Annotated in this window: 43 protein-coding genes (1 of these 43 only partly in view); 38 read left to right on the top strand and 5 right to left on the bottom strand. The window is 38.4% G+C overall.

The genetic code is table 11. From position 1 onward, the window contains the following. The first annotated feature begins 100 nt into the window (after positions 1–100). From AAHB15_RS12470 to AAHB15_RS12430, 9 genes are all read left to right on the top strand, one after another. Positions 101–1,243, top strand: coding sequence for a glycerate kinase family protein (locus AAHB15_RS12470; protein ID WP_342042481.1), 1,143 nt, complete (start codon positions 101–103; stop codon positions 1,241–1,243). 100 nt (positions 1,244–1,343) lie between these two features. Further along, positions 1,344–2,378, top strand: a complete 1,035-nt coding sequence (locus AAHB15_RS12465; RefSeq protein ID WP_335573260.1) for a CdaR family transcriptional regulator — start codon at positions 1,344–1,346, stop codon at positions 2,376–2,378. Positions 2,379–2,587: 209 nt separating this feature from the next. Continuing rightward, the gene (locus AAHB15_RS12460) at positions 2,588–3,970 is read left to right on the top strand and encodes an MFS transporter (RefSeq protein WP_335573259.1); all 1,383 of its coding nucleotides are present in this window, start codon (positions 2,588–2,590) and stop codon (positions 3,968–3,970) included. A gap of 64 nt (positions 3,971–4,034) precedes the next feature. Continuing rightward, complete coding sequence (locus AAHB15_RS12455; RefSeq protein ID WP_342042480.1) at positions 4,035–5,516, top strand: glycoside hydrolase family 5 protein; 1,482 nt, start codon at positions 4,035–4,037, stop codon at positions 5,514–5,516. A gap of 529 nt (positions 5,517–6,045) precedes the next feature. Next, entirely contained in the window at positions 6,046–6,678 is a 633-nt protein-coding gene (locus AAHB15_RS12450; RefSeq protein ID WP_335573258.1) for a YesL family protein, read from the top strand. A gap of 365 nt (positions 6,679–7,043) precedes the next feature. Beyond that, complete coding sequence (locus AAHB15_RS12445) at positions 7,044–8,345, top strand: ABC transporter substrate-binding protein (protein ID WP_342042479.1); 1,302 nt, start codon at positions 7,044–7,046, stop codon at positions 8,343–8,345. An 80-nt stretch (positions 8,346–8,425) separates the two neighbouring features. After that, entirely contained in the window at positions 8,426–9,322 is an 897-nt protein-coding gene (locus AAHB15_RS12440; protein ID WP_342042478.1) for a carbohydrate ABC transporter permease, read from the top strand. A gap of 17 nt (positions 9,323–9,339) precedes the next feature. Next, positions 9,340–10,227 (top strand): carbohydrate ABC transporter permease, encoded by an 888-nt coding sequence (locus AAHB15_RS12435; protein WP_205176864.1) that lies wholly within the window; start codon positions 9,340–9,342, stop codon positions 10,225–10,227. Between the two features lie 37 nt (positions 10,228–10,264). Then, positions 10,265–11,779 (top strand): glycoside hydrolase family 43 protein, encoded by a 1,515-nt coding sequence (locus AAHB15_RS12430; RefSeq protein WP_335572493.1) that lies wholly within the window; start codon positions 10,265–10,267, stop codon positions 11,777–11,779. Between the two features lie 58 nt (positions 11,780–11,837). Here the strand turns inward: AAHB15_RS12430 and AAHB15_RS12425 are convergent, their stop codons facing one another. Continuing rightward, positions 11,838–12,632 (bottom strand): AraC family transcriptional regulator, encoded by a 795-nt coding sequence (locus tag AAHB15_RS12425; RefSeq protein ID WP_335572494.1) that lies wholly within the window; start codon positions 12,630–12,632, stop codon positions 11,838–11,840. A gap of 201 nt (positions 12,633–12,833) precedes the next feature. On the opposite strand from AAHB15_RS12425, the gene arfA (AAHB15_RS12420) reads away from it, so the two are divergent. The 9 genes from arfA (AAHB15_RS12420) (at position 12,834) to AAHB15_RS12380 (ending at position 26,710) form a co-directional block, all read left to right on the top strand. Continuing rightward, positions 12,834–14,342 (top strand): arabinosylfuranosidase ArfA, encoded by a 1,509-nt coding sequence (gene arfA / locus AAHB15_RS12420; protein WP_335572495.1) that lies wholly within the window; start codon positions 12,834–12,836, stop codon positions 14,340–14,342. A 530-nt stretch (positions 14,343–14,872) separates the two neighbouring features. Next, a complete protein-coding gene (locus tag AAHB15_RS12415; protein ID WP_335572497.1) occupies positions 14,873–16,291 on the top strand; it encodes a family 43 glycosylhydrolase in 1,419 nt (472 codons plus the stop codon). A gap of 278 nt (positions 16,292–16,569) precedes the next feature. After that, positions 16,570–18,081, top strand: coding sequence for a glycoside hydrolase family 43 protein (locus AAHB15_RS12410; protein WP_335572498.1), 1,512 nt, complete (start codon positions 16,570–16,572; stop codon positions 18,079–18,081). Positions 18,082–18,513: 432 nt separating this feature from the next. Next, positions 18,514–19,269: an IclR family transcriptional regulator gene (locus tag AAHB15_RS12405; RefSeq protein ID WP_335572499.1), complete on the top strand. Its 756-nt coding sequence runs from the start codon at positions 18,514–18,516 to the stop codon at positions 19,267–19,269. Between the two features lie 87 nt (positions 19,270–19,356). Beyond that, positions 19,357–20,259, top strand: coding sequence for a fumarylacetoacetate hydrolase family protein (locus tag AAHB15_RS12400; RefSeq protein ID WP_335572500.1), 903 nt, complete (start codon positions 19,357–19,359; stop codon positions 20,257–20,259). A gap of 34 nt (positions 20,260–20,293) precedes the next feature. Then, the gene (gene gucD / locus AAHB15_RS12395) at positions 20,294–21,760 is read left to right on the top strand and encodes an alpha-ketoglutaric semialdehyde dehydrogenase GucD (protein WP_335572501.1); all 1,467 of its coding nucleotides are present in this window, start codon (positions 20,294–20,296) and stop codon (positions 21,758–21,760) included. 141 nt (positions 21,761–21,901) lie between these two features. Next, a complete protein-coding gene (locus AAHB15_RS12390; protein ID WP_335572502.1) occupies positions 21,902–24,100 on the top strand; it encodes a dihydroxy-acid dehydratase domain-containing protein in 2,199 nt (732 codons plus the stop codon). A 332-nt stretch (positions 24,101–24,432) separates the two neighbouring features. Then, on the top strand, positions 24,433–25,311 hold the full coding sequence (locus AAHB15_RS12385) for an AraC family transcriptional regulator (RefSeq protein ID WP_342042477.1): 879 nt from the start codon (positions 24,433–24,435) through the stop codon (positions 25,309–25,311). A gap of 118 nt (positions 25,312–25,429) precedes the next feature. Next, on the top strand, positions 25,430–26,710 hold the full coding sequence (locus AAHB15_RS12380; protein WP_342042476.1) for a glycoside hydrolase family 27 protein: 1,281 nt from the start codon (positions 25,430–25,432) through the stop codon (positions 26,708–26,710). A 174-nt stretch (positions 26,711–26,884) separates the two neighbouring features. Here AAHB15_RS12380 and AAHB15_RS30190 read toward each other — a convergent pair whose 3' ends face one another. Together AAHB15_RS30190 and AAHB15_RS12375 are read right to left on the bottom strand one after the other, a co-directional pair. Then, positions 26,885–27,484: a YesL family protein gene (locus tag AAHB15_RS30190; protein ID WP_446715863.1), complete on the bottom strand. Its 600-nt coding sequence runs from the start codon at positions 27,482–27,484 to the stop codon at positions 26,885–26,887. 110 nt (positions 27,485–27,594) lie between these two features. Next, the gene (locus tag AAHB15_RS12375; protein ID WP_335572505.1) at positions 27,595–28,728 is read right to left on the bottom strand and encodes a GntR family transcriptional regulator; all 1,134 of its coding nucleotides are present in this window, start codon (positions 28,726–28,728) and stop codon (positions 27,595–27,597) included. Between the two features lie 638 nt (positions 28,729–29,366). On the opposite strand from AAHB15_RS12375, the gene AAHB15_RS12370 reads away from it, so the two are divergent. From AAHB15_RS12370 to AAHB15_RS12285, 18 genes are all read left to right on the top strand, one after another. Further along, positions 29,367–30,725, top strand: a complete 1,359-nt coding sequence (locus AAHB15_RS12370; RefSeq protein WP_335572506.1) for an ABC transporter substrate-binding protein — start codon at positions 29,367–29,369, stop codon at positions 30,723–30,725. 143 nt (positions 30,726–30,868) lie between these two features. Beyond that, positions 30,869–31,759: a carbohydrate ABC transporter permease gene (locus tag AAHB15_RS12365; RefSeq protein WP_335572507.1), complete on the top strand. Its 891-nt coding sequence runs from the start codon at positions 30,869–30,871 to the stop codon at positions 31,757–31,759. Between the two features lie 81 nt (positions 31,760–31,840). Next, entirely contained in the window at positions 31,841–32,683 is an 843-nt protein-coding gene (locus AAHB15_RS12360; RefSeq protein ID WP_335572522.1) for a carbohydrate ABC transporter permease, read from the top strand. A gap of 149 nt (positions 32,684–32,832) precedes the next feature. Then, positions 32,833–34,299: an arabinan endo-1,5-alpha-L-arabinosidase gene (locus AAHB15_RS12355; RefSeq protein WP_342042475.1), complete on the top strand. Its 1,467-nt coding sequence runs from the start codon at positions 32,833–32,835 to the stop codon at positions 34,297–34,299. A gap of 211 nt (positions 34,300–34,510) precedes the next feature. Next, positions 34,511–36,109 carry a xylulokinase gene (locus AAHB15_RS12350; RefSeq protein ID WP_342042474.1) on the top strand — a complete coding sequence of 533 codons (1,599 nt, stop codon included), beginning with the start codon at positions 34,511–34,513 and terminating at the stop codon, positions 36,107–36,109. Between the two features lie 272 nt (positions 36,110–36,381). Next, entirely contained in the window at positions 36,382–37,077 is a 696-nt protein-coding gene (gene araD, locus AAHB15_RS12345; protein WP_342042473.1) for an L-ribulose-5-phosphate 4-epimerase, read from the top strand. 111 nt (positions 37,078–37,188) lie between these two features. After that, a complete protein-coding gene (gene araA / locus AAHB15_RS12340; protein WP_342042472.1) occupies positions 37,189–38,670 on the top strand; it encodes an L-arabinose isomerase in 1,482 nt (493 codons plus the stop codon). Between the two features lie 235 nt (positions 38,671–38,905). Beyond that, entirely contained in the window at positions 38,906–40,408 is a 1,503-nt protein-coding gene (locus AAHB15_RS12335) for an alpha-N-arabinofuranosidase (protein ID WP_446715862.1), read from the top strand. An 85-nt stretch (positions 40,409–40,493) separates the two neighbouring features. Continuing rightward, a complete protein-coding gene (locus AAHB15_RS12330) occupies positions 40,494–40,772 on the top strand; it encodes a DUF6171 family protein (protein ID WP_335572513.1) in 279 nt (92 codons plus the stop codon). A 64-nt stretch (positions 40,773–40,836) separates the two neighbouring features. Further along, on the top strand, positions 40,837–42,348 hold the full coding sequence (arfA, locus tag AAHB15_RS12325; protein ID WP_342042470.1) for an arabinosylfuranosidase ArfA: 1,512 nt from the start codon (positions 40,837–40,839) through the stop codon (positions 42,346–42,348). Between the two features lie 113 nt (positions 42,349–42,461). Next, on the top strand, positions 42,462–43,514 hold the full coding sequence (locus AAHB15_RS12320; protein WP_335572515.1) for an aldose epimerase family protein: 1,053 nt from the start codon (positions 42,462–42,464) through the stop codon (positions 43,512–43,514). 37 nt (positions 43,515–43,551) lie between these two features. Next, positions 43,552–44,793, top strand: a complete 1,242-nt coding sequence (locus AAHB15_RS12315) for a sn-glycerol-1-phosphate dehydrogenase (protein WP_342042469.1) — start codon at positions 43,552–43,554, stop codon at positions 44,791–44,793. Positions 44,794–44,816: 23 nt separating this feature from the next. After that, positions 44,817–45,767 carry a glycoside hydrolase family 43 protein gene (locus tag AAHB15_RS12310; RefSeq protein ID WP_335572517.1) on the top strand — a complete coding sequence of 317 codons (951 nt, stop codon included), beginning with the start codon at positions 44,817–44,819 and terminating at the stop codon, positions 45,765–45,767. Positions 45,768–45,803: 36 nt separating this feature from the next. Then, positions 45,804–46,772: a glycoside hydrolase family 43 protein gene (locus AAHB15_RS12305; RefSeq protein ID WP_342042468.1), complete on the top strand. Its 969-nt coding sequence runs from the start codon at positions 45,804–45,806 to the stop codon at positions 46,770–46,772. A gap of 139 nt (positions 46,773–46,911) precedes the next feature. After that, on the top strand, positions 46,912–48,279 hold the full coding sequence (locus AAHB15_RS12300) for an MATE family efflux transporter (protein WP_335572519.1): 1,368 nt from the start codon (positions 46,912–46,914) through the stop codon (positions 48,277–48,279). A gap of 29 nt (positions 48,280–48,308) precedes the next feature. Next, entirely contained in the window at positions 48,309–49,283 is a 975-nt protein-coding gene (locus AAHB15_RS12295) for an aldo/keto reductase family protein (protein WP_342042467.1), read from the top strand. Between the two features lie 44 nt (positions 49,284–49,327). After that, positions 49,328–50,176, top strand: coding sequence for an MBL fold metallo-hydrolase (locus AAHB15_RS12290; protein ID WP_342042466.1), 849 nt, complete (start codon positions 49,328–49,330; stop codon positions 50,174–50,176). Positions 50,177–50,508: 332 nt separating this feature from the next. Further along, positions 50,509–51,450: an ArsR/SmtB family transcription factor gene (locus AAHB15_RS12285; protein ID WP_342042465.1), complete on the top strand. Its 942-nt coding sequence runs from the start codon at positions 50,509–50,511 to the stop codon at positions 51,448–51,450. 46 nt (positions 51,451–51,496) lie between these two features. Here the strand turns inward: AAHB15_RS12285 and AAHB15_RS12280 are convergent, their stop codons facing one another. Continuing rightward, positions 51,497–54,052 carry a LamG-like jellyroll fold domain-containing protein gene (locus tag AAHB15_RS12280; RefSeq protein ID WP_342042464.1) on the bottom strand — a complete coding sequence of 852 codons (2,556 nt, stop codon included), beginning with the start codon at positions 54,050–54,052 and terminating at the stop codon, positions 51,497–51,499. Positions 54,053–54,416: 364 nt separating this feature from the next. Here AAHB15_RS12280 and AAHB15_RS12275 point away from each other — a divergent pair, with 364 nt between their 5' ends. After that, on the top strand, positions 54,417–55,358 hold the full coding sequence (locus tag AAHB15_RS12275; protein WP_335572266.1) for a family 43 glycosylhydrolase: 942 nt from the start codon (positions 54,417–54,419) through the stop codon (positions 55,356–55,358). 229 nt (positions 55,359–55,587) lie between these two features. Here AAHB15_RS12275 and AAHB15_RS12270 read toward each other — a convergent pair whose 3' ends face one another. Next, entirely contained in the window at positions 55,588–56,724 is a 1,137-nt protein-coding gene (locus AAHB15_RS12270; protein ID WP_335572267.1) for a GntR family transcriptional regulator, read from the bottom strand. Positions 56,725–57,078: 354 nt separating this feature from the next. On the opposite strand from AAHB15_RS12270, the gene AAHB15_RS12265 reads away from it, so the two are divergent. Next, on the top strand, positions 57,079–57,671 hold the 5' end (the start) of the coding sequence (locus AAHB15_RS12265) for an ABC transporter substrate-binding protein (protein ID WP_342042463.1). It continues 751 nt past the right edge of the window; only the first 593 of its 1,344 coding nucleotides appear in the window; its start codon is at positions 57,079–57,081; the stop codon falls past the right edge of the window.

Below are 57,671 nucleotides of genomic sequence, written 5' to 3'. Positions count from 1 at the left end.
CGACTATACCAAAATAACAGTCAATAGATTAATATGATTTTAGAAAGCGCTTTACTGATTTTGTTAAACGTCTATTATAAAAAGGAAAGGGGGCGGAATCATGGACAAAGATTTTGTCATCGTATTAGCACCAGATTCATTTAAAGAAAGTATGACAGCAAAAGAAGCATGTGAAGCAATGGAAAGAGGAATCAAGAAAGTAAATCATCAGATTACGTGCATTCAAGTTCCAATGGCGGATGGCGGAGAAGGCACGATGCAATCGCTGGTTGATGCTACTGGTGGTGAAATACATACGGAAAAAGTTATAGGTCCTATAGGAAATGAAGTGGAAGCCCCCTATGGGATTTTAGGAGATGGTAAAACTGCAATCATTGAAATGGCCAGTGCAAGTGGACTTCATTTAGTACGAAAAGAAGAAAGGAATCCGCTTGTTACCACCACCTACGGTACAGGTCAATTAATAAAAGCCTGTTTAGATAAGGGGATAAATAAACTATTAATTGGTATCGGCGGAAGTGCTACAAATGATGGCGGAGCTGGGGTAGTACAAGCTTTAGGCGGTAAACTGCTCGATGCAAATGGCGAAGAGCTGGGTTTTGGCGGGGGGGAGTTAGGCCGCTTGGCAAGAATCGATCTGACACATTTTGATCCGCAGATAAAGGATATTAGCCTTGAAGTAGCCTGTGATGTTAATAACCCGCTTTGTGGAGAACAAGGAGCATCCGTTGTGTTTGGACCACAAAAAGGTGCGACACCCGAAGTGGTGGAACTATTAGACAAAAATTTAATGAATTACGCAAATATTATTAAAGCACAATTTAATATAAACCTCCTCGATGTACCTGGAGCTGGCGCAGCAGGCGGCTTGGGTGCTGGACTCATGGTGTTCTTAAATGGAACTTTAAAAAAAGGCATTGATATGGTTATCGAATATGCGTCGCTGGAAGAGAAAGTTAAGGATGCAGATATGGTCTGGACTGGTAAAGGCAGTATAGACTTCCAAACTAAATTTGGAAAAACCCCTTTTGGGGTGGCTTCACTTGCTAAGAAATATCATAAGCCAGTGGTGGCATTCGCTGGAAAAGTCGGTGAAAATATCGATTCCTTGTACGAGAAGATTGATTCTATTTTAAGCATTATGCAAGGAGTGAGTTCACTGGAGGAAGCATTAGCAAATGGTCAGCAAAACTTGAAAAGAACCTCTGAAAATGCGATCAGGTTAATGAATTTGGTGAGGTAAATGTGATTGAACTAGGTCATAAAATGAGTTCTGCCCTATTTATTAAATAGTTTAGCAGGTTTAAACTAATAGTGAATAGCTGGTAAGAAAAGGTGATGTCATGAAACTATCAAAACCAATAGCTGAAAAGGTCACAAAGGAAATGATGAAGATCATACCCTACAATATTAATCTAATGGATGAAAAGGGGGTGATTATTGGGAGTGGAGATAAACAACGGATAGGATCATTGCATAAGGGGGCATCAAAGGTCATTGCCCAAAAGAGCATCAATGAGATTTATACCGAAGGCGACGGGATGAAGCCTGGCGTCAATGAGCCTATTGTTATTAACGGTGAGATTATTGGGGTAATTGGGATTACAGGGCATCCTGATGAAGTGAGGCCCTTTAGTAAGCTTGTTGGGGCAACCGCAAAACTTCTAATCGAACAGGAAACCATAAATAAGAAAGCACAGAATGACAGAATCAAGCGCGAGACATTTTATCATGAATTATCCTATCGAAAAACAAGCTATGATGACGAATTTTTACAACAAGGAAAAATGTATGGTATTGACCTAACAAGAAAATGTCAAGCCATATTAATTAAAGGGAATTTACATTCAAAAGACATGAAGGCGTTTTTTGATGGGTTTAGGCATTTTTTCACCATCGACAATAGCAAGAGGGTCCTGTTTATCACAGAACCTAGCAGCTTTAAGGAAGTAGTAACCGATTTATTAGTAAATAAGGAAATAGAAAAAGTAGCGATCGGTGAAAAGGAGGAATTTGCCGCCATTTCACTGGAACAGGCTGCCAAAGCATTGTCAGTTGGCGTGAAAATAAAACCCTCAGAAAAGGTCTATTTTTATAATGATTTAAAGTTATTTATACATCTGGCTTCCGATCACAGAGATCATCATAGTTCCAGCATATCGGTCTTAGATAGTTTAGGAAACGATCAGGAGCTGTTCCATACATTGCAAGTATACTTGGAGGAAAATGGTGATATTAACAATACAGCTAATAAACTAAAAATTCACAGAAATACATTGAATTATAGGTTGGAAAAAATAGGGGATTCAACAAAGAAGAATCCCAAAGTCATTCTAGAATTATTTGAATTAATATGTTCAATTATTTGGTATAAGTGAATACGTGAAGGATTGGGTAACTCTAGCCATCCTAATGTTAAACTGCCGATAAGATTTTTATCTTAAAGAGGAGAGAAAAGGGAGGAGAAGGATTCTTTAATGTCACTTTGTTTGTACGTAAGACAAACAAAGATGTCTAACTTTGGAGAAGACCGGGGTTCCCGCTTCATTATATATATATATGATTGATTACAAAAAGGAGGATTAGAATGAATACAAGTCTTGCTAAAAAAATAACAGTAATACCAACAGGAAAAATTAACATGAAGGAAAAAATCGGATATGCCACTGGGGATTTAGCTTGTAACTTCATTTATCAAACAGTAAGTAGTTATCTATTATTCTTCTATACGGATGTATTTGGAATTTCGGCCGCAGCTGCAGGGTTTATGTTTCTGATTGTTCGTATGATTGATGCAGTAGCTGATCCACTTATTGGAACATTTGTTGATAAAACAAATACTAAATACGGAAGATTTCGTCCATACCTTTTATATGGTGCCTTTCCATTTGCAGGCGTAGCGATTCTTTGTTTTACCACTCCTGCGTTTTCTGATCCTATGAAACTAGTGTATGCCTATATTACTTATATTCTGCTATCGATCACATATTCAGTAGTTAACATTCCTTATGCCGCGCTTACTTCAGCCATTACTCAAGATAACAAAGAGGTTGTCAGTTTAACCTCCGTCAGAATGTTATTCTCCAATACTGGTGGCTTAATTGTTTCTTTTGGAGTACCGCTTTTAGCCGGACTTTTTACAAATGCAACTGGAAAAACAAGTACTGGATGGCAAATTACCATGTCAATCATGGGAGTTTTAGGCGCCCTTCTATTAATTTACAGCTTCATGAATACAAAAGAACGAGTACAAATTAATCACTCCAAAGAAGCAAAAGTTAATTTTAAAGATATCTTTCTTCAATTAAAGGCCAATCGTCCGCTAGTCATCGTATGCTTTTTCTTTATTCTTAATTTCGGTGTTAACTCCATCGTCAACTCTGTTGGAATTTATTATGTCACTTATAACGTTGCAAGACCTGATTTAGTCAAGTGGTATGGTTTAATGGGAACGCTTCCTGCACTCATCCTTATGCCATTAATGCCAATGATGTATAAATGGATGGGGAAGAAAAAGTTACTATTTACAGCTTTAATTTTGAAGGCAATTGGCTTAATCGCTTTATTTGTTATTCCTGCATCCATGGTTCCGCTTGTATTCGCAGGGCGTTTAGTTGCTGCATTAGGTACCATCACGGCAGGTGCCTTTACTTGGGCATTAATTCCCGAAACAATTGATTATGGTGAATATAAGACTGGCAAACGTGCAAGCGGTGTCATTTATGCATTAGTCGGATTCTTCTTTAAGTTTGGTATGGCCATCGGAGGTATTATTCCAGGTTTGATCTTGGCCAACTTCGGTTATGTTGCCAATCAAGCCCAAACACCAACCGCATTAAATGGTATTTTGGTTACAATGACCGCCATTCCGGCAGTATTTGTTATTATCGAGCTTGTGGCCATATACTTCTACAACTTGGATGAAAAAGAACATAAAAGAGTATTGGCTGAATTAAAGGCGAGAGGATAAATAGGTTGTTTTTACAATACAAAGAATTGGACACTTGTTCAACATTGAAAGGAAGGAAATACAGATGGAATTGCTTCAGGTAAGAAATAATAAAATTACGGATTCAACTGGAAATCCAATTCAACTTCGAGGAACTTGTATTGGCGGCTGGATGAATATGGAGGACTTTATTAATGGCTATACAGGAACGGAACATGCCCTCCGTCACACTGTTTCCGAAGTCATTGGAAAGGAAAAGGCAGAATATTTATTCGACCGGCTGCTGCACTATTTCTTTGGTGAAGACGATATTGAGTTTATTAAGAGCTGGGGAGCAACCACCATTCGCATTCCTTTAAATTATCGTCATTTTGAGGATGATGAAGCACCTTTTACTTACAAGGAATCGGGATTTACTCGCCTGGATAAAATCATTGATCTTTGTGAAAAGCATGGACTTTACGTGATTCTTGATCTTCACGCCGTGCAGGGGTTCCAAAATACCCACTGGCATTCAGATAATGATGTGCGTCATAGCCTTTTCTGGCATGACAAAACGTATCAAGACAGATTTATTGCTCTGTGGGAAGAGTTTGCTCGCCGTTACAATGGAAGAGCTGTAATTGCAGGGTATAACGTCATGAATGAACCTTGTGTGAATACTCCGCACGGCGATTTTCCACATACATTCTTTGGGAATTATAAACCGGATTGGGAAAGGATGAATCGGGTCTACAGACGGGTAGTGGAAGCGATTCGGAAAATCGATCCTGACCACATCATTTTCCTTGAAGGGGATAACTATTCCAAACTGTTTGATGGTTTAGAAGCTCCGTTTACTAAAAATTTGGTCTACAGCAGTCATAATTATACGGCAGCTGGATTTGGACCAGGGCAGTACCCAGGAGTGGCCGATGCAAAAACGGCTCGCGTAGAGAGTGGCAAGTATTGGGATAAATCTGTCCAAGAGGAAGTATTTTATAACCATGGAGGTACTAAGTTTGCAGAGAAATATGATGTTCCTCTTTGGGTGGGTGAGTTTGGCTCCGTATATAATGGACCAGAACAGGAGATTCCAGATCGTTTAAGTGCCATGGATGATCAGATTTGTATCTTTGAAGAATTTGGCGCACATTGGACGACTTGGACGTATAAAGATGTTGGGGTTATGGGTTTAGTGACGCTTGACCCGAATTCAGAGTATATGCAGAAGGTTGCTTCAATTTTAAAAATGAAACTTGCATTAAATACGGATGATTGGATGATTTGGCTTCCGGGGTTTAAGGCAAGAGAATCAGTTGAGGAGTTAGCCAGCCATTTGGAAGAGGTTGTCAACCCGGAAATGTCTAATAGCTTTAATCTTTCCAGCCTATCACAAGCCGTTTTTACCATTTATGCCGGTGCTCTGATCCAGCCAGAGTATGCGAAAATTTTTAAAGATTTATCGGAAGAAGAAATTGACCTTGTTATGCAGTCATTTGCCTTTAAAAACTGTAAGATTAACGAAGGCTTGCTTACTATATTGAAAAAACATACAAACGAAAAAATTCAATTGGGAAATGGTTGATTTTTGAAAAAACTTAAGAGAAGGCTGATTTTAAAAGGGTGATCGTAAAGACCCTTTGAAATCAGCTTTCTCTTTATGCCTATTTTCATAACTAGCGGAATAGGTAAAAACTGACTGGCTTATTTCCTGTGCGTAAGGTGTCTTTACAGAATAGAAATATAGAATTAAGTGGATATAAGATATGATAGAATCTTAGGGAGGTTAGTTTATTGGATATACAAACTTTAAATTAGATGATATAATATTCTGAAAGTTGTAGGCTCCATCATTTCCCTGCGAGGGGGGATGGGTAAAAAGATTAGCCCGAGAATATTGAGTACGGCAGGATCTCTCAGGATCAGATAATCTCTGCAATTTTTTGTTTAGAAAATGTGAATTAATAGGAAATGTAAGTGAAACGTGGTAGAGAGAAGGACGTTTTTTATAAGTTTCAAAATCTTGGTATTATGATAGATCGAAGAACTTCTTAAAGACAGGAAATTGATATCTATTACATTCTTGTTTAAATAAATGAAAGAGGTGATATCCTATGCAAATGGGCAGAGTGATGGGAGGACTCTTCACTGTAAGTGATTGGATTTGGAAGCTGGCTTTGGTAAATATCTTATGGATTTTTTTTACATTAACCGGATTTATAGTTCTTGGGATCATCCCCGCAACTGTGGCATTATTCACAGTGGTAAGGAAGTGGCACATGAAAGAAACGGATATCCCTATTTCTCGAATCTTTTTTAATACCTATAAAAAGGAGTTCCTACGTGCAAATTTAGTGGGACTACTAATAGGGGCAATCGGCTTTTTCCTATTTATTGATTATAGACTTGTTATGGCAATAGGGGGAACCGTTCAAAGCATTCTGTCCATTCTTTTATTAATCCTTATTGGATTGTTTTTGATCACCCTGCTATATCTTTTTCCTGTCTACGTCCATTTTGAATTAAAGTTTTTTCAATACTTTAAATACGCGTTTTATATCGGGACTCTTAATATACACATTACCATTTTGATGGTAGCAGTCCTTCTATTATTAAGTTTTCCGTTATCCTTTTTCCCAGGATTTATTCCATTTTTTTCGGTTAGTCTAATGTCCATTGTGATGATGTTTGGTGCGACAATGGCTTTTAAGCGTATTGAAAAAAAACAAAAGAAATTTAGTGCTTGAAAATTAAAAATATAGTTAGAAACTGACCCAAAGATTAGTTCTTAGGGTTATTTTTTTAGAACAATATTATTTTTATCCTAATAAAATTTGGAGGTTTCAACGCATCGTCAATTTATGAAAGATTTGAAGAAGTAATTTCCTTTTTAATCTTTAACGCCAGAACCTTAGAATATATCAATGATATATTTGAAAACGTCAATGCATAGAAGGAATAATTATTTTATTATTCTATTAAATAGGTTGAAAACGCTTTAGTTGCAGAAAAAGCTAGGAAAAGTCGAAAACGTATTAATAGGAAAGGGAGTGTTAAGAGAATTGTAAGTCTTAGATTTTTTGAGAAAAAAATAAAAAGGAGAGAAAAATTTATGAAAAAACTCTTAACATCAGTGTTAGCTGGGGCATTAGCACTGTCTCTAACTGCTTGTGGAAGCAATAGTAGTCAGACTAGCAGCAAAAGCGATGGGAAAACGATTTCTGGCGAACTCATTATTATGGGCTGGGGTGGCGGAGAAGAACTCCAGGCCAGAAAACAAGCTACAAAAGTATTTGAAAAATTGTATCCTGATGTGAAAGTTAAAGAAATATGGCTTCCAGCAGATAGTGTTGATCAGAAGCTTGATGCTGCACTTGCAGCAGGGAATGCTGCTGATGTTATTATGATGTCTCCTGACTGGAAAGGTCTTCGTTCAAAATGGTTAGAAGATTTGAATCCTTACTTGAAAAAGGACAATATCAATGTTGCAGATTTTACACCAGGGGCAGATGATGGGTATGTAGATCCGGATGGAAAACGGGAAGGAATGCCAACCACAGAATCAGATTTCATGTTTGCTTACAATAAAGAAATTTTCGATAAAGCCGGAGTTCCATATCCTACGAAAGATTGGACATGGGATGATTTTAAGAATGTTTCAGAGAAAGTTTCTTCAGGTTCAGGAGCTAAAAGGACCTATGCTATTGTATCACATTGGATTAATCATAGTTTTGCATCTTACCCGTATGGCGGCAGTCCATATAACAGTGATTGGACCAAACAGACTGTAGATGATCCAAAAACAATAAAAGGGTTGCAGTTGTTTAGTGACCTCATAAAATCAAAAGCGTTACCTGATGATTCTGCATCTAAAAGTATACCTATGGACCAGATGTTTGTATCAGGAAAAGCGGCCATGTACCCATTAGGATTGTTTGAGGCTAAAGACATAGCCCAAAAAATAGGGAATAGCTTTAAATGGGGTATTGTTTTGCCTCCTAAAGATCCGAATGGAAAAAATACGAATATTAAATTTCAAACAGGCTTTGGTATGAATAAGGCATCAAAGAACAAGAAGGCTGCATGGGCGTACATAAAGACCATTTCTATGAATAAAGAAGTAAATGATATCTACGCCAAAGTAGGAATTCCAGCATTGAAGGAATCAGCTGACACCACTTTCAGTAAACTGACTATTCCAAACACGGATTTAAAACAGACTGACTATCTTACTGGATTGGCGGATGCAACTACGAATCCTTGGGGTGGATCCCTTAATAAAGCTGCAGACTTATTCGAACAAATATATCAACAAATTACAACTCAGCAAAGTTCGGCTAAAGACGCTGTGAAAAAATATGCTCCACAAATACAAGCTGCACTTGACGAAGTTCATCAAAAACAAAGTAAATAGTGTAGGTAAGTAAAACCAATGGGAGGAAGACATAAAAGCAACTTCCTCCCTTATAAATTCGTCTCTTGAGGGGTGAAAAAATGAAAAAGAAGAATACTAGTAGTGAAAAAAGGGAAGCTAGGCTATTTTACTTATATACATCACCATTTATTTTGGGTTTTTTAATTTTTACATTATATCCAGCAGTTTATTCCATTATATTGATTTTTACAAATGCAGATATGACTGGTACGGGTGAATTTGTAGGCTTGTCCAATATAAAAAAGGCTTTTACTCAAGATCCTCTATTCTATAAATCTCTATTGAATACTTTATATTATGTAATCGTTTCTGTCCCATTAAGTTTAATACTTTCCTTTTTGGTTGCACTCTTACTAAATCACAAAAAAATAAAGGGAATGGGAATATTCAGAACCACTTTTTATATACCGTATATAACTGCAGGTGTTGCTGTTACATTATTGTGGGGATGGATTTTTAACGCACAATTCGGTCTTATAAACTATGTTCTTTCATTTTTTGGGATAACCGGTCCGAACTGGCTTAGTGATGGTAAATGGGCGATGCCTGCGATTATCATTATGGGGTTATGGACGATTGGCAACTCTATTATCATAACACTTGCTGGGTTACAGGATATACCGGAACAATTATATGAAAGTGCTTCAATAGATGGTGCGAATCGCCTTATAATGATTACGCATATTACCCTTCCTCTGTCAACACCAACATTATTTTTTAATCTAGTAATGGGAATAATAGGTGGATTTCAAGTGTTTATGCAGCCTTTTGTTTTAACAGAAGGAGGCCCTAACTATGCTACCTATACCTATATGATGCATATATATAACAGTGCATTCAAATATGGTGAGATGGGGTATGCTTCAACATTAGCGTGGATCTTATTTATTGTAATCCTGATTATAACTTTAATTGTAAACCGTACTTCTAAATACTGGGTATATTACGAGAATTAATTTTTGGAGGCGGAAAAATGCAGGCAAATGTGGCGATAAAAGAAACGACATTGAATCATTATAAGAATAAAAGAAAAGTTGAAACGATTAATCTTATTATAAGTTATATTATATTGAGCTTATTGGCATTAGTGTTTATATTCCCATTTTTATGGATGATTTCTACTGCTTTTAAAGTACCTTCTGAGGCGTACACAATACCTCCGAAATTAATACCAAAAACATTTACATTGGATAATTTTATTCAGGGATGGCAGTATGCCGATTTTACAAGGTACACATGGAATACCATTATAGTAACTGTTTTAGCAACTTTAGGTGCAGTATTCTCAGCATCTTTAGTTGCATATGGCTTTGCAAGGTTTAAATCACGCTACAGTAACATCCTTTTTACTATTGTGCTTGGAACAATGATGCTGCCTAACCAGGTTCTTTTAATTCCAACCTATATCTTATTTTCGAAACTAGGTTGGCTGGATACATTAAAGCCTCTCATAGTACCCTCATTTTTTGGCGGTGGGGCGTTTAATATTTTTCTTCTGAGACAATTTTTTAAGACCATACCAGCAGAGCTAGATCAAGCTGCTAAAATCGATGGTGCAAATACATTTCAAATTTACTATAAGATTCTATTACCTATAATAAAACCAGCTATGATGTCAGTTGCAGTTATGTCAGTTGCTTTTCATTGGAATGACTTCATGACACCTTTGATTTATTTAAATAGTGACGAACATTTTACGCTTGCTCTAGGTTTGCAGTTTTTTCAGAATTCCTATGGTTCCTCTCAAGTTCAGATGCTTATGGCCGTGTCCTTAATCACGGTAATTCCCTTACTCATCCTTTTCTTCATAGGACAAAGATACTTTGTTCAAGGGATTACGATGTCAGGACTTAAGGGATAATCATTCATATTTGGTTACAAGGAAAAGGTGATTCCAGATGATGTACAAAAACCCGATCATACCGGGATTTAACCCGGATCCGAGCATATGCAGGGTGGGCAATGATTTTTATATTGTTAATTCAAGTTTTGAATTTTATCCAGGTGTTCCAATCTATCATAGCAGGAATTTAGTTAACTGGAATCTTATTGGGTATTGCCTGACGAGAAGATCACAGAATGAACTATTAAACGCACGGGCATCGGGAGGAATTTATGCACCTACCATCCGATACCATAATGACATGTATTACATGACAACAACGAATGTATCTCATGGCGGTAATTTTATTGTACACGCAAAGGATCCAAGTGGGCCCTGGTCGGAACCTGTATGGGTAGACCAGGGAGGAATCGACCCATCCTTATTTTTTGATGATGATGGAACGGTATATTACTGTTCCAATGCAACAGTAGAAGGGAAAATGGGAATCGCACTTTCAATTATTGATCCAATGACTGGAGAAAGATTGTCTCCAATTCAACATATTTGTTCAGGCAGCGGTGGACGTTATCCGGAGGGACCACATTTATATAAAATCAATGATTGGTATTATTTGATGATTACAGAGGGTGGGACTGAATATGGACACATGGAGACCATATTCAGGAGCAGTTCTCCGTGGGGACCTTATGAAGGCTGCCCACACAATCCCATTCTTTCACACAGAGACCGTACATACAGTCCGATACAGTGTACAGGTCATGCTGATATGGTAGAAGATCAAAATGGGAATTGGTGGCTCGTGTGTCTAGGGGTCAGACCATTAAAAGGTATGCTACATAATCTTGGCCGTGAAACCTTTCTTGCTCCGGTCACTTGGAATAGCGATGGATGGCCAGTTATTGGAAATGGTGGTTATATTGAAATGGAAATGAATGGGCCTCTTCCTGAAGAGATTTTCCCACCAAGTGATACTTGGCATGACCATTTTGAGAGCAATAGGTTGGATTTAAATTGGAATTTTATCCGTAATCCAAAAATGGAAAACTATGATTTATCTTCAAGAACGGGCTCAATCAAAATTATCGGAGAAAGTAAAACACTTTCAGAGGATAAAGATTCTCCTTCATTTATTGGAAAGAGACAGCAGCATTTTAACTGTACCGCCGAAGTCATCATGTCTTTTAAAGCCGATGAACAAAACTCTGAAGCCGGCATAACCGCTTACTACAATGATAGTTATCATTATGAAGAATTTTTAACAAAAATAGATGGAGAATATTACGTTTGCCTGAGAAAAAAAGTACATGATATTGACGTTATAACAGATAGGAAAAAGGTTAACTTCAAAGAGGAGATTATTTTCAGAATCAGAAGCGATAGAGATTACTATTATTTTGATTATAAATTTCCTGAGGGAGATTGGGAACACCTGGGCAAGGGAATGACTGCTGGCCTTTGCACTGAGGGAACGCATACCATGACTTTTACAGGTACTTACCTTGGTGTGTATTGTGTAAATGGAAAAGCCTTTTTTGACTGGTTTAAATATACCGGAAAGAATGATTAGTATAGAACTGATTGATCCAAGTATACCTTGGATCAATCAAATGGTTCTTCCTGCTATATCAAAGAATTGACTCTTTTTCACTGTATGAATTGGCAGCATGGTTTCGAAATCTGCCTGGAGTATATCCTGTCTTTTGTTTGAATTGTCGGCAAAAGTGCTCTACATTGTTATAACCACAGCGAAATGCGATTTCAGCAATTGTATAGGAACCATGCGTCAAATATTCTTTGGCTAGCCGGATTCGGCTGATAATGACGTCATCCATGCAGGAGATACCAAAGGTATTTTTATAGAGTGCCTGCAAATAGCCAGGACTAAGGTGCAAATGTTCCGACATTTTAGAAACCGTCCAATTATTACCGGGGTTATGGTAAATTTCTGTCCGAAGATTGATAAGGTTGTAATATTGTGGGGTAATCTCAGTCTGAAAGTAAGATTCCAAAAGCTTATTAAACAGAATTCTTAACAAATAGTCTGTTGATGATTCTCTAAAATCTTTATTAAAAGAGTGTTCTGTAACAAGTAATTGAAATAACTTGTGGCAATATTCCGGATCGGCTATTGAAAAAGGTAAACCACGTGGAAGCACTGTTTCGGTAACAAAAGGTTCATTTGTATCAAAACGTATCCAGTCATTTACATATTTTTCAGCACAAGCTCTATAGTAAATTTTCTGATGTGGTTGATATAATATGGCACTATGCTTAGGATATTCCTTTAATTTGCCATTAACCCAGAAAAGAGCGGGAGTGTGAGTTACGACAAGAAGCCAGCAGTCATGACCTTTAGGAATATCAAAAACAAAACTATTTGTGTGTGTAGCCTCAGTTTCTACATAGTAAATATTTGTCATAGTACCCTCCTAATCTTCATGTTGTCATAAAACGCATTAGCTCCTAAGAGTTCCCATATAGAATCATAGAATATAACAATTATATTATGTATCATTTTTCTGAAAAATCCAAGAAATTAATTTACTAAAAGAAGTGATGAATGTATTTCACTACTATTAATAAAAATCAGTAGAAAAACAATCATTGAGAGGATGAAGAATATGAGCCAGAAGGCAAAAATGGTACTTGAAAAAGACTTTAAAATTTCTGAGATTGATAACCGTATATACGGTTCTTTTATTGAACATCTGGGGAGAGCCGTTTACGGCGGGATCTACGACCCAGGTCATCCCCAAGCAGATGAAAATGGTTTCCGCCAAGATGTGTTGGAAATGGTAAAAGAGCTCCAAGTCCCTATCGTTCGTTATCCGGGTGGAAACTTTGTTTCCGGTTACAACTGGGAGGATGGCGTAGGACCGGTTGAAAAGCGCCCGCGCAGGCTTGATTTAGCTTGGCGCACTACAGAAACCAATGAATTTGGTACAAATGAATTCATGAAATGGGCAAAATCGGTGAATGCTGAAGTAAACATGGCAGTTAACTTGGGAACACGCGGGATTGATGCTGCAAGAAACCTTGTAGAATATTGCAACCATCAGGGCGGTTCTTATTATAGTGACTTACGGGTTTCTCACGGGTTTAAAGAGCCGCATAAAATAAAAACATGGTGTTTGGGAAATGAAATGGATGGTCCTTGGCAAATCGGCCATAAAACGGCAGAAGAATATGGGAGAATTGCTTTGGAAGCAGCCAAGGTCATGAAGTGGGTTGACCCAACCATTGAACTTGTTGCCTGCGGGAGCTCCGGCAGAGGCATGCCAACGTTTGCAGATTGGGAAGCAACTGTTTTGGATCATACCTATGATCATGTTGAATTTATTTCGCTGCATCAATATTACGGCAATCGTGATAATGACATCTCCAACTATTTGGCAATGACCCTCGAAATGGATGACTTTATCCGTTCAGTCATATCCATAGCTGACTACATTAAAGCGAAAAAACGAGGAAAGAAGAATATCAATCTTTCTTTTGATGAATGGAATGTTTGGTACCACAGTAATGATGCGGATAAGAAAATTGAACCTTGGAGCATTGCACCTCCGCAATTGGAAGATCATTATAATTTTGAGGATGCCCTATTGGTTGGATGTATGCTGATCACGTTATTAAAGCATGCTGACCGCATAAAAATTGCTTGTCTTGCTCAATTGATAAATGTGATTGCACCTATTATGACGGAGGAAAATGGTCCAGCTTGGAAGCAGACAATTTTCTATCCATATATGCACGCATCGGTATTTGGACGAGGCGTTTCCCTGAATCCGATTATTTCAAGTCCAAAATACGATAGCAAGGATTTTACCGATGTACCTTATTTAGAATCAGCAGCTGTATATAATGAAGAAAATGAACAGTTAACGATTTTTGCGGTCAACCGCCATTTAACGGAAGGTTTGGAACTAGAGTGCGATATTCGTAATTTTGAGGGATATGAGGTTGTGGAGCATATCGTGCTTGAAAACGATGAATTAAAACAGACCAATTCAGCTAAAGGCACTCCGGTATCACCACATTCTAATGGTAATGCTGCGATTGAAAATGGTTTGGTCTCAGCTTTATTGCCCAAATTATCCTGGAATGTAATCCGGTTAGCAAAACGTAGATAAATTTGAACCGATTTCTAGTAAGAGGAAGACTTTAAATCTGAATTTAATGGGGAAAAGCAATCTTTCTTTATTCTCTCCATAAAAAGGTGATCATTCTGAAGTCATTATGGTTTTATGATGAATTGAAAAAACGTAAACAAGATGGTGAAGTATTCAATTTCCGTAAGATTTCCCAAAAGCAGCTCATGGAACTGTTCTGGATTCAGGGGTGGTCGGATCGAATGATTGCCGAAATTTACGATTGTTCTGTTTCTGAGGTGGTTCACAAGAGAAATCGTTTAAATATTACCTCTAAAAATATACCTGTACAGTTATCGGACAGACCGAGAATTTCGCATCAAGTTGAAAGAGTGCGCCAACTTTTCCACCAAAAGGAACCAATGCATCAGGAGAATTAGATGGTAACGATAAGAAAGAAAAAGCAAAAACAAAATCCTGATTTCTTTCAAAATCTTATGTTTTGGGGCAGACCTACAAGTAAAAAACTTTCGCTGTTAAAGTAACCTTTTTTTTAAGATAGAAGGAGTTGAATGAAGATGAAGCAAGGATTGAATCCGTATCTTCCATCATGGGAATATATTCCTGATGGAGAACCATATGTTTTTAATGATCGAGTGTATGTGTATGGCTCTCATGATCGTTTTAACGGGCATGTCTTTTGCATAAACGATTATGTGTGCTGGTCGGCCCCTGTGGATAATTTAGGGGATTGGCGGTATGAAGGCGTTATTTACAAAAAAACAGATGATCCACTCAATCCCGATGGCAGAATGTGTCTTTATGCACCGGACGTCACAGTAGGTACGGATGGTCGGTATTATCTCTATTATGTGCTTGACAAAGTCCCTGTTGTGTCGGTAGCCGTCTGTGATTCGCCGGCAGGCCAATACGAATTTTACGGATATGTGCATTTTTCAGATGGAACACGTTTGGGGGAAAGAGAGGGCGGCCAGCCTCAATTCGACCCAGGGGTCCTGACCGAAGGAAACAAAACCTATTTGTACACTGGCTTTTGTGCAGCAGGTGACAAATCAAGAAAAGGTGCCATGGCGACGGTAATTGGTCCGGATATGCTTACAATTATGGAAGAACCAGTTTTTATTGCACCAAGTGAACCCTACAGCAAAGGCAGTGGGTACGAAGGACATGAGTTTTTTGAAGCACCGTCCATAAGGAAAAAAGGAGATACTTATTATTTTATTTACTCCTCTATAGTCATGCATGAGCTTTGCTATGCCACTAGCAAGCATCCGACAGAAGGCTTTGTCTACCAGGGAGTCATCATAAGTAATGCCGACCTTCATATCGATACTTACAAACCAGCAGACAAGCCTATGTATTATGGTCACAATAACCACGGCAGCATTGTTGAAATTAATGGGAAATGGTACATCTTTTACCACAGGCATACCAACGGAACAGTTTACAGCCGACAAGGCTGTGTTGAACCGATTGATTTTAGGGAGGATGGCACAATACCCCAAGTAGAGATTACATCGTGCGGGCCCAATGGAGGACCACTAGTGGGACGCGGAGAATATCCAGCTTATGTGGCTTGCAATCTATTCCATAAGGATGAGGAATTGTATTCGGGTTCTCTCGGGGCATGGATGGATGGACGATTTCCGAAAATTACACAGGATGGAAAAGATGGTGATGAAGAAATCGGATACATTGCTAATATGAGGGATTCTGCTACAGCCGGTTTTAAATATTTCCAATGCGACGGAATTCGAAAAGTCAAAATCAAGGTGCGAGGGTATGCCAAAGGGTCTTTTGAAGTCAAAACATCATGGAACGGTCCGGCCCTCGGAAAAATACCGGTTGTGTTTACAAACATATGGACAGATTATTCTGCGGATATCAACATTCCGGACGGCATACAGGCATTGTATTTTACTTATACGGGGATTGGTAACGCAAGTCTCGCTTCTTTTACTTTGGAATAAAAATTACTTACATTACCTTTTGGTCATTCTGTAGGTTATTTAACGAGCTGCTTAAATTTATGAGCGGCTTCTTTTTGTAAGTTTAGTATAACATGTTTGTATGTTTCCATTGTAATTCCGTATACAGACTGAAATGTTTCATTGCAAGAAAAATGATATCATCTTTTTTTGAAGGTCAATTTGCATTAAAAACCATTATTGTAATTGAGAATGATGATAATAACAAAAATACCAAGGCCGTTAGAAGTAGATATACAATGGAAGGATTATAGAAGTATATGAGTAAAACTAATTTAACTAATCCCATTATATGGGCAGATGTCCCGGATCCTGATGTGATAAGAGTCGGGACAGTTTATTATATGATAAGTACGAGCATGCATACTATGCCAGGATGCCCAATTATGAAGTCGATGAATTTAGTAGATTGGGAGATTATCGGATATGTATTTGATATTTTGGAAGACAATGGCCCCCATAATTTGAAGGATGGAAAAGGAATTTACGGGAAAGGTTCGTGGGCTGCAAGTTTGCGTTATCATAATGAAACTCTCTATGTTTCTTTTTCAAGTAACGATATGAACAGGTTTTATATCTATCAAACAAAGGAAATAGAAAATGGACAATGGGCACGTTCAACTTTTGAAGGAGTATATCACGATCCGGCATTGCTTTTTGATGAAAAAAGGGTATTTGTGATTTATGGCAATGGTGACATTCACATAACAGAATTGACAGAAGATGCAACAGCAATAAAACCGGGAGGCATCCATCAATTATTGCTGGTAACCGATAAAGAAGATATTGGTTTGCGATGTGAAGGATGCCACGCGTATAAGATAGACGGGCAATATTATTTATTATTTATCGAATGGCCAAAAGTGGGAAACAAGCGCAGAAGGCAAATATGTTACCGCGCAAGCCAGCTTTTGGGTAAGTATGAGCGTAAAGTGATTTTTGATGATGACATAGATTACCATAATCATGGAATTGCACAAGGAGCGATTTTTGATACGCCGGAACATGAGTGGTATGCCATGTTGTTTCAAGATCATGATGCCGTTGGCAGAATTCCCTATATACTGCCTGTCACTTGGAAGGACGGATGGCCCATGGTGGGAATTGACGGTAAGGCGCCAAAAGAATTGGAATTAAACTTGCCTGTTTCTTCTAAGAAGCCGTTGGTGATCAGTGATGAGTTTGACTATACAGAAAATAAATTGGCATTGAATTGGCAGTGGAATCATAATCCGGATAATGAGCTATGGTCATTCACGAAACGGCCAGGCTATCTGCGTTTGGAAACCGGCTATTTAACTAACAGCATTTTGTATGCACGTAATACATTGACACAAAGAACGGAAGGACCCGACTGTGCAGGAATAACAATGATGGATATTTCAAACATGAAGCCTGGTGACTATGCAGGATTGGTCGCTCTCCAGAATAACTTTGGGACTGTTGGGATTAAGGCAGAAGTAAACGGAGACAAATACGTCTCAATGTGTGTAAATCGTGGTGATGGCAGTGAAGAAGTAGTTGAAAAAACTCCATTTTCTAGCAATCAGATTTATTTGAAAATTGAGTTTAATTTTGAGGATAGTGTGGATCTAGCGGAATTTTTCTATTCTGAAGACGGGGATAACTGGAGTAAAATTGGCCGCCCATTAAACATGAAGTATACATTAGATCATTTCATGGGTTACCGGATTGGCTTATTTAATTATGCTGCTGTGCAAATTGGCGGATATGTAGATATTGCTTATTTCCATTATCAAAGAGGCCGTTGAACTACTCGTTGGGATCTAGCGTAGAAAAATAGTGATTAATTGCGTTATGAAACCTATTTAACTTCATTTAATGAAGACAAATGTTTTACCATTTTGGGATTCGGATATACCTTATAATTTTTTATGTCCTACATGGTGATTGTGATTATGATTACTCATTGAATCCAATTACACTCTTGTCATACTGTTAATGTGACACTTGGGGATATCATAAATACAATCTCGATAATTCAGAATATTTATAAAAAAATATGTTGACTCATTTTTATGATTAGAGTAATATTTTAACTAGATTTAAATCATATTATAAAACACAGTTTTATAATGTAAAATAAATGGTCTTTTTTATCAATAAGATATTATTAAAGAGATTCAAAGCTTGAAATGTGGTAATCTACGTCTAGAAACCCAACAAAAAAGGATTGATTTTAAATGCCAATAATTCAAGCAGTTGAAAGAGCACTGACGATTTTAGACTTATTTGATGAACATTCGACAGAATTAAAAATAACCGAAATTAGTGAGCGTATGCACCTAAATAAAAGTACTGTTCATTCATTATTGAAAACGCTTAAAAAGAATGGTTATATTGATCAGGATGGAGAGAGTGGAAAATACAAGCTTGGCATGAAGTTACTTGAAAGAGGTAATTTTGTCATAACCAACTTAGATGTTCGGAACATCGCAAAAAAATACTTACTTGATTTATCGAAAAAAACAGGTCACACCCTTCACCTCGTCATTTTAGAGGGAAAAGAAGGTCTATATATAGATAAAGTAGAGGGAACTTCAGCAAATGTTTTATATTCTCGGATTGGAAGGAGGGTGCCGATACATACCAGTGCAGTAGGGAAGCTTCTTGTCGCTTTAAGTTCCCAAGAAGAGATTGATAAAATGATGGATGGCTATGTATTTGATCAAAGGACACCTAGAACAATTACAAATAAAACTAATTTTTTAAATGAATTGGCTGAAATAAAAATAAATGGATTTGCTATGGATCGAGAAGAGAATGAGCCTGGTATTTGCTGTCTCGCATTTCCGATTCGTAATCATACAGGCAATGCTATAGCTGCTTTTAGTGTTTCGATGCCTACTCCTCGGTTAAATGATGAGGAAATGGAACGAATTATACCATTGATGATCCAAACTGGCGAAGAAATATCCCAAAAAATGGGTTATGTTTAAAAACTCCTTATTTTAAATAATGGAGTTTTTATATGAATACATTATAAAACTGAGTTTTATAATGTAAAACTAATTAGAGGTGATTGGATGCGTATTATACGATTCTTGGAAGAAAACGGTTTATCGAGATTAGCTGCTATTACGGATGAGAATTTACTTTACGAATTGCCATTTGAAAACATCCTTGAACTAAGGCAGGAAGCACAACAAAGAAAAGTATCGATGGTTGAAATCATTCAGCAAGCTATCCAAGATACTTTGCCTAAGAAGGAAGAGTTAGAACAGCTTAAATTACTCGTACCAATTGAAGCACAAGAGGTTTGGGCTGCTGGGGTCACTTATCTAAGAAGCAGGGAAGAAAGGAACTATGAAGCTACCGGTGGGAAACATATCGAGCCAACCATCTATGATAAAGTTTATGAGGCAAAAAGGCCAGAGATTTTCTTTAAATCTACTAAAGATAGAACAAGAGGAACGGGCGATTCCCTCTGTTTAAGAACTGATTCAAACTGGCAGGTTCCCGAACCTGAATTAGCCCTTGTCCTAGATGAGAATGGGCAGATTTTTGGGTTCACAATTGGAAATGATTTGAGCTGCCGGGATATTGAGGGAGAAAATCCACTCTACTTACCTCAAGCTAAAATATGGAAAAATTCATGTTCGATTGGTCCTGCTATTCGTTTGGCAGAAACAGTTGAAGATTATTATAGCTTCCAGATTACCTGTCGTATCTATCGGAATCAGGAAAAAGTATTTGAAGAAACGGCCAATACCCGTGACTTGCGAAGAACATATGAAGAACTATGCTCCTATCTAGTAAAAGATAATATTGTGTTTAATGGGACTGTACTTTTAACAGGAACAAGCATTGTTCCCCCAGAAAATTATACTTTACAAGACGGTGATCTTATTGAAATAGAAATTCCGGGTATAGGTACATTGGTTAATCCGGTAAAAAAACAAGCAGTAAAACTAGTTGAAACAATTTAGTTGAAAAGATATGAAAAGAAGGGAAAGGGTAGCTATGACAGTTCAAACTGAAGTAAAAACGTATGGGAATTTTATAGGCGGAGAATGGGTGCCAGCATCTACCAATTTGGTTGAAAAGAGTTATAGTCCGGCACACCGCAATGAAATAATTGGGTACTATCAAAGTTCATCTGCAAGTGATGTAGATAAAGCTGTTGCTGCTGCTCAAAATGCAACTGCAACATGGCGGAATCTATCTGGTACACAAAGAGGAGACTTACTTTTTAAAATTGCTGATATCATGGAAAAGCGCCTGGATGAAATTGCTGAAACACTTACAAGAGAAATGGGAAAAACCTTTCCAGAAGCAAAGGGGGAAACTTTACGTGGTATAGCTATTCTAAGGTATTATGCTGGGGAAGGGTTACGGAAAACCGGTGATGTCATTCCAGCATCTGATAGCAAGGCGTTAATGTATACAACTCGTGTTCCCTTAGGTGTTGTGGGAATTATTACACCATGGAATTTTCCAGTTGCGATTCCCTTGTGGAAAATGGCACCGGCTTTAATTTATGGAAATACAGTTGTGATTAAGCCTGCACAGGAGGCTTCCGTCACTTGTGCTAAAGTAATCGAATGTATGGAGCAAGCCGGCTTGCCTGCAGGGGTAGTCAATATGGTGACGGGGAAAGGTTCAGTAGTTGGACAGCGCATCATTGATCATCCTCAAATAAACGGAATCTCCTTTACAGGTTCCAATTCTACCGGTAAAAGAGTGGCATTTGGGGCAATTGAACGGGGCGCAAAATATCAATTGGAAATGGGCGGGAAAAATCCAATTATCATTGCAGATGATGCCGACCTTGAGGAGGCAGTGGAAGCGACTATAAGCGGGGGACTAAGATCCACGGGTCAAAAATGTACCGCAACTAGCCGAGTCATTGTACAAGAAGGAATATATGAAGAATTCAAAAAAAGATTAGTTGATAGAACAAGAGAATTAAAGGTTGGCGATGGCCTTGAGGAAGGGACCTGGATGGGACCATGTGTGAATGAATCACAGTTAAACACTGTACTTTCCTATATTGAAAAAGGAAAAGAAGAAGGCGCAACCGTTCTAGTTGGGGGTAACAGGCCTTCAGAAATTGAATTGCAGGATGGGTATTTTGTAGAGCCGACCATTTTTGATGATGTTAAATCAGACATGACCATTGGTCAAGAAGAAATTTTTGGTCCGGTGTTAGCCTTAATAAAAGTTAAAACCATTGAGGAAGCAATCGAATTGGCAAATGACATTCCATATGGCTTAAGTGCATCAATATTCACGAAAAACATTGGGAATGCATTTCAATTTATCGAGGCAAGTGAGGCAGGGCTTGTCCGAGTAAATTATGAAACAGCAGGAGTTGAATTACAAGCACCATTTGGCGGTATGAAAGCATCCAGTTCCGGCGCACGAGAACAAGGAACTGCTGCAATTGAGTTTTACACCTCCATTAAAACGGTATTTGTTAAGCCTTAATAGCAAACGGATTATGAAAGGGGACTGTATGTAGATGGAGAGTATCCACATCGTATGGTTTCCTTTTATAAATTTATAGTTAGTTAGATAAAGGGTTCTAGTGTATTAAAAAAAATTGTTACGGAGCAGGAGGCATTATATATGTCCAGAGATGTAGATGATAAAAAGCCAAGAATAAACAATCCAATTAACCCTTATAGGGAAAATGTTCAAGGAAAGGCAAATGAACCGATTACAGTAGCAGGACTATTGGATAGGGCCAAAAAGGTTTTAGGAGACTCTTATCAAGGCCCAAACTCGGATTGGACATTAGGGGAAATATATAACCGTTTAGAAGAGAATGCACCTCGTATCGCGATCATTGGTGGTTCCGCCGACCATCCTGCCCATATACTAGATTTAGAAACAGTATCCCGGGCAGCATTAAAAATATGGGAAGAAGGCGGTATTCCATTTTATTTTAGTACACCTGTAATGTGTGACGGTACAGCCCAAAGTAATATGGGGATGTCCTATTCACTGCAAAGCCGTAATGCCATTGCTGAAATTGTCGTGAATCAAATGGAAGCGCATTCCTATCATGGGGCATTTGTTATCCAAGGTTGTGATAAGCAGCCTTTAGGTGTATTAAGTGGTTTAGCTTTATTGGATCGTGTCCGGCGCTACCGTGGTGAAGCACCAGTATTTGCAACGTTTGCACCTTCTCACGTTTTAAAGGGAGGGGAAATTCCGCAGGATTTACAAGTAGAATTAAAAGAAATTGCTGAAAGAGCATCATTTATGGGTGAACAGAATATTGCCGATGATCTTAACGATGCATTAAGTTTTATCTTACAATGTACATCGAATACACAATTTCAAGGAGTTCTTGCGCGAGCTGTTGAAAAAGGGATCATTACCGACGAGCAGCATAAGAATTATGAAAAGAGGCTTGCCATTAATACATGTGACTCAGCAGGGGGAATTTGTGCCTTTCATGGTACGGGAAATAGTTCAAGAGATTTGATGGCAGGTTTTGGGCTAGTTCATCCCAAACTGGAATTGTTAACAGAACCACCTACTTCCGATCAGCTAAAGCCAGCCATTGAATCCTTATTTATGATAGCGAATCGCCCAGAATGCAGTGTGGGTGAGTTGGTCGGTGCTAATATTGCAAATGCCATCCGGATTCATAGCTCTGGCGGCGGTTCCACCAACTTAATGATGCACATTGTTGGGGCAATGGTCTATGCGGGATATGACTTTAGTCTTTGGGATATTGAGAAAATTCATCAATCCTATCCTATACCAGATTTATTTCATTACAGCCTTACAGAAGGCAGGGATATTTTCGTACTAGCAGAGCAGTGCTGCTCTGGTCAGATTAGGGGAATGGAAACTCTTTTTTATGAATTAATTCGGAATGGAGTTCCGATGGATGTGGATGCCTTAACTGTCACTGGCCAAACTTGGAAGGAAAGGCTGAGTAATACGGAAGGACTAAGTGCAGATGGGGTTAAGAACAATCCAATCATCCAAAGTAAGCCTCTAAGAAAGTTCAGTGGAGTCGATGTGTTACGGGGGAACTTTTTTGAAAGTGCTGTTGTCAAAATTAGTGGGATGACTACCTATCAATTAGATCAATTTGATGATAAAGTTTCGTTTGTCCTTTATTTTGAAAATGAAGAAGAGGCAAATAACCAGTTATTAAATGACCAATTATTGGATGAGTTAAGAGACCAGCAAGCATTTTCGCAAGAGCACTTGCTGCAAATGTGGAAACATAATCATCCAGAAAGTTTTGGAGAAGCAGGTGCCTTATCTTATCATCAATTATTTAATCGAATGGTAAAAGATCAAAGTTTGAAGCTTACCATAATTATCGCTGGTCAAGGCCCTGAGGCATTTGGAATGCCCGAGATGTTCAACCCCATGCAGCATATTAATGCAAATCGCCAACTCAAACGTATAGCTACTCTTATTAGTGATGGTCGATATTCTGGAGTTACTTATGGGGCAGCAATTGGCCATATGACTCCTGAAGCCTATAATGGTGGAGGGGTGTTATTCCTTAAACAAGGGGACTTATTACACTTACGTTTCCGCTCAAAACGAATTGAATTACTGGATGCTGAAAGTTTTACAAATGGTGAAATGAAACCATACTTAGGGGACCTCCAGTTCGATAGGGGTACACTTGGAGAACAAAGGAAAGAAACGATGAAGAAGAGACAAAGAACGATAGCAGCATCTAACCGTCTCGTCGGTTGTACAAGTGCAGTTGAAGGAGTTGTTCCTCTAGCAGTTAAGATGGATGCGGTCATTCCATTTTCTCCTAAAATAGCTATTAGTAAGAATTAAACTTTTTCCTTTGAAATGATCATCAGTAAAATCAGTTTTTTATTAACTTCTATTAGTGAGACTGTTACTTTATTTAACAGTCTCTTTGTCTTCCAATTCAAATTGAATGACCATTTAAAAAAGGAAATAAAATGCGTGCATCTTTTTATAATCATATAAAAATAAATAACAAAATTTTTTTTCATTACTGCTTTTATTGATTTTTTTATCATAGGTCTCATCACATATCATTACTTTTTACTTCTTTGTATGAAAAGCAATTTTAGTGGAAAAGAGGTAATATTAAAATCGGAATTTATATTACTAAAGATTTTGATTTCAAGGGGTTCTTTATGTCTAATAAATATGGGGTATATGGCTTTCGTTTCTTAGATACTCTAAATAGTTCCTTCTACCAGCTATTTGCTGTTGGTTATCAGAATATAACTGACTCTTCGTATGATTGGGATGGTTTAAAACGAAAAGACGGCCCGCTTCTTTTGTTCCAATATACTATTTCAGGATTTGGAAATATTGAGATAGATGGTGAGGTTCATCGGGTGGATGCAGGATCGGCGTTTATGGTAGAAATCCCAAGTAATCACCGATATTATTTACCAGAAAACAGTGAAAACTGGGAATTTTATTTTATTTTGTTAAGACCTATAAATATACAAAAAGAATGGACAGAACTTATCAAGTTAATCGGCAAGGTTCCCAAAATTCCAGAGGATAGTCCGCCTATTATTTTTTTGAAAAGCACCTTTTTCGCCGCCAGCAAGAATCAGATAGCCGATGGCTTTCGTGCTTCTTCTATTGTTTATCAATTTATTATGGAGCTGTTCCGGTATAGTACAGCCTATAAAAAGGAAAAAGAAATCTGGCCTGAAAAAGTAGTCCAAGCTGTCCGTTTTTTAGAGGAGGATTACGTTTCCCTGCAGAGTCTTGAAGAACTGGCAAATAGAGTAGAACTATCCAAATATCATTTTACCCGTCTTTTTAAAAAGACAACTGGACTGTCACCTATGGAATATTTAACAAAAGTCCGGATGGAAAGGGCGGTCAAGCTCCTTCGTAATACGAATTTAACGATAGAAGAGATTGCAAGAAAGATTGGATATTCCAATGGCAGTTACTTCATTAAGGTATTCCGTGAGTGGATTGGTTTTTCCCCTGGGGAGTTTCGCCTAGGCAAAGATCTGGCTTACTTAAATGAGCTCAGGTTTGATTGAAGTGATGAAACGAAGCAATATTTTACAATAGAGGGCAAAATATTATCGTAGATGTAGCTGTCGCAATTCCTTATTATTAGTTTAAAGAGCAATAAATTAATAGGAAGGGAATGGGAAAATGAGACATCACACATTTGCAAAAACTCCTCCATTAGGCTGGAACAGCTGGGATTGTTATGGAGCCGCGGTAAGGGAAGAGGAAGTAAAGGGAAATGCTGATTATATGGCAGAGTTTCTAAAACCATATGGTTGGGAATATGTCGTTGTTGATATTCAATGGTATGAACCAGGCGCAATTTCCTCCGTTTATCGTCCATTTGTTCCGCTGGAAATGGATGAATATTCACGGCTAATCCCAGCTGCCAATCGGTTTCCTTCTGCCGCGGATGGTAATGGTTTTAAAGCGTTGGCCGAATATGTACATAACTTTGGATTAAAATTTGGAATTCATATTATGAGAGGAATTCCGCGTCAGGCTGTTCATGCTAATACACCGATACTAGGGACCAAGGCTAGAGCTAGAGATATTGCTCATCCAAATTCGATTTGTCCATGGAATACCGATATGTATGGGGTAGATGCCGGAAAAGTTGGGGCACAAGAATATTATAATTCCTTGTTTCAAATGTATGCTGAATGGGGTGTGGATTTTGTAAAAGTGGATGATATCGCTGCATCACGGCTGTATGACACCCATTTAGATGAAATCAGATTGATTCGTAAGGCAATTGAAAACTGTGGGAGAGATATGGTGCTTAGCCTGTCCCCAGGCCCAGCTCCATTGGAGTATGCGGAAGAACTAAAAGCAAATGCCAATATGTGGAGAATGACGGATGATTTCTGGGATCACTGGAATCTCTTATATGGCATGTTTGAGCGATGTGAAAAGTGGAACGAATATACGGGGGCAGGCCATTGGCCAGACTGTGACATGCTTCCATTAGGGCATATTGGCATCCGTTCCGTTGATGGAGGCGGTGCAGACCGCTGGACCCGATTCACAAAAGACGAACAAGTTACGATGATGACCCTTTGGTCTATTTTCCGTTCACCGCTTATGTTTGGCGGAGAGCTAAGGGATAATGATGGATGGACACTTTCATTGCTTACAAATAAGGAAGTACTTGAATTAAATCAGAATAGCCACAGCAATCGCCTAGTTTACCGTAAGGACAATAAAATCGTCTGGACGGCAAAGGATCAGGAGAATAATACTTATGCAGCATTGTTTAATGCAACAGATGAAACAGCTGAAGTTGAGGTTACATTAGAACAACTGGGGCTTTCCGCAAAAAAAAGAGCTAGAAATTTGTGGAACCAGGAAGAGCTTGGAGAGATTACAGATGGAATTAAACAAATGCTGCCACCGCACGGCTCCCTATTAATAAAGTTATTTTAAAAATAGGCTCTTTTAAACGACATTGTTGTTTTTTATACTCTGTTGATTGGAGCGGAAATCAACAACCAAATTTAACAGAACCAATAATTTAAAAAAGGTGCCTCCAAAAGTAATATTTTTGGAGGCACCTTTATCTTTTTGAATCTAAATTGCTATACTTGTCCATACAAGTATTTAAGACGATTTAACCAAGTGGATTTTAGTAAATACTCGGTGACATAGAAAGTAAATACTGTAGGAACCAAGACTAAAAATAAATAAAAAGGTTATCGGCCATTTAAAAAGGATAAGTGCCATTAATCCAATATAAAGGATTGCTGTAAGAGTAGTCAGCAAATATCTAATGGAAAAGAATAGTGAATTTTTGATTGCATTTATCCAGTTCACATTATAATTAGCGATTGTTGGAAAGATAAAAATTGAGGTGAAGAGAATTAAAAAGCCCATTAAAAACAAAACCGGAAACAAGATATACTGAAAAGAACCAACATTTTTTAATAGCATAAAATCTATAGCAAATAGACCGCAAAAGACAATCCATAGAATTCCAAGACCAAAACTTTGTTTGAAATTCTCCCTAAAATATTGAAAGAATGGCCGAAAAACACTAAAATCTTTATGCAATATCCATTGCCTTGTAACGCAATACATTGCGACTGTTGCAGGGAAAATCGTTATTACAGGTATACATAATAACAACCATATAACATTTAACTGAAAGAAAGCAGTAACTACCTCAAGGATGCGAAAGAATTTACCGTCATACCTCAACATAATTTTCACCAAATTCCTATGATTTTTTGTAAAAGGGTGTCCACCAAAATTGGGGACACCCTTATTTGTTGAAAAAAAGCAAACTCCTTACTAAAAACAACTTTTTGCATTTATTTAGGTGTCTTTTGTAGTAATGCTGTGGAATTCCGAATAACAAGTTCAGGTTCATAAATCGTTGAGTGCTCAATGCTGCCTCGCTTTTCAACAGCAGAAACAATCCATTTTGCCGCTTCAATCCCCATATCCATTTTCGGATGCGTAACAGATGTTAGTTTAACATCTGTAGCTTCCGCCAAGGAAGAGTCGTCGTATCCGACAATGGAAACATCCTCAGGAACGCTTAAGCCAATTCCTCTTAACATGAATAAAACCTGCAATGCTAACTGGTCATTATAACAAACAATTGCCGTTGGCTTATCATCTGTCGTGAAAAACTGCTGTAATTGCTCCACTAGATTATTATCCTTTTCTTCTGTTGTATAGGTAATAACCATATCCGGGAAAAACGGGAGGTTATGTTCTCTAAATGCGCGGATAAACCCTTGCATCCGATTGACTCCCTGAAGGTCATCCGTTTTGAAAAGGCCAATTATTTTCTCGTGGCCTAGATTGATTAAATGTTCAGTCGCAATAAAACCGCCGTGTTCATCATTCATGATGATGTGTGGAGGCATCAGCTGAGAATAGAACTGGTTAATCATTAGATAGGGAATATTATTTTGTTCTAATTGTAAGTAGTAATGAATGTTAGGGTTGTAATTGCTACTTCTAGTCGGCTCTACGATTAAACCATCAATATTTCGGCTCAGCATCGTTTGCAGGCATTGTTTTTCTTTCTCCACATCATTATCTGTACAAGCAAACGTTAGTGAGTAACCTTGTGCTGTTAGATAAGATTCAATTCCTTTGATAATAGACGGAAAAATATAATCAGAAATATATGTTGTAATAACGCCAATATTTTTCCCATTTGTATTTAAACTTTTAATAGGAGAAATCATTTCAGATTCCACATTTGGTTGTAACAATTTATTCGAGCAAAAAGTACCTGCTCCTTGTTCTCGGTAAAGCCATCCTTCATGGACTAAATCCCCAACGGCTTGACGGACGGTATGTCTGCTGACCCCAAACATTTTAACCAGTTCATTTTCAGAATAAATCTTTTCTCCAGGTTGTACCTTCCCACTTGTGATCCATTCTGTTATTTTTTCCTTTACCATATTATATTTCGTCTTCTGGGCCATTGGTATCACCTTCTTTCAACTTGTATGAAAAACCTTCAACTTATACGTACAACAGTTTTATAACATTATCGTAACAAAAATAATTAAAAAAAACTATGAAAAATTTTTATTTATCTTTTCGAGTATAATAAAAATTTTAATAAAAGAAGTTAATTAGTGTCGAATCCATTAGAAAAGTGACTAATTAACACGAAAAATCATGAATCTAATGTTCATTGAAAAGAATTTCATCTGGGCTTTGTTGAAAGAATCTAAGCAGATCGATTATTATCGTATAAAAAGCTTATAAATCAACCACTTGACACGTACGTACAAAAAATAAAAATTAATAGAAAAATGATTGACATGTACGAACAGGTATATTAATATTTGAAATATAAGGAATACGCTTTCACGGTTTTACAAAAATCGATAAAAAAAGCCTTATAAAATATCATACTTAAGACTTATAATCTTAATAAAGAGGGGCTTTTTAGGAGGGATTCATATCTAATCACTTTTACATGTCCGTACATCTAAATTAAAGAGTTAACTAGTTTACTAACATTAACACTTTATTTTTTATTGAAAAGTGATTACGCTTCCAATGGTTTTAATTTTTACGCAATTTTTAAATCAATTTAATTGGAGGGATTTACTTGTTTAAAGCATCTAAAAAAATAAGCGCACTTTTGTTGCTAGCGATTTTGGTGGTTGGTTCCATCCTTACAGGATGTGGAAATCAATCTAGTGGAGGTAAGGACGGCGGCAAAACAGAACTTACTTTTATGTTCCGCGGTCAGCCTAAAGAATTAGAAGCCTATAAATCGACTGTTAAGAAATATGAAGAGTCACATCCAAATGTAAAAGTAACCGTTGTCTCTGTCGCTCCTGACCAATACGATACAAAATTAAAAGCTGCGATTGCAGGACACAAAATTCCGGATGTTTTCTTCTATAACCCAGCTCAAGTTAAAGCATATGTAAACTCTGGAATCTTATTAGACATTACGAAATATGTTGAAGGTTCAAAAGATGTTAAATTAAGCGATATGTGGGAAAAAGGGGTTAACAAATATCGTTTCGATGGCAAAAATCTTGGCGAAGGCGCAATCTACGGTTTACCAAAGGATATCAGCGGATTTGCACTAGGCTACAATAAAACAATGTTTGAAAAAGCAGGAATTCCACTTCCTGACAAGGATAAGCCATATACTTGGGACGAATTTATCAATGTAGCAAAACAATTAACAAAAGATACAAATGGTGACGGAAAAGTTGACCAATTCGGTACTGGATTTAACGTTCAATGGTCATTACAACCATTCGTTTGGAGTAATGGTGCAGACTTCATCGATAAAACACATACAAAAGTAACGATCGATGATCCTAAATTTATTGAAGCATTACAATGGTTTGCTGATCAGCAAAACAAATACAAAGTAACTCCATCTATCTCTGAAGCACAAACACTTGACACATACCAAAGATGGATGAAAGGCCAATTAGCGTTCTTCCCTGTAGGTCCTTGGGATATGGCAACATATGCAACATTACCTTTTGATTACGATTTAATTCCGTGGCCTGCTGGCTCAACTGGTAAGTCTGCTGCATGGATCGGTTCACTTGGAATTGGTGTAGCTTCAACAACTAAAAATGCTAAAGCTGCTGCTGAATTAGCAACTTATCTATCAGCTGACCAAGAAGGTCAAAAAGCATTAGTCGATGCACAAATTCAACTTCCAAACAGCGTAAAAGTTGCAGAAGAGTGGGCTGCAAATACTTCTGTAAAACCAGCAAACAAGCAAGAATTCTTAGATATTATCAATGATTATGGCCGCAGCTTCCCAGCTGAGTTCACTTATACCGGTGAATGGTATGATGAATTCTTTAAAAACATTCAGCCTGTCCTTGACGGCAAGAAAACAGCTGCACAGTATGTAAAAGAAGAAAAGCCAAAAATGCAAAAACTATTAGACGCAGCGATTCAACAAGAAAAACAATCTGCAAAGAAATAATATCGTTTTTGACATAGTGTAAATGGTGCTAGTTTAAGGAAGTTTGCTAGCACCATTTATTCCTTTTATCTAACTTTTTTAGTGATAAGAAATTTAGAGAAAGGGAGATGTACTCGACAATGTCATTGAAAGGGTGGGGAAAGATGAAAACAACATCCAAGCTGTATCGTACGGAACAAAGATACGCCTATTTATTTATAGCGGCACCGGTTTTAGGATTCCTCATATTTGCTTTGGTTCCTTTATTGTATTCGATCTACGGGGCGTTTACGGATTGGAACGGTTTAGGACAGATGAATTTTATTGGACTAGAAAACTTTAAGAATTTATTTCAAGATGAATATTTCTATAAGTCTATGTATAATACCATCTTTATGATGCTGGGAATTCCGATTGGTATCGTATTAGCACTACTGCTTGCTTTAGCTTTAAATAGAGGAATCCCTGGAACGAATACCTTCCGAGTTCTCTATTATATCCCGGTTATTTCTTCACTAGCTGCCATCTCTATTTTATGGCAATGGGCTTACAATGGCGATTATGGTTTAGTTAACCAATTTTTAGATCTTTTTGGCATCAAGGGTCCAAACTGGCTGCAAAATACAGGCACAGTTAAACCTGCCTTAATTATAATGGCAGTATGGAAGGGCTTAGGCTATACGATGTTATTGTATTTAGCAGCACTTCAAAGTGTTCCTAAATCCTTTTATGAAGCGGCTAAGTTAGATGGAGCGAACGCGTTCAAATCTTTTTGGTACATCACTTTGCCAATGGTAAAACCAGTAACCTTCTTCATTATCGTAACAAATATTATTGGCGGCGCTCAAATCTTTACAGAAATTAACGTTATGACCCCAACTGGCGGTCCTGAATTTAGCTCCGCATCCGTTGTATTCTACATCTGGCAGAAAGCATTTGGTAACTTCCAATTAGGTTATGCGTCTGCAATGGCCTTGGTACTTGGACTTTTCATCTTTATAGTTACCTTAATCCAGTTTAAGATCAACGAGAAAAATTCTTTTGATTTGGATTAAGATCGGTGAATAAAAGAGTAATAGAAAGGGGCTAGAAAAATGGAAGCTGCAATTGCAAAAAAGACGGTTAAAGCAGAACCAATGTCTGAAAAAAAGAAAAATAGAATTACAAATATATTTGTTTTTGCCTTGCTTACTATTGGAGCAATCTTCATGGTAGCTCCGTTAATGTGGATGTTTTCCACATCCCTTAAATCAAAGGAAGATGTCTTTTCTTTACCTCCAGTATGGATTCCTCATACCATTTCTTTCAGTAAGTATGCTGAAATCTGGGATATGGGACCGCTTTTATCTGGTATCGGCAATAGTTTGATTGTAGCAATAACAGTCACAGTAATCGGAACATTCACTTCCAGCTTAGCAGCGTTTGCTTTTTCAAAATTACAATTCGCTGGAAAGAATAAGATTTTCATTACACTCTTTGCTTCTGTCATGATTCCGTATCCTGTTGTCATGATTCCGCAATTCATTATGTTTTCAAATATTGGCTGGATTGATAGTCTATTGCCTTTAATCGTGCCTGGATTGTTTGGCAACATTTTCATGATTTTCTTTTTACGTCAATTCTTAACCAGCATTCCAAATTCAATCATCGAAGCGGCAAAAATTGATGGATGCTCTTATTTCCAAATCTTTTATAAGATTATCTTCCCATTAATCAAACCAGCGGTAGCTGCCCAGTTAATCCTTTGGTTCATGGGAATCTGGAATGATTACTTAGGTCCAATTCTTTATTTGAACTCACCAGAAAAACAAACATTACAGTTAGTTATCGCAAACTTTAATGCATCATACGCGATTCAAAGTGACTACCCGCTCATTATGGCGGCATCTATGGTAGCGTTATTGCCGATGCTAATTGTATTCATTATCTTTCAAAAACAAATCATCGAATCAATTGCGATTTCCGGTGTAAAAGGTTGATTCAATTAAATTATTGTTAGTGCATTTATAATGAACATTCACAGTTTAATAGAAAGAAAACGTAAGGGCACTTATTATCACTTGTTTTGATAAGTGCCTTTTCTTATCAAAAAATACTAGTGTCGTTTCATAGACTGGGAGAATAATGAATGAAAACAAAAACTAAAGTAATTCTGATTGGTGTGTTGTTAGCTGTAATCATCATCCCAGCGTCTATCTTTGGGTTTAAACACTACCAACCAAAGGAAAATGATTTTACAGGAATAAAACTGCCTTCAGCCCCGGCAAAAACGCCAGTTAAAAATGTTAACTCCGATGTTCTTTATGATGAAAAGAAGTGGACGACTAATTTTACCCATGATGGAGCCATTATTAAAACGGATGGCTGGTATTATGTGTTTTCTACCGATTATATGGTCGGCGCACCGCCTACACCGGGGATCCAAATCAGAAAATCAAAGGATTTGATTCATTGGAATTTTGTTGGCCGTGTCTTTGAACAAGTTTCGCAAGAGGCGTGGGACTGGACGCATGGAACAACATTTTGGGCGCCAAACGTCATTCAAATGAATGGAAAATACTATCTATATTATTCTGTTTCTGAGGTAGGGAAAAGGAATTCTTATATTGGTCTAGCGACGAGCGACAAAATTGAAGGTCCTTGGAAGGATCAAGGAGCAGTCTTTAAATCGAAAGAAGACGACGGAAATACCGTTAATGCGATCGACCCAGACATAACCATTGATAAAAGTGGCCAGCCGTGGATGGTGTATGGATCCTATTTTGGCGGGATCTTTATTACAAAGGTCGATAAAAATACCGGTAAATTAGTAAATCCTAATGATCAAGGAACCTTGCTTGCCCAAAGGAAGGATATGAATGCTGGAATTGAAGGTCCAGAAATAATCTATAACAAAAAAACGGGTTACTATTATTTAACTGTTTCTTATGATTGGTTAGAAGATACGTATAATGTGAGGGTTGCCCGCTCTAAAAATATCACAGGGCCATTTTTAGACTATAACCATAAGGACATGATTGACCCAAGCGACGACTCCTTTAATACCGGAAATAAAATCGTAGCAGCTTATTCTTTCGGAAAAGATCCGGGCTGGCTGGGAACAGGACATAATGGATTACTTCAAGATGGAGAAAACTATTATCTCATTCACAATGCTAGAGCCGGAGAGGATAAGTACTGGTCGCATCTGCATGTAAGAAAAATGGTCTGGACCGATGATGGCTGGCCGGTCGTGTCTCCTGAACGATATGCAGGCGAAACGGAGCAAAGGGTGATCGAGTCCAATTTAATTGGAGAATGGCAGCAGATCGTTTTGAATCGCTTTGATGATGCTATGGAAGGTTCGACAAAGTTCCAATTACTCGCTAATGGAGAAATTAAGAATGGCAAAAGGAAAAGCCATTGGAAATTGACAGGAAAGAACACATTACAGTTGTCCATATATGATCCCGGGGTTGCGCCTAAAGACTATTGGAATTTTACTGTAAAGGTGATTCCGGCCTGGGATTGGGAGAACTGGAGGGGTACATTGGTTTTTACAGGAATGAATCAGGAAGGTACCGTTATTTGGGGAAAGAAAATAATAAATAAATAGTCTAAACTATTAAATTAATATAAAAAGGCATTGAAAAAAAATTCATAGATGGTAAAATTTAAATTGAGTTATACGTACAAGTTTTGATGATTAAATGAGTTGTAAGGATAACTAATGATGTTATCAAGGTTGCAATACTAATGCTTGAAATGAACTAGATAATTTCTATCAACCAAATTAAAGAAGTTTCTATAAAATAGGGGGAAATTACATGTGTTGTGATGTGGAAAATGCCATTCAAAGTGGCAAGACAGTACTTGGTATTGAACTTGGTTCAACCCGAATTAAAGCAGTTCTCATTGGAGAAGATAATGCACCAATCGCATCTGGCAGCCATGACTGGGAAAACAGCTATGAGAACAATATATGGACTTATAGCATAGAGGATATTTGGAAGGGTGTACAAGACAGCTATCAAAAAATGGCTAAGGATGTGAAACAGCAATACGGAGTTACGATACAAACAGTAGGAGCAATTGGTTTTAGTGCGATGATGCATGGCTATATGACCTTCGATAAAGATGGAGAGCTTCTGGTACCCTTTCGAACCTGGCGTAACAATATTACCGAACAGGCTTCGAAAATACTGACAGAACTTTTTAACTACAACATTCCACAAAGATGGAGTATTGCTCATCTATATCAAGCTATCTTGAAGAAGGAAAGACATATTACTGACATTAGCTTTCAGACAACTCTAGCTGGTTATATTCATTGGAAACTAACAGGACAAAAGGTTTTGGGAGTTGGTGAAGCATCCGGTGTATTTCCAATTGACTTGAATACGAAGAACTATAATCAAACCATGATCAAACAATTCAATGAATTGATTGCACCTCATAATCTGCCTTGGAAACTTGAAGATATTCTGCCGAAGGTATTGGTAGCGGGTGAAAACGCTGGTGTACTTACAGAAGAAGGAGCGAAGCTTCTGGATGTTACCGGAGAGCTAAAGGCTGGTATTCCACTTTGTCCGCCGGAAGGTGATGCAGGAACCGGTATGGTCGCAACAAACAGCGTAGCGAAACGTACAGGTAATGTCTCAGCCGGAACTTCTGTTTTTGCAATGGTTGTACTGGAAAAAGAACTGTCCAAAGTTTATACCGAGATCGACCTTGTTACCACACCTACTGGTAACCTGGTAGCGATGGCTCATTCCAACAATTGTTCCTCAGACCTGAATGCATGGGTCGGATTGTTTGACGAATTTTCAAAAGCAATGGGTATGGATGTTGACATGAATAGATTGTATGGAACTCTATATAATTTGGCCCTTCAAGGGGACCCGGATTGCGGCGGCTTACTTGCATATGGTTATCTTTCCGGTGAACACATTACCCACTTTGAAGAAGGTCGTCCACTGTTTGTCCGTTCTTCTGAAAGCAATTTCAACCTGGCTAATTTTATGCGTGTACATTTATATACAGCATTGGGCGCGCTGAAAATGGGAATGGATATTCTGCTTAAACAAGAAGAAGTGAGACTAGATGTGATCCTAGGTCATGGCGGCTTGTTTAAGACGAAAGGTGTTGGACAAAGCATCATGGCAGCTGCTCTCAATGTTCCTGTTTCTGTTATGGAAACTGCAGGAGAGGGCGGAGCATGGGGGATCGCCCTGCTTGCATCTTATATGATCAAAAAATCCAATAATGAAACATTGGAAGAGTATTTAAGCCACAATGTATTTGCAGAAAGAACTGGTACGACTGTGTCTCCAGTTCCAAAGGATGTTGAGGGATTTGAGCAGTTTATGAAGCGTTATACCAATGGACTTGCAATTGAAAGCGCAGCAATAACCAATCTAAAGTAAATATAAAAAACGTAAATTAATTATAAAAATACCATTGAAAAAAAACAGATAAATGGTAAAATTTAATCAAGGTTATACGTACAAGTTAAAGTTGTTCGCATAACTTATCGGAATTAATGATAAGGTTGTCACCTTATCAAATATCTTGTACGTATAATAAATTTATTTTTATAGAATGTCTGAATTAGAGCTATTAATCATTTTTAGATTAATAAAAATTTTATTAGATTTGTAAACGTATTCTTTTTTGAGGGTAAGGAGGAAGAAACCGTATGTTAGAACGTTTGAAAAAAGAGGTTCTGGAAGCTAACTTAGCGCTTCCAGAACATGGATTGGTTACGTTTACTTGGGGAAATGTGAGCGGAATTGACCGTGAATCAGGCCTGGTTGTGATTAAACCAAGTGGTGTACCGTACGATGAACTGCAAATCGATGATCTTGTTGTATTAGATTTAGATGGAAACATCGTGGAAGGGAGCTTAAGACCTTCTTCCGATACACCAACACATCTTGCATTGTATCGGGCATTCCCGCAAATTGGTGGAATTGTTCATACTCACTCCCCAGGAGCAACAAGCTGGGCGCAGGCAGGACGCCCGATTCCGGCACTTGGTACGACACATGCTGATTATTTTTACGGAGAAATTCCTTGTACACGTACCCTTTCCCAAGGGGAAATTGATCGTGGATATGAGCTTGAAACAGGCAATGTGATCATTGAAACCTTTGAAAAAGAAGGACTTGACCCTGTTGCAATGCCTGGAATTTTATTATCAGGTCATGCTCCATTTAGCTGGGGAAAAAATGCCAACCAAGCCGTGCACAATGCGGTTGTTTTAGAAGAAGTGGCCAAAATGGCGTTAAACACATTTACGCTTAACCCGCAAATTAAGCCGATCGACCAATTCTTGCTTGATAAACATTATCTTCGTAAACATGGTGCTAACGCTTATTACGGACAGAAGTAGTCTAATAGAATACTAAATGCCGAAATCCCAGATAACTTGTACGGATGACTGGCTGCAGAGCACAAATTTAATAAATTACTATAACCATATCTATCCTTAGGAGGAATTACAGTGTTAACTACAAAAGCCTATGAATTCTGGTTTGTTACAGGAAGTCAATTATTATACGGAGAAGATGTACTTCGCCAAGTGGAAGAAAACTCAAAAACAATTGTAAATGGATTGGATTCGGCTGTACCTTATAAATTAATTTTTAAATCAGTCGTAAAGGATTCGGATTCTATCCGCAAATTGATCCTCGAAGCAAATGCGGATGAAAATTGTGCGGGTATCATTACTTGGATGCACACATTCTCACCATCAAAAATGTGGATTGCAGGCCTTTCTTCTCTTCAAAAGCCTTATCTACATTTAGCTACACAATTTAACCGTGATATCCCTTGGGATTCAATCGATATGGATTTCATGAACTTAAACCAAGCAGCCCACGGTGACCGTGAGCATGGTTTCATCGCAGCACGTATGAAAGTAAAGCGTAAAGTTATTGTTGGTCATTGGGAAAACCAAGAAGTAAGAGAGCGTGTTGGCAGCTGGATGAGAACAGCAGCAGCGTTTGAGGAGAGCAAAAACCTTAAAGTTGCAAGATTTGGTGACAATATGCGCGAAGTAGCGGTAACAGAGGGGGATAAGGTAGAAGCGCAAATCAAATTTGGCTGGACAGTAAACGGTTACGGAGTGGGTGACCTCGTTCAACGAATGAATGATGTAACCGAACAAGAAATTGACCAGTTAATGGCTGAATACGAGGAGCATTATGATATTACTCCAGAAGGACTTACAGATGGTCCAGTTCGTGATTCCATCCGTTATCAGGCTAGAATTGAACTTGGTATGAAAGCATTCTTAACAGAAGGCGGTTATACTGCATTCACAACTACTTTTGAAGATTTACATGGCATCCGTCAGCTTCCTGGTTTAGCAGTACAGCGTTTAATGGAACAAGGCTATGGTTTTGCTGGTGAAGGTGACTGGAAAACAGCAGCGCTTGTTAGATTGATGAAAATTATTGCAGGTAATGAAGGAACTTCTTTCATGGAAGATTATACGTATCATTTTGAGCCAGGGAATGAAATGGTTCTTGGTTCTCACATGCTTGAAGTTTGCCCAACCATCGCTGCCACTCGTCCAAAAATAGAGGTTCATCCACTTGGAATCGGCGGTAAAGAAGACCCTGCCCGAATTGTATTTGATGGAAAAGGCGGCTGCTCTGCATTGAACGCAACCATCGTTGACCTTGGGCATCGTTTCCGTCTACTTGTAAATGAAGTAGATGCGGTTAAGTTAGAAAAGGATATGCCAAAGCTTCCTGTTGCACGCGTATTATGGAAGACTCAGCCATCTTTAAGTCAAGCAGTTGAAAATTGGATCCAGGCTGGCGGGGCGCACCATACAGGCTTCTCATATAAGGTAACAACTGAACAGCTTAGAGACTTTGCTGAACTAGCTGGAATTGAGTTCCTAGTAATTAACAATGACACAAACACTCATGCATTCAATAACGAAATCCGCTGGAACGACGTTATCTTTCGTTAATTAAAACGGTTTAAAACTACTTAATAAAAAAATCAGGGCTATTAGAAAAATAATAGTCCTGATGGTCACTTGAGACCATTATTTTTATTGTTATAAAGGGGAGAGACTACGGGGCAGGTGAGACCCCACAGGCGCAATAGCGCCGAGGAGGCTCACCGGCACGCCCGCGGAAAGCGAGCTTCTTTCGCTGCAATCAACAACCAAATTAAACAGAACCAAATTCTAATAACTCAAAATGGAGGCGTTTTTGGTGGCTAATAATGTAATTATCAACGCAGATATCCAAAAAGGAAAAATCAATAAAAATATCTATGGTCATTTCGCAGAGCACCTTGGAAGATGTATTTATGAAGGAATTTGGGTTGGTGAGGATTCTTCCATCCCAAATACAAAAGGAATTCGGAATGACGTTCTAGCAGCATTAAAAAACATCAAAGTTCCAGTCCTTCGCTGGCCAGGCGGCTGTTTTGCCGATGAATATCACTGGAAAGATGGTATTGGCCCTAAGGAAAACCGCAAACGAATGGTTAATACTCACTGGGGCGGTGTCGTAGAAAACAACCATTTTGGTACACACGAATTTATGCTTTTATGTGAATTACTAGAGTGTGAGCCATATATTTGCGGAAACGTTGGAAGCGGAACGGTTCAAGAAATGTCAGAGTGGGTTGAATACATGACCTTTGAAGGCGAATCACCAATGGCCAACTGGCGCCGTGAAAATGGCCGTGAAGAGCCATGGAAATTAAAGTATTTTGGTGTTGGTAACGAAAACTGGGGCTGCGGCGGAAACATGCGTCCTGAATATTATGCTGATCTTTACCGCAGATACCAAACCTATGTAAGAAACTATGGAAATAACAAAGTTTATAAAATTGCCGGCGGAGCGAATGTCGATGACTATAACTGGACAGAAGTGTTAATGAAAAATGCCCACTGGTTAATGGATGGCTTAAGCCTTCACTATTACACCATTCCAGGAGACTTCTGGTTAGGAAAAGGATCTGCTGTTGATTTCCCTGAAGACGAGTGGTTTATTACCATGAAAAAAGCTCTTCATATGGATGAGTTAATTACTAAACACAGTACGATTATGGATAAGTACGATCCACAAAAACGCATTGGCATGATCATTGATGAGTGGGGTACATGGTTTGACGTTGAGCCAGGTACAAACCCTGGATTTTTATACCAGCAAAATACGATTCGTGATGCATTAGTGGCAGGATTACACTTCAACATCTTCCACAACCACGCAGATCGTGTTCAAATGACAAATATTGCTCAAACGGTTAACGTATTACAAGCCATGATTCTGACTGAAGGCGAGAGGATGATCCTTACTCCAACGTATCATGTATTTGATATGTACAAGGTTCACCAGGATGCAGAAGTTTTAGCTGTTGATTCTTCATTTGGATCTTATGAGTATAATGGTGAAACATTGCCGCAGGTAACAGTATCTGCATCGAAAAATGCAGAAGGCAAAATCCATGTAAGCTTATGTAATATCGATCACCAAAACGGGGCTGAATTAGATTTAGACCTACGTGGTATTAATGCAGCGAATACAAAGGTGTCAGGCACCATTATCACTGCAGACACGATGAATGCTCATAACACATTTGAACAGCCGGATGTAGTTAAACCAGTTGAATTCACAGGTGTAGCTATTGAGAATAATAAATTGGCCATCAAGCTTCCAGCAATGTCTGTTGTGACATTAGTTATTGAATAGGCTCTTGATTGGAGCGAAGCCGCCTGGAGCGGTAATCAACAGACCAAAACTAACAAAGATATTGAATAAAAGAAGAAGGCGGGGAATGACAGTGAATCAGAAAAGTCTGTGCAAGGGCTGCGTGGAAAGTGTAATCGTAACGGAAGAGATCATTCAAGAATTAGTCAAAGAAGCCGAAGAGAACCCAACTGTTATTGTTTCTGACGAGGTCTATCTAGCAAGATTAAAGACTTGTGAGAGCTGTCCTTCCCTGCAATATGGTACCACTTGTGCACATAGCGGATGTATCGTCCGCTACCGGGCCAAGTTTAAAAACAAAAACTGTCCTTTCGCAGGTAAACCAAAATGGGATAAAGTCAGTTAACTAGTATTTATAGTAGTTTTCTCGTTGATAAGACTATTAAGAAGGCAGGGGAGGAAGAATGAACATGTCCAACCAAAAGGCAAAAATGATTTTAGAAAAGGATTTTAAAGTATCTGAGATCGATAATCGTATTTACGGTTCTTTTATCGAACATTTAGGACGTGCCGTTTATGGCGGTATTTATGAACCAGGTCATCCTCAAGCAGATGAAAATGGCTTCCGTCAAGATGTGATTGAAATGGTAAAAGAACTGCAAGTACCGCTTGTTCGTTATCCAGGCGGAAACTTTGTATCCGGATACAATTGGGAAGATGGCGTGGGACCAGTTGAAAGCCGCCCGCGTCGGTTAGAATTAGCCTGGCGTACAACAGAAACAAACGAAATGGGTACGAATGAGTTCATGAAATGGGCCCAGCTTGTAAACGCGGATGTAAACATGGCTGTTAACCTTGGAACACGCGGTATTGATGCTGCTCGTAATTTAGTCGAGTATTGTAACCATCCTGGCGGCTCTTACTATAGTGATTTACGAATTTCCCATGGAGTAAAAGATCCTTATAACATTAAGACTTGGTGTTTAGGGAACGAAATGGATGGTCCTTGGCAGATTGGTCACAAGACTGCTGCTGAATATGGCCGTCTTGCCCAAGAAGCGGCAAAGGTTATGAAGTGGGTGGACCCTTCAATCGAATTAGTTGCCTGTGGAAGCTCAAACAGAAATATGCCTACATTTGCAGATTGGGAAGCAACTGTTCTTGATCATACCTATGATCATGTTGAGTTTATTTCTCTGCACCAATATTATGGCAACCGTGACAATGACATTTCAAACTATTTAGCCCTTTCCTTAGAAATGGATGATTTTATTAAATCTGTCATTTCTATTGCTGACTACATTAAAGCGAAAAAACGCGGCAAAAAGAATATTAATCTATCTTTTGACGAGTGGAACGTTTGGTATCACAGCAATGAGCAGGATAAAAGAATTGAACCATGGAGCATTGCACCACCACAATTAGAAGATACTTATAACTTTGAAGATGCTCTATTAGTAGGCTGTATGCTGATTACATTGCTAAAGCATGCGGACCGTGTGAAAATTGCCTGCCTTGCACAATTGGTAAACGTTATTGCGCCAATTATGACTGAAGATAACGGACCTGCATGGAAGCAAACGATTTTCTATCCATACATGCATACATCTGTATTTGGCCGTGGAGTTTCGCTAAATCCTATCATTTCAAGTCCTAAATATGATAGCAAGGATTTTACGGATGTTCCATATTTAGAGTCAACAGCTGTCTACAATGAAGAGGAAGAAACATTAACCATCTTTGCAGTAAACCGTCACCTTCAAGAAGGCTTAGACCTAGAAGTGGATATCCGTAATTTTGAAGGCTACGAAGTAGTCGAGCATATTGTCCTAGAAAATGACGATATTAAGCAAACGAATTCAGCTAAGGGAACCCCTGTAGCTCCTCATTCAAATGGAAATGCTAAGACCGAGAATGGCGGCGTAACGGCTATTCTTCCGAAGCTTTCTTGGAATGTAATCCGTTTAGCGAAACGTAAGTAATTCTCTTTATATTCCATATCTTTTTAGTCAACTAGACTAAGAGGATATGGACTATTTTTTATTTGAATGATATGCGCTTAAGCGATAACACAGGAATGAAAGGCAGGATTAATATGAAGGTTATCCAAGAAAAGTTTGGTGAATTAAACAATCAAACGATTAATTCTTATAAACTCGTTAACGACCATGGTATGGAGCTTACTTGTATTAATTATGGCTGTATTATTACGAAAATAACCACGCCTGACAAAGACGGAAACTATGAAAATATTGTCTTGGGATATGATAGTTTAGAAGAATATGTGAAGGGAAGTTATTTCTTCGGTACAGTTGTCGGACGTGTAGCAGGCCGCATAAAGGGCGGAACGTTCGAACTTGATGGAAAAACCTATACCCTCGCAAAAAATGAAAACAACAACCATCTCCATGGGGGGAATAAAGGGTTCGATAAAGTGATTTGGAATGCTTCTATAATAGAGAATGACGAAGAAGTAAGTGTTCAATTGGCATACCTGAGCCCTGATGGTGAAGAGGGTTACCCAGGAAATGTAAATATAAAGGTAACTTATACACTCAATAATCAGAATGAACTAACCATCCACTATTCAGGAATTTCGGATGAAAAGACATTATTAAATATGACCAATCATTCCTATTTTAACCTAAGTGGAAATATTAAAAGGGATATTCTCAATCATTCACTATCGATTAAAAGTGATAAGTTCCTAGAATTAAATGATGAATTGCTTCCAACCGGAGAACTGCTGGATGTTTTTGGGACGCCGTTTGATTTTACTAGTGAACGATTGATTCAATCGGGGGTTGAATCCAATCATCCGCAAAATCAATTAGCAGGCCAAGGATATGATCATCCCTTTTTACTATCATCCAATTATGACCAAGAAATTGTTCTTACAGATTCTGAGAGCGGACGTACATTGACCATTGAAACCGATGAGACAGGAGTCGTTGTCTACTCTGGAAACCAAATGAAATCAGAAGGTGAGATTTACGGTGTTCCGTCCCGTAAATACCTTGGCATTTGTTTAGAAACGCAAGGGTTGCCAGATGCTATCCACCACCCTAACTTTCCTTCCTGGGTCTTAGAAAAGGACCAAGAGTATACATCTGTGACAAAGTATAAATTCGGAGTTGCAGCTAAATAAATAGGTTTGGATAGTTGAAGGAGCAGGAGGAACGTTAATGGAAAAAATAATAACTGAAATTATGAGTCTAGCCAATAGTTGTGACTGCGGCAATCATCATAATCAGATTCCGATTGAAACCATTTTAGTAGGAAACGATGTATTAGGAGAAGCAGCTGCTTATTTAGAAAGAAAAGCTTTTAAAAAGGCAGTCATAATTGCTGACGAGCAGACTTTCCGTGCTGCTGGAAAAGAATTAACCACACATTTATCAACAACAAAGGTTGTCTATTCTACCTGTATACTGCAGCCTGATGATAATAATGATGTAGTGGCAGACGAAAAGTCTTTAGTGCAAGCATTGTTAGGTACTACTCAAGATACTGATGTCATTATAGCTGTAGGTTCTGGTACCATTCATGATATTGCCCGCTTTACAGGTACTAAAATGAAAATTCCGTTCATTTCTGTTCCTACTGCTCCTTCTGTTGATGGATTTACATCTATGGGTGCACCATTAATTGTGAGGGGAATGAAGAAAACCTTTCAAATGATGGCACCTATTTCCGTATTTGCTGATTTAAGCATACTACGGAAGGCACCAAAGAAAATGATCGCGGCAGGATTTGGGGATATGTTAGCCAAATATACATCCCTTGCGGATTGGAAATTTGGGCATCTTACTTATGGTGAACCATATTGTCCCCTTGTTGCAAACATTACGAGGGAGGCTCTTCATTTATGTGTTGAAAAAGCGGATAAAATTGCCGCCGCTGATGAAGAAGGTATCCGCATTTTAATTGAAGCCCTTATTCAATCTGGATTAGCGATGTTACTATTTGGCCAATCTCATCCAGCTTCAGGAGGGGAGCATCACCTCTCACACTATTGGGAGATGGAATTCTTAAGACAAAACCGCCCGCAAGTCCTTCACGGGGCCAAGGTGGGGGTGGCTGTTGCGCTCCTAGCAGATGTATATGAAAGGGAATTTATCCCAGCCATCTCTGTACAGAGAAAATTAGATGATACGATAAAAACAGTTGAAGACTATTGTATCGTTAGAAATATTAAAGAAAACATTGAAGAAATTAAAGCGGTATACACGGCTATTCCGATAGCTTCTCAACTGCGTGAACTTATCGAAAAAGTTGGAGGAGAAACACTGCCAAGCCAACTGGGGATTGATGGAAATCTCGTCATGGGAAGTTTAACCGAAGCCCACCATTTAAGAGATCGTTTTACAGCGTTAAAGTTTCTAAATGAGGTAATCAAAGTCAATCATCATGAAGAAGTGAGATAAATGAAAGAGACAGGTGATCAAATATGCCTAAGATTGAAACATTAAATAATCCCATTGTCGAGCAGCGTGCCGATCCATGGGTATATAAACATACAGATGGTTACTACTATTTCACAGCGTCTGTACCGGAATATGACCGGATTGAAGTTAGAAGGGCTGCAACCATACAAGGGTTGGGTGAAGCAGCACCTGTCGTTGCCTGGAGAAAACATGAAGAAGGCCCAATGAGCGCAAACATTTGGGCACCTGAGATTCATTACATTGACGGAAAATGGTACATCTATTATGCAGCCGCAAGGGTAGATGAGATTTTTGACCATCGTATGTATGTGATCGAAACTGATACCGAGAACCCTCTTGAAGGTACATGGGTAGAAAAAGGTCAAGTAAAAACAGATTGGGGGTCTTTCTCACTTGATGCCACTACTTTTGAGCATAAGGGGCAAAGGTATTATGTTTGGGCACAAAGAGATCCTGAAATTGTTGGCAACTCCAATCTTTACATTGCAAAAATGGTCAATCCTTGGACGATTGAAGGACCTCAAGTGATGATCACAAAGCCCGAGTATGATTGGGAAACCATTGGTTTCTTAGTAAACGAAGGTGCGGCAGTCTTAAAGAGAAACGGAAAGATCTTCATTTCCTATTCGGCAAGTGCCACGGATTACAATTATTGCATGGGGCTCCTTTCAGCAGATGAAGATAGCGATTTATTAAACCCTGCATCGTGGAAAAAAACAGAAACACCTGTATTTCAAACAAATGTAGAAAACAGTCAATACGGACCGGGGCATAACAGTTTCACAGTATCAGAAGACGGAAACCAAGATATTCTTATCTATCATGCTCGTAATTATCGCGATATTGAGGGCGACCCGTTATGGGATCCAAACCGTCATACTCGGGCTCAAGTGTTTACTTGGAATGAAGATGGAACACCAAATTTTGGTGTCCCAGTCGCCGATGCAAAATAATAATGAACAGCTGACATTATGTTTGGAAGGAAGATTATGATGGTAAAAGTAACAATTGAAGAGGCAAAAACAGCACAGGATTTGATTATCGAACAGAGAGCAGATCCATGGGTTTATAAACATTCGGATGGATATTATTACTTTACCGCCTCCGTTCCGGAATATGATCGTATCGAGGTTAGACGTTCAAAAACCATCCTGGGTATAGCTGATGCAGAACCTGTTACCGCTTGGAAAAAGCATGAAACAGGACCAATGAGTGCTCTGATTTGGGCTCCAGAAATTCACTATATTAATGGCAGTTGGTACATTTATTATGCTGCTGCACCCTCAAAGGAAATAATCGATGGACTTTTTCAACATCGCATGTTTGTGATTGAAAACAAATCTCCAAATCCGTTAGAAGGTACATGGGAAGAAAAGGGACAAATTAAAACAGATTGGGAATCATTTGCATTAGATGCAACAACATTCGAGCATAAAGGACAGCAATATCTTGTCTGGGCTCAAAAGGATCCTAACATCCGCGGTAATTCTAATCTATATATTGCTCCATTAGAAAACCCTTGGACGATTAAAGGGCCGCAAGTGATGATTGCTAAACCGGAATATGATTGGGAAACGATTGGATTCTGGGTAAATGAAGGGCCAGCTGTACTTAAGAGAAATGGGAAGCTCTTTATTTCCTATTCCGGAAGTGCAACGGATGAGAATTATTGCATGGGCCTTTTGACTGCGGAAGAATCAAGTGATGTGATGGACCCAAATTCATGGAGCAAATCGGAAGTACCGGTATTTAAAACCAATTATGAAGCAGGCCAATACGGTCCTGGACATAACAGTTTCACAGTTTCTGAAGATGGCAGCAAGGATATTCTTGTCTATCATGTAAGAAACTATACAGAAATCGTTGGAGATCCACTATATGATCCAAACCGCCACACTTGCGCGAAAGAGTTTACTTGGAATCCGGACGGTACTCCAAACCTAGGTTTTCCTAGTTAGATCTAATAATAATTAGCAGAATAGGTTCATATCTTTTCTTGATATGAATCTTTTTCTGTAAATAAAGCGAACGTAATGAAGAGGCCGGCTGGTCTTCGCTTAGAGCTTTGATGTGAAATTTTATAAGGTGGACAGGAAAATGGCAACTTCAATTGATCAAAGAAACATGAGCTTAAGAACTATCACATGGCCTATTTTCATAGAGTTATTCTTGCAAACGATCATGGGCAGTACCGACACCATTATGCTCTCGCATATTTCTGATCACGTGGTAGCAGCTGTTGGTGTTGCCAATCAGCTTGTCTTTTTTACGATACTAATCTTCAGTTTTACTGCAACAGGAACGGCGGTTCTAGTTTCACAATATTTAGGTGCGGGAATGAGAAAAGACGCAAAGCAGGCATCAGCTATATCCATATCTATTAATCTAGTCATCGGATTAGTAGTTAGTTTGTTAATGGTCATATTTAAGGGGCCGCTTTTAGCAATGTTCCATCTTAAACCGGATATTGCCGAAATAGGTTATGAATATTTATCTATTGTGGGCGGGACCCTGTTTTTGCAAGCTGTCCTCGTTACTGTTTCTTCTATCTTAAGAGCACACGGCTTTACAAGAGAGGCCATGTTTGTCTCTGTGATGATGAATGTGATTCACTTAGCGGGCAATAGTATTGTTATTTTTGGATTATTTGGATTCCCGGTGCTGGGAGTTAAGGGTGTTGCTATTTCAACTGCATTAAGCCGGGCTGCTGCTTTACTTATAGCATTTATCCTTATGTATAAAAGGCTTCCAATAGCTATAAAAAAAGAAGATTATTTTAACTTCCAACTATCGCAAATTAAAAAAATCTTAAAAATTGGCATACCGGCTGCCAGTGAACAAATTAGCTATAATACGAGCCAGATGGCGATGACTGCTATTACCGCGATTATTGGAGCGGCCGCTCTTTCCACTCGAGTGTATACCTGGAATATCATGTCGTTCATCATGTTATTTGGTTTAGCGATGGGGCAGGGAACGCAAATTCTCATTGGATATCGAGTAGGAGCAGGAGATTTTGAAGGTGCCTATCGTCAATTACTGAAAAGTTTAAAATATAGCTTTGTTATTACGATTTTTATCTCGATTTTAGTTGTTATTTTTAGAGAAGATATTATGCGTATCTTTACGAATGATAAAGAAATTATCCATACGGGTGGTAAGTTATTGCTATTGTGTTTGATACTCGAACCGGGCCGGACCTTTAACATCTTGGTCGTCAACTCACTCCGGGCAACCGGTGATGCCGCTTTTTCAGTAAAAATAGGCTTGCTATCCATGTGGGGGATTGCTGTACCGATTTCTTATTTTTTAGGGATTCATCTGGGATTAGGCTTGGCTGGAATTTGGATTGCCTTTATCGTCGATGAATGGGAAAGAGGCATTGTCATGTATTTCAGATGGAGAAGCCGGGCATGGGAGAAAAAAGTATTGGTTGTTAATTCAAAAACGGCAACAGCCCGTTAATATCAATGAAAGTGAAGGGGATTTAAATAATGAAATATCGCAGACTTGGAAACAGCGGATTAAAGATCAGTGAAATTGGTTTGGGAAGCTGGTTAACCTATGGGAAGGCTGTCACTGACAATACGGCACATGACTGCATCCATAAAGCATATGAATTAGGGATTAATTTTTTTGATACAGCAAATGCCTATGAAGGCGGGAAGGCGGAGGAGGTCCTCGGCGAAGCGCTAAAGGTGTATCCAAGAAGCAGTTATGTTGTTGCTACGAAACTCTTCTTCCCGATGGGGAATCGGCCAAATGAACGCGGTCTATCAAGGAAGCATATCGTTGAACAATGTGACGCTAGTCTCAAGCGGCTCGGCCTAGACTATATTGATTTGTACCAATGTCATCGCTTTGATCCAGAGGTACCAGTTGAGGAAACACTATATGCATTAGATGATCTAATTAGGCAAGGGAAAATATTATATGCGGGAGTCAGTGAATGGAGTGCCGACCAAATTGAAAATGCTGTGGGAATCGGTAAAGCCAATCACTTACGGCCGATTATTTCAAATCAGCCAATCTATAACATGTTTGAGAGATATATAGAAAAGGAAGTCCTGCCAGTTTGTACGGAAAAAGGTATTGGACAAATTGTCTTTTCACCGTTAGCCCAAGGGGTTTTAACAGGAAAGTATAAACCTAATACAGAAAAGCCTGAAGACAGCCGGGCCGCGAATGATTCGACTAACTGGGTGATTAATAGTTATTTCAGAAATGATGTTCTAGAATGTGTTCAGCAATTGAATGGTGTGGCTGAGGAGTTAGGCGTAACATTAAGCCAGCTGGCACTCGCTTGGATTCTTCGTCATCCTAGTATTAGTTCAGCTATTATTGGGGCCAGCCGTCCACAGCAAGTGGAGGAGAATGTAAAAGCGGTTGATTTAGTATTAACTCAGGATGTATTGGACGAGATCGAAAACATACTTGAAAAGATAAAAGATTTTGCTCCATTAAGGTAGATGACATTGTATTAAACTATTTTAATAGAAAAAAGGTGGAATCTATGGCAGCTATTTATAAAAGTGGAGAAGAATTAATGAATGAGGTAAGAAAGACAAAGATTTACGGAGAATCTGTTTCCTTTTGGAATTTAGGTCAAGCCGGTATCCTTTTAAAGGGAACAGAAGAGGATGGGCTCCTTTGTATCGATCCTTATTTAAGCAGAAGTATTGAAGAACGGGACCCGAAGACTGAATTTAAGAGAGCTTTTCCACCGGTTGTTGAACCGGGAATGCTTCGAGACTTAGATGGTGTTTTAGTTACACATGGACACGATGATCATTTAGATCTATTAAGCATTAAAGAGATTGCAAAAGGCTCTGACTCCATGTTTGCAATCCCAGCACCGCTCATCTCGTTAGTTCAAGAACATGTGGGAAAAAAATATATACACGCCGCTAAAGATGGTGAATCCTTTACAATTAAAGGATTTGAGATTACACCCATTCCTGCGGCTCATACGGAATACGAAACGGATTCGTTAGGAAATCATACATTTTTAGGGTATTTCATAGAGGTCAACGGAATTCGTCTATTTCACAGCGGGGATACAGTAGTGACACCTGAACTGATTGAAAAGGTAAAAGAATTTAAACCACATGTTGCTTTCTTGCCAATCAATGGCGGAGACTATTTCCGCACTTCACGAGGAATTATTGGAAACATGAGTTTCAGAGAAGCAGCCGACTTTTCGGCAGCTGTTGGGGTAGACCTGATTGTTCCGATTCATTACGATATGTTTCCGAATAATCGAGAGAATCCTGTTTATTTTGTGGATTACTTGTTTCATTGCTACCCTAACCAAAAATTCCACATGATGGTTCCAGGTGAAAGATTTATTTATCATAAATAATTTTCATAAAAGGGCATGCAGACATTTGCATGCTTTTTTTCACCAGGAAATTATAAAATTTTCGCTTGTGGATAATTGTTAATAAAAGGACTGTCGACGTCCAGCTCCAGCGCCTAGCCCCTCGATGGTCTACAGCCACTCAGGGAATGAAGGCAAAGAAAGCCTTCTTTCCCTGAGCGTCTTATGCTTGTCGGGGCTGTTCAAGGCGCTTGCGCTTTTGTTCTTAGATTAACTAAATAAATTTCGCGTCCTATATTGAAAATATAGGAAATTAGTAGTAATGTTATAATTGTTAATAGATTTATTAATGATTATTAAGGTGGAATTACTACATGAATTTAGATATATCAGAACAATCACTTCCTGTTTTTGAAGCGCTTGCAAGTAAGGTAAGAATGAAAATTATTCACCTTTTGGCGGAACACCCTCGAAATGTAAAGGAACTCGCGCAAAGCTTAGAACTCACCAGCGCCATCATGACCATGCATGTAAAGAAATTAGAGAAAGCGGGAATTATCCAGTCGGAATTAGTCTCTGGTAAAGGCGGATTACAAAAAAAGTGCTATCTTGTGACTGAAAAAATAGAAGTATTATTTCCTTCAAAGGAACGTGAACTAAAGAAATTTCATGAAACAGAAGTGTCAGTTGGTCACTATACTGATTTTTCCATCGAACCAACCTGTGGAATTGCAACCACTGACACGATTATTGGAGAATTTGATGATCCTAGGTATTTTCTCTATCCTGACCGAATGAGTGCCAAGATTTTGTGGTTTGGGAAAGGGTATGTGGAATATAAGCTGCCTAATTTCCTCCTGGGCAATCAAGACCCAAGCGAACTTGAAATATCTTTAGAGCTTTCATCTGAGGCACCATTTACGAACAGTAATTGGCCGTCGGATATCCATTTTTATCTAAATAATGTCGTATTGGGGAAATGGACTAGTCCCGGAGATTTCGGCGATAGCAGGGGGAAATTCACACCTGACTGGTGGCCGAGTGAAGTCAATCAATATGGATTGCTTAAACGGCTCCGTATAACATCAGACGGTACCTATATGGATGGGTTAAAGATATCAGATGTTAGTCTTGATGATGTTAGTATTCGTGAGAAGCAATGGACGTTTCGGATTGCTGTCCTTGAAGAGAGCCAAAATGTCGGCGGGGTTACTCTATTTGGAACAGGCTTTGGCAATTATGATCAAGATATTCTTTTCCGCCTCTATTACAATGATAGTGAATTAACCAAAGAAGAGACAGAAAAACTTTCATAAAAAAATCGTATGGATACTGGATATCCATACGATTTTTTTTGAAAAACTATTGAGCCAATTTTGTCACCTGTGCAGGAGTAAGGGCCCCATTATAAACCTTCAATTCATCCATTAAGCCTTTGAATGGGGTATCCCACCAGTTCACTCCTAGGCTGAAGCTGGCATTGTTTGTCGTAAAAATATTCGAGAAGTTTGTACCTGTAAACCTTTCAACACCGTTCACGTACACCTTAATCGTTCCGTTATCAACGGTAAATGCTAAATGTGTCCATTCACCGGTCTTAATCGTTAATCCTGAAGCAGCATCGTACCATTTGGCACTGCCAGACCATACCATCGTGTTCCCGCCAGCTGGACCATTTGGAACAAGGCTGACCCAGCTATTAGGGTCTGTTGCACCAAAGAAGGTGGTTGTATACATGGTTAATTGGTCAGGTTTTAACCAAAGTGATACAGAATATTGGTTGCTTGAGATTAATCCGTTTGGTAAGCGTATACCAGAGGCACCATTAAAGACGGCCGCTTCGCCGCTTTTACCAGTAGCGTAAGAAATAGTCCCGCCCGTATTATCAATCCGATTACCAGTAATGCTTCCTGGCCCAAATGTACCCGTTTTCTCATTCAGGTTATTTTCAAAGGAATATTGTGCTGCTAAGCCAGCCTCTTGATATGGCAGTACCTTAATCGTAAAGACTTTTTTGTCGGTTACCGCCCCTTTGGTAATCGTTGCCGTAAGTGTAGCTGTAACAGGTTCTGAACCTGCTTCTGGACGAGTAATAACCCCAGTATTCGTTACAACATTTGCATTTGTAGTTTCCCAAGAGATCGTTATGTGGCGAGTACCTTCTGTTGGAAGAGTTAAGTTTGAAATAACCTTTTCTGTATCACCAAGATCCAGGTCCTTAACCACTGCTGTTACAACTTCCTGATCCGTTTTTTCTGCTAGTCTACTTCCCCAAACAGAAATACCTTCGTTTGAAAGGGCAGTAAATGTCATCACATTACTCTTTGAAACAGGATCCCACTCTCTGACGAACACTCCGTTATAGGTATGCCCATCGATGGTTAATTCAGCTGAGGATTGGCTGGTTTTCTTCCATGTACCAGTTACATCACCAGTAATTGTACCATCCTCATTTAATCGAGTGTAAACAGATTTATTAATTGCTGCTGAATAATCTTTTCCTTGGTTTATAAATTGATAGTCGCCAATTAGGTCTTGTCTATTCACCTTGTCTAAAGTTTCACCTGTGTAGCGGTACGGCGCCACCACTGGCCAGCCGTCTTTATTCATAAACATCTGGTGAACACGAACTTCATGATACTCTCCTGATTGTGGGAAGCGGCTGTGGAAAACCAAGAACTGCTGCCCCGTTTTTGGATCTAAGTAAACAGAGTTGTGTCCTGGAGAAAGGTAACCAACACCGATTCCTGTTCCAGGGTCGCCAACTTTTCGTTCAAATAAGAAGTTCCCCATGATTTTATTTCCATAAGGGGTATTTGCGACATCACTTGGTAAAACGGCATTTTGTCCGGAGGCATCTACATAAGGGCCATCTGGGCTCTTAGAACGGAACTGTCTCATGTTATAGCCGCCGTCAGCCCCTAACCAGCCATATGTTACGTATAAATAATAGTAGTCAGTGTTCTTATCATAAATAACATAAGGGCCTTCACCGGATTTATAATATCCGCCGGAAATTTTTGTGCCAAAATAACGGTCAACTAGACGGCCGTCAGCGGTTTTTCCATCCTTGCCAGGATAAATGGCCTTACCTGTCTTTTCATCAATCTGCAGAACATAAATTCCACCAGACCAAGATCCATAAGTCATCCATAGTTTTCCATCCTTATCATAAAACACGGTGGAGTCAATGGCATTTGGGAAATTGTAATTATTGAAAGATCCATTTGTATTAAACCAATCATCGCTTGGACCTTCTAATGTACCGTTATCGACAAGCTGCTTAATATTTGTATTGGTCCACTTCTTATTCACATTACTGTTGGCATCTTTCGCATCATTCTTTGTAAAACCAGAATAGACGATGGTGTCAACGTACTTGTAAGGCCCTTCAATATTTTGCGATACGGCAAAACCAATCGCAGAACGGATATAAGTAGAGGAGGCGCTATAATAAATCATATAGGCTCCTTTGGAACCGTCTTTATTTACATAGTCTTTGTTGTAGAAAACATCCGGGGCCCAAACCGCAAAGCCACCTTTACTGTCAGAATCGTTTTCACCGGCCCATTTAAAAGAACCAGCAAGATTCTTTGATAAATCACCATATATCGCATTATTAGGTGTTGTATACCCATTCGTAAAGGTTTGCCAATGAATCAAATCAGTTGATTTGGCTGCCTCAATGTGGGAGCCGAACACATAAAAAGTATCACCATCTTTTACAATGGAAGGGTCATGTACAGATACATTTTGAAAATTTGGATCTTCACCTGGATAGTCAAGGTTTGGTTTATTGCTGTTTTCACTTGGCTGAGCAGTAGATTGTGCAGCTGTTTTCCCAAATACTGAAATTGGGATGATTAATAAAAGTGTTATGAACATAAAGGCGAATTTTTGAAGCATGTGTTTATTCATTAAAATTTCTCCTTTCTATATGTACAATAAAAGAAAATCGGTCCCCAATTGTTTCTGGAAATCACCACCATTTAGTAGATTGATAACATTTTTAACCGCTTACAAATATCACTAATATTAATATAACTATTAATTAATTAATAGTAATATAAAATAATTAATTCCTCATGGGTCTTTTCTCTTATTTTGAAAAAATTGAAAGTAAAATCTAATTGGAATAAGGAGGAAAATTTTTGTTGTAAGATGTAGAAATTTTTAAGTAGATTAGTCATAACCTCTTCTTATTAGTTAGTTAATTTGTTAATATTATTATTAAGTATATAATTAATATATTAATGATTTAGAGGAAGGGGAATAACTACTTATGGCTAAGGCAGAACAGTTTGGCGGGGTTAATTTTTACGATATTGATTGGAACTTGAAAGGGGATTTATGGGCACATGATCCGGTCATTGCAAAGGAAGATTCCCATTGGTATGTATTCCATACAGGAAGCGGTATTCAAATAAAATCCTCTGAAGATGGCGCGAAATGGAAACAAGTGGGGCCTATTTTTACTTCTCTACCGGAGTGGACAAAAGAGTATGTACCAGAAAAAGACGAAGATAGTATTTGGGCGCCGGATATTTATTTTCATAATGGTGTCTATTATATTTATTACTCGGTATCTACCTTTGGAAAAAATACTTCAGCCATTGGTTTGGTAACCAATACAACCCTTAATCCTGAAGATCCTGATTACGAGTGGAAGGATAAGGGACATGTGATTCATTCGACTGAATCAGATGACTATAATGCCATAGACGCTAATTTAATTTTCGATGAGGATGGAAAGCCGTGGTTGAACTTTGGTTCCTTTTGGTCCGGGATTAAGCTGATCAAGTTAGACCCCGAAACCATGAAGCCTGCCGAAAATGCCGAGTTACTGTCCATTTCTAGCAGAATGGAACAGCCTAATACGATTGAAGCTCCGTTTATTGTCTATAAAGATGGTTATTATTATCAATTTGTATCATTTGATTTCTGCTGCCGCGGAATCGAGAGTACTTACAAAATTGTGGTTGGCAGGTCAAATGATATTACAGGACCATATTTCGATAAGGATGGAGTATCGATGATGGAAGGTGGCGGTACATTAATCGACGCTGGTGATGAGCGCTGGATTGGTCCTGGTCATTGTGCCGTTTACTTTTCCGGAAATTCCAGTCTTCTTGTGAACCATGCCTATGATGCCTTGAAAAAGGGCAAACCAACTTTACATATTAGACCTCTCTATTGGGGCGAAGATGGGTGGCCGCATATATAGTAATAAAGAAAAACCATATCTTGCCTAGGTAAGATATGGTTTTTCTTTACGTTAACAATCGAAAAAGAAACGGCAACTTTTGAATTTTAAAAATATTGATTTCATATGAAAGATATTGGTGTGTTAATCTTATAGGTACGTCATCAAAACCCCTACTTTGGTTAACTACTTAAATAGGAGGGATGATAGCTAAATAAAAGCTCAAAGTCTTGAAAACGCAAACAAAACATTACATAGTTACTAATTTATCGCTTTTAACAAGTCCGGTTGAATTCCGTAACACTAGTTCAGGTTCGTACACAATGGAATGCTCATATTCATTAATATTTTGATTTTCCACGGCTGAGACTATCCATTTAGCAGCTTGTATCCCTAACTCTATCTTAGGATGTGTAACACTAGTAAGCTTTGTTTCAGTTGCTTCAGCTAAAAAAGAATCATCAAACCCTACAATAGAAATGTCCTCAGGTACTTTTAGGTTTAACTCTCTTAAACAATTTAACACTGAGATTGCGACTTGATCATTATAACAGATGATTCCAGTAGGCATTGTTTCAGGGGTTGCTAATAGTCTTTTTACTTTATCTAATAACAAATTTTTTTGCTCTTCTGTTGTAAAATTTATCATAAGCTCTGGTGATAATGTAAGGTTGTTTTCTCTATGAGCCTTAATAAACCCCTGCATACGATAAACACCTTGCAGGTCATCTGCCTTAAAAATACCCATAATTTTTTGATGGCCAAGATTAATTAAGTGTTCAGCAGCTAAGAATCCGCCCTTTTGATCGTTTACAATAATATGTGGCGGCATCAATTGAGGATAGAATTGGTTAATCATTAAGTATGGTATTTTACTTTGTTCAAACTCAAAGAAAAAATTAATATTGGGGTTGTAGCTACTGCTTTTTGTAGGCTCAATAATAAGTCCGTCGATATTTCTATTAAGCATACTTTGGAGACATTGCTTTTCTTTCTCGATATCATTATCCGTACAAGCAAAGGTTAATGAATACCCTTGTTCTGTTAAATACGATTCAATTCCTTTTATAATGGAGGGGAAAATATAATCAGAAATATATGTAGTAATAACACCAATGTTTTTAGTATTAGTATTTTGGCTTGTGTTTTCGGGGAGTTTATTCTGTATTTTTTTTCCAGAACAAAAGGTTCCAGCACCCTGCTCCCTATATAACCATCCCTCATGCACCAAGTCACCAATGGCAAGCCTAACGGTATGTCTGCTTACACCAAATTTTTTGACGAGCTCACTTTCAGAATATATTCTCTCTCCTGGCCTAACTTTACCACTTGTAACCCACTCAATAATTTTTTCCTTGACCATATTATGTTTTGTTTTTTGTGTCACTTGGTAGCACCTCCATTTCCTGTACGCATAAACTTAGCGAACTTATACTTACAAGTATCTATGAAAATGGTATCAAAAAAATGTCTAATTTACCAGCAATATATCAGAATTGACATTTATTTCTGAAAACTTTATTGACACGTACGAACGAGTAGAATAATATAAAGAACAAGGAATACGCTTTCATTCCCTTTTTAATCAAAATTTAACAGAAAAAGGAGGGTTTTTTAAAAGAATAAGCGATACATATACGTACAATTATAAGATGTGTTATGCGGATTTTTACCAGTTTTTAAGATTTGGCACTAAAAAGTAATACGTACAATTAAAATTAATTAACTTGAGGTGTATACAATGAAAAAGAAGTTTGCTAGTCCTCGTAAATTAATATCCGCAATGTTAATATTTTTAATCGTCTCTTCTTTAGCACTGACTGGTTGTAGCTCAAAGTCTTCATCAGGCGAAACTAAAACAGCAGATGGAAAAACAAAATTTACTATGTGGACGTTTGTACAGGTGCATGCTGATTATTGGAAGGATGCAGCAAAGACTTGGAATAAGAATCACCCTAAACAACAAATTGACTTAAAAATAAATGTTTTCCCTTACGATCAAATGAACCAAAAATTACAGGTTGCATTAAACTCAGGAAATGGTGCTCCTGATATTGCTGATGTAGAGATTGGACAGTTCGCCAAATATACAAAAACTAACAACCCGCCTTTTGAAGATATCACTAAAGAGGTAGAACCATTTGTTCCTAACTTAGTTAAGTCCCGCACAGATAACTATACTGTTGATGGTAAAGTCTACGGATTAGATTACCATGTAGGAACAACTCTCGTTTATTACAATATGGACATTATGAATAAAGCTGGTATTGACCCTGCAACCATTAAGACTTGGGATGATTATATTAAGGCTGGTAAAATCGTAAAAGAAAAAAC

The organism is Bacillus sp. OTU2372, from assembly GCF_038440275.1.
Lineage (GTDB): Bacteria > Bacillota > Bacilli > Bacillales > Cytobacillaceae > Neobacillus > Neobacillus bataviensis_B.
This window is presented reverse-complemented; position numbering and strand designations above follow the sequence as displayed.

Bases quoted from the DNA above. Each gene is read 5' to 3' on its own strand.
- AAHB15_RS12470 (WP_342042481.1), top strand. From the start codon at position 101: ATGGACAAAGATTTTGTCATCGTATTAGCACCAGATTCATTTAAAGAA.
- AAHB15_RS12465 (WP_335573260.1), top strand. From the start codon at position 1,344: ATGAAACTATCAAAACCAATAGCTGAAAAGGTCACAAAGGAAATGATG.
- AAHB15_RS12460 (WP_335573259.1), top strand. From the start codon at position 2,588: ATGAATACAAGTCTTGCTAAAAAAATAACAGTAATACCAACAGGAAAA.
- AAHB15_RS12455 (WP_342042480.1), top strand. From the start codon at position 4,035: ATGGAATTGCTTCAGGTAAGAAATAATAAAATTACGGATTCAACTGGA.
- AAHB15_RS12450 (WP_335573258.1), top strand. From the start codon at position 6,046: ATGCAAATGGGCAGAGTGATGGGAGGACTCTTCACTGTAAGTGATTGG.
- AAHB15_RS12445 (WP_342042479.1), top strand. From the start codon at position 7,044: ATGAAAAAACTCTTAACATCAGTGTTAGCTGGGGCATTAGCACTGTCT.
- AAHB15_RS12440 (WP_342042478.1), top strand. From the start codon at position 8,426: ATGAAAAAGAAGAATACTAGTAGTGAAAAAAGGGAAGCTAGGCTATTT.
- AAHB15_RS12435 (WP_205176864.1), top strand. From the start codon at position 9,340: ATGCAGGCAAATGTGGCGATAAAAGAAACGACATTGAATCATTATAAG.
- AAHB15_RS12430 (WP_335572493.1), top strand. From the start codon at position 10,265: ATGATGTACAAAAACCCGATCATACCGGGATTTAACCCGGATCCGAGC.
- AAHB15_RS12425 (WP_335572494.1), bottom strand. From the start codon at position 12,632: ATGACAAATATTTACTATGTAGAAACTGAGGCTACACACACAAATAGT.
- arfA (WP_335572495.1), top strand. From the start codon at position 12,834: ATGAGCCAGAAGGCAAAAATGGTACTTGAAAAAGACTTTAAAATTTCT.
- AAHB15_RS12415 (WP_335572497.1), top strand. From the start codon at position 14,873: ATGAAGATGAAGCAAGGATTGAATCCGTATCTTCCATCATGGGAATAT.
- AAHB15_RS12410 (WP_335572498.1), top strand. From the start codon at position 16,570: ATGAGTAAAACTAATTTAACTAATCCCATTATATGGGCAGATGTCCCG.
- AAHB15_RS12405 (WP_335572499.1), top strand. From the start codon at position 18,514: ATGCCAATAATTCAAGCAGTTGAAAGAGCACTGACGATTTTAGACTTA.
- AAHB15_RS12400 (WP_335572500.1), top strand. From the start codon at position 19,357: ATGCGTATTATACGATTCTTGGAAGAAAACGGTTTATCGAGATTAGCT.
- gucD (WP_335572501.1), top strand. From the start codon at position 20,294: ATGACAGTTCAAACTGAAGTAAAAACGTATGGGAATTTTATAGGCGGA.
- AAHB15_RS12390 (WP_335572502.1), top strand. From the start codon at position 21,902: ATGTCCAGAGATGTAGATGATAAAAAGCCAAGAATAAACAATCCAATT.
- AAHB15_RS12385 (WP_342042477.1), top strand. From the start codon at position 24,433: ATGTCTAATAAATATGGGGTATATGGCTTTCGTTTCTTAGATACTCTA.
- AAHB15_RS12380 (WP_342042476.1), top strand. From the start codon at position 25,430: ATGAGACATCACACATTTGCAAAAACTCCTCCATTAGGCTGGAACAGC.
- AAHB15_RS30190 (WP_446715863.1), bottom strand. From the start codon at position 27,484: ATGTTGAGGTATGACGGTAAATTCTTTCGCATCCTTGAGGTAGTTACT.
- AAHB15_RS12375 (WP_335572505.1), bottom strand. From the start codon at position 28,728: ATGGCCCAGAAGACGAAATATAATATGGTAAAGGAAAAAATAACAGAA.
- AAHB15_RS12365 (WP_335572507.1), top strand. From the start codon at position 30,869: ATGAAAACAACATCCAAGCTGTATCGTACGGAACAAAGATACGCCTAT.
- AAHB15_RS12360 (WP_335572522.1), top strand. From the start codon at position 31,841: ATGTCTGAAAAAAAGAAAAATAGAATTACAAATATATTTGTTTTTGCC.
- AAHB15_RS12355 (WP_342042475.1), top strand. From the start codon at position 32,833: ATGAAAACAAAAACTAAAGTAATTCTGATTGGTGTGTTGTTAGCTGTA.
- AAHB15_RS12350 (WP_342042474.1), top strand. From the start codon at position 34,511: ATGTGTTGTGATGTGGAAAATGCCATTCAAAGTGGCAAGACAGTACTT.
- araD (WP_342042473.1), top strand. From the start codon at position 36,382: ATGTTAGAACGTTTGAAAAAAGAGGTTCTGGAAGCTAACTTAGCGCTT.
- AAHB15_RS12335 (WP_446715862.1), top strand. From the start codon at position 38,906: ATGGAGGCGTTTTTGGTGGCTAATAATGTAATTATCAACGCAGATATC.
- AAHB15_RS12330 (WP_335572513.1), top strand. From the start codon at position 40,494: ATGACAGTGAATCAGAAAAGTCTGTGCAAGGGCTGCGTGGAAAGTGTA.
- arfA (WP_342042470.1), top strand. From the start codon at position 40,837: ATGTCCAACCAAAAGGCAAAAATGATTTTAGAAAAGGATTTTAAAGTA.
- AAHB15_RS12320 (WP_335572515.1), top strand. From the start codon at position 42,462: ATGAAGGTTATCCAAGAAAAGTTTGGTGAATTAAACAATCAAACGATT.
- AAHB15_RS12315 (WP_342042469.1), top strand. From the start codon at position 43,552: ATGGAAAAAATAATAACTGAAATTATGAGTCTAGCCAATAGTTGTGAC.
- AAHB15_RS12310 (WP_335572517.1), top strand. From the start codon at position 44,817: ATGCCTAAGATTGAAACATTAAATAATCCCATTGTCGAGCAGCGTGCC.
- AAHB15_RS12305 (WP_342042468.1), top strand. From the start codon at position 45,804: ATGATGGTAAAAGTAACAATTGAAGAGGCAAAAACAGCACAGGATTTG.
- AAHB15_RS12300 (WP_335572519.1), top strand. From the start codon at position 46,912: ATGGCAACTTCAATTGATCAAAGAAACATGAGCTTAAGAACTATCACA.
- AAHB15_RS12295 (WP_342042467.1), top strand. From the start codon at position 48,309: ATGAAATATCGCAGACTTGGAAACAGCGGATTAAAGATCAGTGAAATT.
- AAHB15_RS12290 (WP_342042466.1), top strand. From the start codon at position 49,328: ATGGCAGCTATTTATAAAAGTGGAGAAGAATTAATGAATGAGGTAAGA.
- AAHB15_RS12285 (WP_342042465.1), top strand. From the start codon at position 50,509: ATGAATTTAGATATATCAGAACAATCACTTCCTGTTTTTGAAGCGCTT.
- AAHB15_RS12280 (WP_342042464.1), bottom strand. From the start codon at position 54,052: ATGAATAAACACATGCTTCAAAAATTCGCCTTTATGTTCATAACACTT.
- AAHB15_RS12275 (WP_335572266.1), top strand. From the start codon at position 54,417: ATGGCTAAGGCAGAACAGTTTGGCGGGGTTAATTTTTACGATATTGAT.